Below are 55,864 nucleotides of genomic sequence, written 5' to 3'. Positions count from 1 at the left end.
GGGGGCGTTCAGAATGGTCCGGTCGTCCAGGGCCGCGACTTCTCCAACCTCACCTTCAACATGACCCGTGGCACGGGGAACCCGGACCCTGAGTAGCCGGACACGCCGACCCGTCCGGGCCCGAGCCCCGGCAGGGGCTGCTCCGCAGGCGCTCCTGACGACCGGGACACGTGTGATTGGCTCGTTTTCACCGCGGCACCAGCTGCCGACAGTTTCAGGTGCCCCACCCGGTAGCGAGCCAACCAGGGAGAAAAGGTGAAACGGTTGCCTCACGGCGACACATGCGCTAGCAGAATGGAGCCGGGAGCCGGGAGCCGGGAGCCGGGAGCCGGGAGCCGGGAGCCGGGAGCCGGGAGCCGGGAGCCGGGAGCCGGGAGCCGGGAGCCGGGAGCCGGGAGCCGGGAGCCCGTATAGCCTGGTTGTGTGCGATCCTGCGCCTGGGCGGAGGTACGCGATGGACTCGGACGAGCGCATTCTCGTCCCCGTGGGCCCCGCCGCCGCACGCTGGCGGACTTTCGGTGCCGAGCGCACGGTGGTGGCCGCCGCGCGGACGGTGACGTCACTGGTACGCGTGCTGGACGTGATGCCCGAGATCGTGCACGACGATCCGCGCATCACCGTGGTGTTCGCGTACGACCCCACGTCGGCCTTCAACAACGGCGTACTCGATCTGCTCCGCTCGCGGGGCTGCCGCACCCTCCCGTGGTCCCAGCTCGCGGAGATCACCCCCGACCTGTTGATCTCGGCTTCCGAAAACGTCAAGGTCCCGCCCGGCGACTACCCGGTGGTGGTCCTTCCGCACGGCGTCGGCTTCCACAAACAGGTCCCCGACTCGGCCGGCCCGGGCACCCGGCTCTCCGGGCTGGTCCACGACGACCTGCTGACCGCCCGGCGCGCCTGGCTCGCGATCTCCCACCCCGACCAGGAATCGCAGCTGGCAGTGGCCCACCCCGGCACAGTCGGCAGGACGGTACTGGTGGGCGACCCCTGCCTGGACCGGCTCCGGGCGAGCGCCCGGTGGCGTGAGCGGTACCGAGCGGCCCTCGGCGTCGCTCCCGGCACGCACCTCGTCCTGGTGAGCTCGACCTGGGGAGAGGAGTCGCTGGCCGGGTCCTGGCCGGGGCTGCCGGCGGACCTGCTGGCCCAGCTCCCCACCGACGAGTACCGGGTGGCACTCGTGCTGCACCCGAACGTCTGGTCCGGACACGGGGACTGGCAGGTCCGGGTCATGCAGCGGACCGCGTTGGAGGCGGGCCTGATCGCCGTCGACCCCACGGACGGCTGGCAGCAGGCCCTGGTCGCTTCGGATCTGGTGATCGGCGACCACGGATCCGTGACGCTGTACGGAGCGGCGCTCGGCCGCCCCGTACTGCTGGGCGCGTTCGGTTCGGAGGCCGTTCCCGGTACGGCCGGGTACGCGCTTCGCTCGGCGGCCGGACGCCTGGAGGCGGGCTGCCCGCTGCTACCGCAGTTGAGAGCGGCCGCGGCCGACCACCGGCGGGACCGGTTCGCCTCGGTCACCGCGGCAGCCTTCGCCGAGCCCGGTCAAGCCCTGCCGAAGCTCCGGGAGTTGGTCTACGGCCTCCTGGACCTGCCCCAGCCGAAACATACGGGGCGCGGCCCACGCGCCTTCCCGATCCCGGCCCTGGACACCGCCCGGGCGCGGTCATTGATGGTGCACACCTCAGTGGCGCGAGATCCCGAGGGCGAAGCACGGATTGAGGTACATCGTTTTCCCGCCGCGCTCGCCGGTGAGACAGCGGAGGGCGAGTCCGCGTTCTGGCACCTGGCGTGCGACGTCGACGAACCCGACACACGCCTCGTCGAAAGCGCCACCGTCATCTGCTCCGGGTCGGAAGTCCTCACGGCCGAGGCGGGGCGGCAGCGCGTGTCCGCCCTGCTGGCCGACTTCCCCGGGGCCCGGATCGCCGCGGTGCCCGGGGAGGACGGCCGCTGCGTCGTCGGGGTGCGCGACGGACGGGCCGTGAGCGTCGGTACGACGCAGGAGCCGGGCCCCGATCCCGGCACGGCCGCAGCCGCGGTCTACGCGTGCCTGCGCCTCGGTATGCCCCTGGACTCCGCCGCGATGACCGTGGTCCACGGCACGCGCCGCCAGAGGCTGCTGTTCGGCCCCGTACCGCCACCTGGGGATCAGTCGACGCTGAGCCGGGCCAGGACCGCGGCCGCCCGGGGGCTGCCGCCCTCCTCATAGATCACGAGGGCCCGGCGCAGACAGTCCTTGGCGGCTTCCGGGTCCTCCAGCAGATCCGCCAGGTCTTCCAGCGCCTGCGCCTCGTAGTGCGAGGTGTCGCAGCGAAGCAGTTCGTCCACAGCCTGGGAGAGAGCGGTCGCAGCCTCTCCGCGGACACCGGTGCGCAGGAGCACGCGGCCCATGTCGGCGAGGGTCCGCGCGGCCAGCGGCGCATCGTCCAGAGCGAGGAACTCGTCCCGGGCCCGGGACAGCGCGAGGAGAGCCGTGGTGTGGTCTCCGGCCGCACTCTGCGCGCAGCCGAGGAAGTAACGCGCCAGGGCTTCGCCCCGCTCCTCCCCCGCCTCGGCGTTGAGCGCCAACGAGGCGCGGTACGAGTCAACCGCTCGCACGGGATCGTGCTGCGCGTCCCAGTAACGGCCGAGGAACTCGTGCACGGACGCCTGGAGGGCCGGATTCCCCGACTCCACGGCAAGCTGCTCGGCACTGTCCAGTTCCGCCTTCGCCTGGGCATCCCGTCCCAGTCCGAGCAGCGGTCGGGACAGGAGGCTGCGCAGCCGGGCCTCCGCAGCCGGGTTGCCGTCGCGGCGGGCCGCATCGGCGCCCAGTACGAGGGACTCCCGCCAGTCCGCGAGGTGCCGGTGACGGAAGAACAGGACGGTGAACGCCTCGGCCATCTGCCACACGTGCTGGTCCAGGCCGAAGCCGGACGCGGCCCGGAGAACGGCGAGGATGTTGGCCCGCTCGGCCTCCAGCCAGCTGATCGCGTCACGGTCGGGATGGCTTGCCCCGGCGAACGGTCCGAGGCCGGCCCCCGGGCCGGAGCCGGCATCCGCAGGCGCCGGTTGGGCGATCCGTAGCCGGTCGGCTCGCACCGCCAGGTCCGCCGAAGTCGTCAGCACAAGGTAGTGGCCGGTCACCCGGCGGACCGTCTCCCCTTCCGCTCCCGGCGCATCGACGGCACGGGCGACATCCCTGGCGTGCAGCCGGACCAGGCCGTGCAGGGTGTACCTGTGGTCGTCCGTCACCGAGAGCAGGCTGGCCGTCTCCAGTACGTCCAGTGCCTCCTGGGCCTCGGCCGTCGTGGCCAGTCCCGCAGCCACCGCCGCGACGGCGGTGTCGAAGCTCGGGCCGGGCAGATGTCCCAGGACGCGGTACATGCGGGCGGCGGCTTCGGGAAGGTCCCGGTAGGCGACTTCGAGGGTTGCGGACACGGTGCGCTCCTCGTGGGCTGAGGACACGGAGAGGTGGCTGAGGCGGCTCTGTTCGTCGGTCAGCGCGGCGACCAGCGCGCCGATGGTGAGCCGGCGATGGGTCAGCAGCTTCGCGGCACAGATGCGCAGAGCGAGCGGCAGTCCGCCGCACAGTTCGACGAGCCGGTCTGCCGCATCCGGTTCGTCCGCGATCCGCCGGGCGCCGCAGATGTTCGACAGCAGTTCCAGGGCGCTGCCGGCGTCGAGGACGTCCAGCTGGAGCAGCGCCGCTCCATCGAGGATGAGCTCGCCCATCCGCCAGGTGCTGGTCGCCACCATCGCGCTGCCGGGACCTTGCGGCAGGAGGGCCGTGACCTGTGCGGGGCGCGTCACGTCGTCCAGCACCACCAGCAGCCTGTGCTTGGCGGACAGGTCCCGGTAGAGAGCCGTCCGGTCGGCGAGGCCCGTCGGAAGGAACTGATCTCGTACGCCCAGGGCACGCAGGCAGATGGCGAGCGCTTCGGAGACATCCCCGCCGGCAGCGGCGCGCAGCCCGGCAAAATCGATGAAGAGCTGGCCTCCGGGGAAACGAAGCTGATTGTTGTGGGCCCATTGGCAGGCTGCGGCCGTCTTGCCGATTCCGGGAAGTCCGCTGAAGACGCCGATCGGACAGCCCGGGAATTCACCGGCTGCGAATAACTCGTCCAACTCGGCAAGGGGTTGCTGACGGTTCACGAACCCTCTTGGTGGCCGCGGCACCTGATCCGGGCGCCGGCCCTCCGCCGTCGCCGGCCCTTCCTGGTATTGGAAGGTGATGCCCCCGTACACGACTCCGGCCTGGACCAACTGCCCGTCCACATTGCCGGAAAGGCTGTTCGCGATACCCGCAGGCACCGGGCGTGCCGCACCATCCTGCGCGCTCATGAAGCACCGCCTCTCGGGGATCTCCGGCTCATGGTCACCGTACTGGAACCGGGGCCGGGAAGGAGGAGTTCCGCGCCCGCTACCACCGGGGCAGGCCGCACCGAACCCCCACGACATACCTGGCCCGCCTCGCGGAACCGCACCCACCGAACGTTCGCATGGGGGTCGGAGTCGCTCCTCGCGCACCGCCCTCGGCTACCGGCCGGCCCGAGGCCGGTCAGAAGGCCACCTACGCCTGGGCTACCGGGGCAGTTGAGAGGGCGGCCGTACGGGACCGATCCCTCACGTGTGCAGGCGCCATCGCGGAGGGTGGCGAAGGAGCCGGCCTCAGCGTGCCGCCCTGTTCACTTGCCGCTGTCCTCGGCGAGGGTGTGGGCGACGAGGGCGTTGGCGTGGCCGTGGCCGAGGGCGTGTTCGGACTTGAGCCAGTTGACGAGCTCCATGTGCTTGGTCAGCGGGGAAGAGCGGATGAGGTCCTTCCACTCGGCGATCGGGCGGCCGTACTTCTTCTCGATGGACGGGAAGTAGCTGGCAGGACCCTTCACGGCGCCGGTCATCGGTGTCTCCGTTTCACGTAGGAATGTTTTCCGTGGTCGGTCAGCGGGTGGCCGGAGCGGCGGCCAGGCGGGTTGTCACCGCGCTCAGCCACAGCAGGCCGAGCCCTGCGCCTGCGGTGAATGCCAGGACGGAGAAGGCCGAGGCCATGAATCCGGCGAGCACGGCCACAGGGACGACGCGCGGCTCGACGGCCCAGCGGCTCAGGCCGCGGGCGGCGAGCGGGCGGACCAGGACGACGAACGCGGCGCACAGAGCAAGGTAACCGATCATCCCCGCAGCCATGTGGGCCGTCCCGTGCCCGCTCATCGTCGTCGCCTCGGGCGCCCCGGCCGGAAAGCCCGTCCCGGCGACGGCGGGAAAGGCTGCCGCAACCCAGAAGGACGCGCCGAACACGCCGAACAGAGCCGGCCCCACGTCCCGCCGGGGCCGCCGCGCAGGGCCCGTCGCAGTCCGGTCGCGTCGGCCCTCAGCGGCGCACCGGCGAGGGACGAGCTGGCGGTGGATCTGGCCGCGCGGGCCGATGCACTGGATTCATAATTGACCGATCGTTCCAGTTCGGTCTATGATCTTCGATGTGGCCAGGACCAAGGAATTCGATCCGGAGGCCGCGCTGCAGTCAGCCCTGGAGCTGTTCTGGCAGCGCGGTTACGAAGCGACGTCGATGGCCGACCTCGTCGAGCACCTCGGCATCGGTCGGGCCAGCATCTACGCCACCTTCGGCAACAAGCACGAGCTGTACCTGAAGGCCATGGACCGGTACGCGGAGGGGCGCGACCCGCTCCTGCTCGCCGAGCTGTCCCAGCCGGGGCCCGCCCTGTCCGCGGTCCGGTCGGTGGTACGCCGCTTCGCCGAGGAAGCCTCGTCCGCCGAGGGGCGGCTGCACGGCTGCCTCATCACCAACACCGCCGCCGAGCTGGCCCCGCACGATCCCGCCGCCGCCCGCCGGGTCGAGCTCAGCTGGGAGCACCTCGAAACCCCGCTGCACTGCGCGCTCATACGGGCCCGGGCCCAGGGCGAGCTGCCCGAGGGCCGCGACCCGCGCGCGCTGGCCCGGATGCTGCTCGTCCTGCTCCAGGGCGTGCGGGTCGTCGGCAAGGCGTCCAGCGATCCCGCCCGGATACGGGACGCCACCGAGCAGGCCCTGGCCCTGCTGGACTGAACGCGCCCCAGGGCTGAACGATCCCCGCTGGAGGATGGGCGGGCATCGCCGCAGCCGTGGACAGAGACCGCGAGGGCGGCTCGGCGTGACCTCATATTAGACCGATCGTTCCAGCATTACTGGTTCGGCGGGGCAATGACCGACAGACAGCCACGAAGACACCTAGACACACAGCCCCACAGACCCACAGGCACGCAGACACGCAGACACAGGGGAGTTGGGGAAGTGAACCGCTTCATCGGCAGGACCGCGCTCGTCACGGGCGCCGGCTCCGGTCTCGGCCGGGCCACCGCGCTGGCCTTCGCCGCCGAGGGCGCCTCGGTGGTGGTCGCGGGACGCACCCGGGCGTCCCTGGACGGGACGGTGGGCCTCATCGAGGCGGCCGGGGGAACGGCGGCCGCCGTCACCGCCGATGTCACCGACTCGGACCAGGTCCGCCACCTCGTGCAGAAGAGCGCCGCACGCTTCGGCGGGCTGCACATCGCCGTCAACAACGCCGGGATACTCCGGGGCGCCGGCCCGGCGGCGGACGTGAGCGAGGACGATTGGGACGCGGTGATACGGACCAATGTCACCGGCGTCTGGCTGGCCATGAAGTACGAGATCGCGCACATGAGGGACCACGGCGGCGGGGCCATCGTCAACATCGCCTCCAATCTCGGCGCCCACCAGCGCATACCGCACGCCGCCGCCTACATCACCTCGAAGGCGGCCGTCTCCGCGCTGACCCGCGCCGCCGCTCTCGACCACATCCACCAGGGCGTCCGGATCAACGCGGTCAGCCCGGGGGCCTCCGCCGCCCCCATGTCCCTCCGGCCCGGCGAGACCGAGGCGGAGCGGACCGAGCGGGTGAAGTCGCAGAACCCGCTCGGCAGGCTCGCGGAGGCCGAGGAGGTCGCGGCCGCGGTTCTGTATCTCGCCTCGCCCGCGGCCGGCGCGGTGGTCGGCACCGACCTGGTCATCGACAGCGGAGCATCGGCGTGACCGGGCCGGCGCCCGCGGTCCCGGCGCCCGCGGTCCCGGCGGCCACGCGCCCGGCGGATACCGCCTAGCATCGGGGCCCTGCCGGGTAATGCGGGGCGATGCGCGTCATGCCGAGTGATGCCGGGCGATGCGCGTCATGCCGAGTGATGCGGGGTGATGCGGGGTGATGCCGGGCCGTGCCGGGCCCGGCTGGGGCTTGTCGATCAGTGGAGTGTGCCGGGCTGGAGGCGTGGTGGGGTGGGTTCGCCGAGGGGGTCGGGACACCGGCCGGGGCACGTGCGACGATGCGGTGGCGGACGGTGTGGCGGATGACGCGCCTGGGGCGTCCGCCCGTTCTCTAAGACACCTGTGGCAGCTGCGACACCTGCGAGAGCTGAGGCGCCTGAGCCGTCTGTGGCGCCTGAGCCCTCCGCGCCACCTCAGGCGCCCCGGGGCGACCGCCGCCACCCCGGGGCGATCTGTGGGTCAGGCCGTACTGCAGGAGACCGTGGGCCAGGTCCAGGTGCCGTTGGTCTGGATGGTGACGCCGAAGTTGTTGCCGCTGCCGTTCGGTTTGGCGGTCAGTACTTGGGCGCTGGGGTAACTGGCGCTGATGTTCCAGGTGGAGAGGATCTTCTCGGGGGACGGGACGTTCATCGTCACGGTCCAGTTGCTGGAGCCGGAGACCGCGACGTTCAGGTTGTAGCGGTCGTTCCACTGCTGGCCGGCGGACAGGGTCGCGGTGCAGCCGCCGTTCCCGCCGCCACCGCCGGTGTTGCCGCCGGTCCCGCCGCCGTTGCCGCCCCCGTTGTCACCGCCGGAGGTGCTGCCCAGGGTGATGCTGGAGTTGCCGCTGCTCTGGTAGCCCTCGGTGGCCATGATCATGTAGTTGAAGGAGCCGAGGTTCATGCCGTGCTGGGCCCAGGCGTCGAAGTGGTTGCCGGTGGTGATGGTGCCGCCGGTGCGCTTGGACTGCCGGACGCTCCAGTACTGCTGGAAGGTCCTGGTGCCTTCGATGGAGGGGGCGTTGGTCCGCGTCGTCTCGTAGATGTCGTACGTGCCGCCGTCACTGGTGACCGTCCCCTTGAAGGTTCCGGTGGGCCGGTAGGTGCCCCAGTTGTCGACGATGTAGTACTCCACGAGCGGGTTCTGCGACCAGCCGTAGAGGGCCAGGTAGGCGTTGCCGGACGGGTTGAAGGAGCCCGAGTAGGTCACGCTGCGGCGCCCGCCGGTGCTCCAGCCCTTGCCGGCGACGAAGTTCCCGGTGTTGCTCCAGGACGTGCCGTAGCTGCCGCCGGACCCGAGGTTCATCGAAACGGAACCGGGACTGTCGGTCCAGAACGAGTAGTAGTAGCCGTTGTTGGTGCCCGTCTGATTCGAGGTGACGGTCGTGTCGGCGGTGGCCGTGCCGGGCAGGGCGATCGCGGCGAGGGCGGCCGTCAGCAGGGCGAAGGCGCTGCGGATGAACAGCCTGAGGCCGTCCGTGGGTCTGGTGCGGCCTCGCGGGTGGCTCGTCGGATGTGCGGGTGTGGCGTACATGTGCGGAGCTCCTCCTCGTCCTCGTGACCAGGTCGGCGTCGGCGGGGGCCTGCCGACGGCGCTCAGTGTTGGACCGGCCCCAGGGGGTGTCAATAGTTTCGGCACTAGTTGCGAAACCTTCGACTGCCCAGCTGGACAAGGGAGTTGGAGAGAGCAGCAGGTCAGGATCACCCTTCTCGTCATTGGCAGCCCGCTAATTGGCATCCGACCGATCGTGTTTCGAGCTTGCTGCGTCCCCCATTTCGAAAGTTTCGGGGCGCCTTGCGGGGTCGGTCAGGACCACGGAGAGGGTGTCGGGGCGGGCTCGTTCCGGGCCTGCCAGGGGCGGTGGCCCGGGCCCGTCGGGTGCGTTCCCGTGACGCCCATGACCACCGAGTAGAGGCTCGTCTCCGCCGTGATGAAGAGACGGTTCCGCTTCGGGCCGCCCCAGGAGATGTTCGCCACCGCCTCCGGCACGTTGAGCCGGCCGATGAGCGTGCCGTCGGGGTCGTAGCAGTGCACGCCGTCGTTCATCGCGGCCGCCCAGAGCCGGCCGCCGTCGTCGAAGCGGAGGTTGTCGAAGCGGGCCTCCAGGCGGACGCCCGCCTCGACGAAGACGCTGCCCTCCGTGAGCGTGCCGTCGTCCCGGATGCCGAAGACGCGGATGTGGCCGGCCCGGGTGTCGGAGACGAAGAGCTGCCGTTCGTCGGCCGAGAAGACCAGGCCGTTGGGCGCGTCGAAGCCGTCCGCGACGAGCCGGACCTCCCCGGTGGCGGGGTCGATGCGGTAGACGTTGTTGGCGCCGATCTCGCTCTGTGCGCGGTAGCCCTCGTAGTCGCTGGTGATGCCGAAGTCCGGGTCGGAGAACCAGATCGAGCCGTCGGACTTGACCGTCGCGTCATTCGGGCTGTTCAGCCGCTTGCCCTGCCAGCGGTCCGCGAGCACGGTGACCGTGCCGTCGTGCTCGGTCCGCGTCACCCGCCGGTTGCCCTGCTCGCAGGTGATGAGCCGGCCCTCGCGGTCGAGGGTGTTGCCGTTCGGGTGGCCGGCCGCGCGGCGGAAGACGCCGACGGCCCCGGTCTCCTCGTCCCAGCGCAGCATCCGGTCGTTGGGGATGTCGCTCCACACCACCTGCCGCCAGGCCGGCACGTACACCGGGCCCTCGGCCCACCGGCAGCCGGTGTACAGCACCTCCAGGTCCTCGTCGCCGTTCATGCACCGGCCCGCGCGGAACCGGTCGTCGAGAAGTTCGTACAGCCGGGGGCCCTCGCTGGTCATGTCGCTCCCACCTTCCGCCGTCATCAGCCGCGTGATCTTCATCCCTTGATCGAAAGATGGCACAGCACCCGGTGGGACACGCCGGGTTCCGTCCGTTGCCCCGGACCGCCCGCCGTTCCGCAGCCTCTAGGGTTTGTCCGGTGGTGGTCGGTGGAGAAGTACGGACGGGCTCGGACGACCGGTCGCGGCGTGACCGGGAACAACCGCGTGACCGGGAACAACCGCGTGACCGGGAACAGCCGCGTGGCCGGCGCCCGGGGCAAGGGCGGCCGGAGCCGGAGCCCGGGGCAGGGCGGCAGCCGTGGTGGCGGGTCCACCGCGTGCCGCTCGTCGCCGTGGCGGCCGTCGTGCCGTTGTACGCCGTATGGGCCGCGGTCCTGGCCACCGGGGGCGGGGACCTCGCCGCCCAGCTGGCCTGGGCCGGATTCACCGAACGGCACCCGGGCTCCGCGTACAACCTCTTCTGGTTCGGGGGCACGCACACCGCCAACTACAGCGTCTTCTCCTCGTACGCCATGGCCTTCCTCGGCGTCCGCACGGTCTCCGTCATCGCCGGGCTCGCGGCCACCTGGCTCATGGCCCGCCTCCTCGTCCGTACGGGCATGCGGCACGCGCTCGTCCCCGCGTTGCTCGCCGCCTTCGCCCTGTGGTGCAACGTCGCGTCGGGGCGTACGACCTTCGCGCTCGGCGTCGCCATCGGGCTCGTCGCCTGCCTGTACGCGGACCGGGTCGTCATCGCCGTGGTGTCGGGTGCGCTGGCGACGATGGCGAGTCCGGTGGCGGGGCTGTTCCTCGTCGTGACGGGCGCGGCCTACCTCCTCGACCGCCGGTGGCGGAGGGGGGCCGTGCTGGGGGTCCCGTTCTTCGCGGTGGTCGGGGCGACCACGCTGCTCTTCCCGTTCCGGGGCGAACAGCCCATGCCCGCGAACCGATTGTGGATGCCGGTCCTGATCTGCGCGGTCCTCGTGGCCGCGGCTCCCCGTGCGCGGGAGTGGCGGGTGACGCGCTACGGCGCCGCCGTCTACGCCGTCGGCGTGTTCCTCACCTTCCTCGTCGCCTCCCCGATCGGTACGAACGTCGAGCGGCTGCTCGGTCTCGTCGCCGTGCCCGTGCTGTGCGCGGCCGTCTTCGACACCGTCCGGGCCAGGGCGTGGGTGCGTACGGGTGTGCTCTCCGCCGCCCTCGTGCTGTCCGGGCTCTGGCTCATCGACAAGACCGTGGACGACCTGCGGGTCTCCACCCCCGTGCCGGCCTGGGCCGCCCACACGGACGGCGTCGTCGCCGCACTCGACCGCCTGGGCGCCGACCGGGGCCGCGTCGAGGTCGTGCCCGCGCGCAACCACCGCGAGGCGGCCGTCCTCGCCCCGCACGTGAACATGGCCCGGGGCTGGAACCGCCAGCTCGACGTCGAGCGCGGCCGGCTCTTCTACGAGGGCACCCTCACCCCGGACCGCTACCGGGCCTGGCTCGACCGGTGGGCCGTGAGCCACGTCGTGCTGCACGACGGCCGGCCGGACGGCTCGGCCGAGGCCGAAGCGGCCCTGGTCAGGGGTGGTCTTCCCTGGCTGGAGCAGGTCTGGCGGGACGACGGCTGGACCATCTACCGGGTCCGGGACGCCGTCCCGCTGGCACCGGCTCCCGCCACGGTCGTCGGCGGCGACGACGCGTTGCTGGTCGTGCGGATGCCGCGCGCCGGCTCGGTGACCGTACGCATCGCCTACTCGCCGTGGCTGCGGGTGCGGGCCGCCGGCGGCGGGGCCGGGGGCTGCCTGCGGCAGGACGGCGAGTGGACGAGGCTGACCGTGCCGGAGGGCGGGACCTACCGGCTGGACTCGGCGTACGGGCCGGACCGCTTCACCGGCGGCTGCTGACCGGCGCCCGCGACCTCAGCCGTTGTGCAGGACACCGTCCAGGAGCGGGAGCAGGCGGTCCCAGTGGAGCTTCAGCCCGGCGGCGCTGTAGGCGTCGGTGTCGGACATGGTGAAGCCGTGCACGGTGTCGGGGTAGATCTCCGAGGTGTGGTCGACACCCGCGGCGTCCAGCTCCTTGTTGAGGTCGGCCAGGGCCTCGGGCGTCAGGTCGCTCGCGGCGTGGCCGAGGTGGACCCGTGCGGTGAGCCCGGCGAACAGCCCCGGCCCGTCCGCGCCCACCGGGGCGTGGAACGCGGCGACCGCGGCGACCCGGCCGGGATGGGCGGCGGCGGTGCGCGTCGCCAGCAGACCGCCGATGCAGTAGCCGGTCACCCCGACCGGACCATCGGCGACCTCGGGCTGGGCGCTCAGGAACGAGAGGTAGGCGTCGGCGTCGCTCGCCGTGCGTTCGGGGGTGTGCGCCTCGATCAACGGCATCAACCGGGCGATGAGAGCGTGCCGGGACTCCTCCCCGATGTACTCGGGAAGGTCGACCACCGGGGTGGGGCCGTTGCGGTAGAAGAAGTTGGGGACGAGCACGTAGTAGCCGTGCCCGGCCAGCTCTCGGGCCATCTCCTGGATCACCGGCCGGATGCCGAAGGCGTCCGCGTACATCAGGACTCCGGGGTGCCGCTCACCGTCGTCGGGGAAGGCGGCGATGGCGTCGGCCTGCCCGTCCTCGGTGGGGATGCGCAGCGTCTTGACGGTCATGAGTGCTCCTGTCGTGGTTGAGATGTCACATGTACTGGTCAACACGACGGAGGCGGAGCCCGCGCGGCGGCGGCTCCGGTTGCTCGCTCGGACAGCGGGCCGCAACCGACCCGTTCGGCGCTCAAAGGGGCGCCGGGTCACCGATCCGTGCGTGGCGCGAGGCCGTCCCGGTCTTCATGGTCCAGCAGCGTAATCCACTGGGCCGGCGGCGTGCTGACGTTCGGCCCGACCGCGATCAGAAGCGGCGGCGGGCGTAGGTGGTTCGCCACGCGACCAGGCCGGCGGCGAGGCTTTCGCGCAGGTGCGCGTCGGTCCCGGCCTGATCGGCGCCGAGAGGGAGCGGTGGGACCACCGGGCAGACACGGCAAGGGGCGCCCGCGCCGAGCAGAACGAGCCAGTCCCGTGACGGCGGAGGAATCGTCATGACGTACTGGTCGTGGCCGTAGTCGAGGGCGGCGCGCCCGCGGTGGATCGCTATCCGTGCGCCGATCACCGGGGGCCGCTTGTCGCCGGGCCCGAGGCGCAGTGCTGCCGCGAGGCGTCTCATGCCGTGTTCGACGGTCTCGGGCGTCTCGTTCGTCCGGCGCGGCCCCGGGTGCGTGATGAGGAGCTGGGCGAGGTCGCCGGCCTCGCCGTGGTGGATGCCGGTCGCGGCGGCCACCGAAGCGACGAAGCCGGGGCCGGGTGGCACGTCGAGGCCGCCTCCTGCGAGGCGTGGCGGAATCACGTCGCCTTCACCTCCGCCCATACCGCCTTGCCGAGCGGGACGTCGTCAACTCCCCAGGCGCCGGGGCACAGTGCGTCGAGGATGATCAGGCCGCGCCCACGGTCGCGTTCGTGGGATACGGGCCGGGGCCGGGGGCGTCGGCGTCGGCGTACTGGATCGTGCACCTCGACGCGCGTCCGGTTGTCGTCGGCGTCGAGCACGACGCGTACGGAGTCGCCGGGCTCGGTGCCGTAGCGGATCGCGTTGGTGACCAGTTCGCATGCGACCAGGGCGACCGTCTCGACGTACTCCTCGGATACGCCCGGAACGTGGTACGGGACGAACTCGCGCACGAAGTTCCGGGTGGCTTTGGCGGATTGGGCCTCGCCTGCGAGTAACAGAACGGGCGGCGGGCCAACAGGTGGTGCACAACAGGCGGCCGAATCCGTCCGCCACCGTTCGATCATGCGTGTCCCCTCACGGTGTGCTTCGAAACGCGCGCGAGTGCCGTCGCACACTCCAAGAAGCTGCGATTTTTCGTCACATGAGAGTGCTGGCTCGACTACTGATTGTGCAAGCACAATCGAGAGATTATAGAAATTTGCATCTATCGATAGAAGGTGCGGCACCAGTGCGAAGTGCTCAGGTGACAGGCGATGAGCCGTCACGGCAGACTGTCGAGCACGCCACCAAAGGGGAGGGCAAAGAAGTGAGTGCGCCTACAGTGCGCCGTCGGCGCCTCGGTGCGAAGTTGCGCGCGCTGCGCGGCGAACTCACCCTCGAAGAGGTCGCCGAGCGATCCAAGGGCCAGTTCGTTTACTCGAAGCTTTCGCGGATCGAGACGGCTCGCAGCGCATCCAAGGCCAAGGACATCGACGCACTGCTCGACCTGTACGCCGAACTCGGGCGCGAGGTGAGCGACGAACTGCGCGCCGCCCTGCTGACGCTCACCAAAGAGGGGGCACAGCGCGGCTGGTGGCACTCATACCGAGGCGTCCTCACGCCCGTGTACGAGGATCTGATCAGCCTGGAGACCGAAGCGGAATCGATCTCGTCGTGGCAGCTCGGCGTGATCCCCGGCCTGCTCCAGACCGGCGAGTACGCTCGCGACATCATCCGAGCAACGGCCATGTCCGAGGCGGTCGAGGCGCGCGTCGACGCCCTGGTGGAGGTACGCCTCGCGCGACAGGCAGTACTCACCCGCGAGGAGCCGCTCACCCTATGGGCGATCATTGCCGAGCAGTCGCTGCGCTCAACCTCCGACACTGACGGTCTCATGCGTGAGCAGCTTGGTCGGCTTCTCACCATGGGCAAGCGGCCGAGTATCAACATCCAGGTACTGCCCGCCAATGCACCTTTGCACGTAGGGCAGTTGGGGAGCTTTACCGTTTTGGGTTTTGGCCCACATGCAGACCTCGATGTGGTCCACACGGAGGGGCTGACCTCAGCCCTGTATGTCGAGGAACGCGAGCAGGTCGCCGCTCACCGGGATGCCTGGCAACGGCTGAGTGCCGCCGCGCTTTCCGTTGAGGCGTCGGCGGACCTCATCACAGAGATAAGGAAAAGCACATGAGCAACATCCACGACGCCTCCACCCTGCCCGTGACCTGGTGGAAGTCCTCGTACAGCGACAGCGGGGCGCAGTGCGTCGAGTGCGGCATCGTCGATGCCGGGACCGTGGCCGTCCGCGACAGCAAGGACCCGCACGGACCCGCGCTGCTGTTCCCGCGCACGGCCCTGTCGTCGTTTGCCGCAGCTACCGGCGCGGGCCAGTTCGGCGCTGCGGAGTAGGCGCGAGGGTCAACGCTTCACACGGGCGCCCAGCTGGGTAAGCCAGCGGGGCGCTTCCGCGTACGACAACGTCCCCGCCGTCAGAGCCACCCCGCCAGCCGCGCCTTCGCCTCCGGCCACTCGTCCGCGAGCAGGGAGAAGTAGACCGTGTCGCGCCAGGTGCCGTCCGGGCGGCGGCGGTGGCGGCGCAGGACGCCCTCGTGGCGGGCGCCGAGGCGGGCTATCGCCTTCCGGGAGCGCTCGTTGAGGTGGTCGGTCTTCAGCTGGACGCGGCCCATGCCCAGCTCCTCGAAGGCGTGGGTGAGCAGGAGCAGCTTCGTCTCGGTGTTGACCGCCGAGCGCCAGCGGGCGCGGCCGTACCAGGTGGAGCCGATCTCCAGGCGCTCGTGCTCCACGTCGATGTCCAGGTACGTGGTCCAGCCGGCCGCCCGGCCGCTCGCCAGGTGGATGACGGCGAAGGGGACGCAGGACGCGTCCGCGAGCAGAGCGGCGAGCTTGGTCTCCAGCTCCTGCGGGGTGCGGGGCGTCGGGCCCAGCCAGCGCCAGACCTCGTCGTCGTCGCCGCCGGCGGCGAAGAGGTCGTTCAGGTGGCGGAGGGCGAGCGGTTCGACGCGGACGTGGTCGCCGGTCAGGGTCACGGGGAGCGGGCGCGTAGCTGACATGGGGGGACCATACCTGGAATTCGCACTAGGTATACATACGTTATGCACTAGTGCAGAGAGTGGTGAGGGGTCCCGGCGTCCTCCGTGTCCGTCCGGCCCTCACCGGTCCCCCGCCCCTCGCGCAGGGCCGCCGCCGCGGCCCGGATCGCCGGCAGCGCGTCGTACAGCGCCTGGCCGGGGCAGGTCGTCTCATAGGTGTCGCGGTGGCCGGAGATGACGTTCAGCACCGCGGCCTTCCCCTTCGGGTACCTGCTCTCGTCGTTGGTCGAGACCAGGCGCACCTTGCCCTCGGGGTCGGCGTCCGGCCGCAGCTTCCACGCCGCCACCTCCGCCAGCGCCCGCACCACGGCCGCCGGGACCTTCTCGCCGTTGCGGTAGTCGCCCAGCACCGCGATGCCCACGCTGTCGGCGTTGAAGCCCGTGGTGTGCGCCCCGCGCACCGAACGCGTGATGCCGCCCGCCCGGCCCTCGTAGATCGTTCCGCACCGGTCGACGAGGAAGTTGTAACCGATGTCGTCCCAGCCGTTGCCCTCGATGTGGGACTGCTCGACCGCCCGCACCAGGTCGGGGGCGTCCGCGCAGTCGTAGTCGTTCGACTCCCCCGTGTGGTGGATGAAGACCGCCCGCACGGCACCCGTGTAGACGGCCCGCTCCCGGACGATGGACTCGTTCGCGTGCCAGGCCGCCCGGCTGACGATCACCGGCTGCGGCACGGTCCGCGCCCGCTCCCGGGTGGAGGAGGCAGGGGGCTCGGCCAGGACCTGGGGCACCGGGGCGTCCCGCGGTACCAGGAGGACCAGCGGGAGGACCGCGACACCCAGCCATATTCGATGGGGCCACATGGCTCCACCCTGCGGCTTCGTCGTCCGGCCCGCAGATGAGGTGGCCGATCGGGTGAAATCCGCCGGGTAGAGGAATACCGCCGGGCAGAGGAATACCGCCGGGGAGAGGGGATAGCGCCGGGGAGCGGGTCCGGACCTGGCGGGGCCGCCCCAATCCGCCGCGAGCCGGCCCCGCCCTGGCGGGGCCCGCCCCGGGCCCGTCGCGTTCCCGTCCCCGCGCGGCGCTACCCTGGGGACAGCGAAGGCCGGTGACGGCCGACGCGCGGCGGTGGGGCCCGCCGTACCCGAACCGCGGCCGGTGATGCGCCGCCAACGGTCCCTACTTGCGCAGACGCGCGCCCACGTCCGGTGGGCGCCCCGGCAGGTAGGAGACGTATGCCCGGCACCAGGCCCGGGGCCCTCGGGATCCTCGGGAACCTCAGGACCCACCCGCAGACCGCCGTCGTCGCCGCGGTCGCGCTCGGCGGCGCGACCGGCGCGTCCGCCCGCTACGGGGCCTCGCTCCTGTGGCCCACCACGACCGGCGGCTTCCCCTGGACGACCCTCGTCGTCAACGTCATCGGCTGCGCGGTCATCGGCGTGTTCATGGTGGTGATCAGCGAGGTGTGGGCGGCGCACCGGCTGGTGCGGCCGTTCTTCGGCACCGGGGTACTCGGCGGGTTCACCACCTTCTCCACGTACGCGGTGGACATCGCGCGCCTCGTGGAGAAGGGCCGGGCCGGCACCGGGCTCGTCTATCTGGGAACGACACTGCTCGCGGCCCTCGCGGCGGTGTGGAGCGCGGTGTGGCTGACGCGCCGCGCACTGGCTTGGAGGCAGGCATGACGACACCCGTGACCGGACCCGGCCTGCGCCTGACCGTGCTGGTCGGCGAGTCCGACACCTGGCACCACCGGCCCGTCTACACGGAGATCGTGCACCGGGCGCACGCGGCCGGTCTGTCCGGGGCGAGCGTCTTCCGGGGCATCGAGGGCTTCGGCGCCTCGTCGATGATCCACACCCAGCGGCTGCTGTCGCTGAGCGAGGACCTGCCGGTGGCCGTGATCATCGTGGACGCGGAGGCGGCGGTACGGGCGTTCCTGCCGCAGATCGCCGAGCTGACCGATGGCTGCCCGGTCACGCTCGACGCCTGCGAGATCGTCTGCCGGGACAGCCCCGGCGCCCACGAGGGCTCCGCCGGTCCCGGCATACCGGGAGAGCAGCGGTGAACTGGCTGCTGGTGATCGTCGGCGCGGCGGTCGGCGCCCCGCTGCGCTATCTGACCGACCGGGCCGTGCAGTCCCGCCACGACACGGTCTTCCCGTGGGGGACGTTCGCGGTGAACATGGCCGGCTGCCTGATCCTGGGCCTGCTGACCGGCGCGGTGACGGCGGGGGCCGCCTCCTCCCACCTGCAACTGCTGGTCGGGACGGGGTTCTGCGGGGCGCTGACCACGTACTCCACGTTCAGCTACGAGACACTGCGGCTGGCCGAGGACGGGGCCCGGTTCTACGCGGCCGCCAACGCGGTGGCGAGCGTGGCCGTGGGCCTCGGCGCGGCCTTCGCCGGCATCGCGCTCGCCGAGGCGCTCTGGACCTGACCGACCTGACCGACCCGACCGACCCGACCCGCCCGGGAACGAACGGTGACGCGCCGGAGCCCGGCCCCGCGAAGGGGGCCGGGCTCCGGCGCGTCGTTTCGGACCGGTCAGGCCCCGGGGGCCCCGAGTGCGGCCGACGCGGCCTCCAGGGGGCTGGGCTCCACCGGCGCGACGGGGACCGGGACCGACCGGCAGGTGAAGCCGAGGCGTCCCAGCGCCCTGGTCACCTCAGCGGCCGAGAAGTCGCGGCGGTCCTGCCGGGTGATCACCTCGCCCACCTGCTTGACCGGGTACACCCGGCGGCCGATGATCACGGACTCCCCGGTGACGGGTTCGGGCTTGACGCCCTTCATCGATGCTTCGACCTCGTGCTTGAACAGGTCGAACGGAAAGCGGGCGATCACACAGCGCATGGTGCCTCAACGGGGTCGGGGGACGGAACCGGACGGGAACGCGGTGACCGGGTCAGGAGGCCCGGCTGCCGGACGGACGGCGCTCGCCGCCGCGCGACGAGGAGGACGCCGAGGACGAGGAACGGCGTCCCTGGGCCGGGCGGCTGCGCCGGCCGCGCGAGGACGAACCGCCCGCGGCGCGCTCGGAGGGCGGCGCGGTGATGGTGACGGGCACGCCCGAGGGCGCCTGCGCACCGGTGATACGGCTCAGCTCGGCCTCGCCGGAGCGCACCTCGGCGACCTGCGGGGTGATGCCCGCGTCGGCCATCAGCCGGGTCATCTCGCGGCGCTGGTTGGGCAGCACCAGCGTGACGACGCTGCCGGACTCGCCGGCCCGGGCGGTGCGGCCGCCGCGGTGCAGGTAGTCCTTGTGGTCGCTCGGCGGGTCGACGTTGACGACCAGGTCGAGGTTGTCGACGTGGATGCCGCGCGCCGCGACGTTCGTGGCGACCAGGACCGTGACGTGCCCGGTCTTGAAGCGGGTCAGCGTGCGGTTGCGCTGCGGCTGGGACTTCCCGCCGTGCAGCGCCGCCGCCCGGACGCCGCTGCTGAGCAGGTGGTCGGTGAGCTGGTCCACGGCGTGCTTGGTGTCCAGGAACATGATCACGCGTCCGTCGCGGGCCGCGATCTCCGTCGTGGTGGCGTACTTGTCGGCGCCGCGCACGTAGAGGACGTGGTGCTCCATCGTCGTCACCGCGCCCGCGGCCGGGTCCACCGAGTGGACGACCGGGTCGTGCAGGTAGCGGCGGACCAGGAGGTCGACGTTGCGGTCCAGGGTCGCCGAGAACAGCATGCGCTGGCCTTCCGGCTGGACCTGGTTGAGGAGTTCGGTGACCTGCGGCATGAAGCCCATGTCGGCCATCTGGTCGGCCTCGTCCAGGACCGTGATCGACACCCGGTCGAGGGCGCAGTCGCCGCGCTCGATGAGGTCCTTGAGCCGGCCCGGCGTCGCGACGACGATCTCGCAGCCGCCGCGCAGGGCGGCCGCCTGACGGCCGATCGACATGCCGCCGACGACGGTGGCCAGCCGCAGCCTGAGCGACCGGGCGTACGGGGTCAGCGCGTCGGTCACCTGCTGGGCCAGCTCGCGGGTGGGCACGAGGATCAGGGCGAGCGGGCGCCGGGCCTCGGCGCGGCGGCCCTCCGTACGGGCCAGCAGGGCCAGGCCGAAGGCGAGCGTCTTGCCGGAGCCGGTGCGGCCTCGGCCCAGCACGTCCCGGCCGGCCAGCGAGTTCGGCAGCGTGGCGGCCTGGATCGGGAACGGCACCGTGACGCCCTCGGCGGCGAGCGCCGACAGCAGAGGTGCGGGCATGTCCAGGTCGGCGAATGCCTCGACGGGGGGCAGCGCGGGGGTGATGGTCGTCGGCAGGGCGAATTCGCCCTGCTTGGCGGCGGGCCTGCGGCCGTAGCCGCCGGAGCGCCGGTCGGGGGCGCCGAAACGTCCCTGACCGCCCGGACGGCCCGAGCCCTGGGAGCGGAACCCGCCGCCCGCACGGGAGCCGGAGCCTGCGGGGCCACCGCCACGGGTGCGGGAATATCGGTCGTTGGAGCGGGGTGTGCGGTCGCGGTTCATGCGGAACCTTTCCTCGAAAATGGCGCGTATCGAGGAATTCATTGCGCCGACGAGCGGGGCAGGAATCGCAAGAACGGGCCGTTGGCATACGTGAACGAAGCCCGGCGGCCGGTCTTGAGCCGATACGGGCCCGGCCTGGGCCGGGTCCGGTGCTTCGCGGATGACGAGCCGGGCCGGCCGTGGAGCGGGCCTGCGGGTCACGTCACGGGGCTCCGCCGGACCGCGGTCGGTCCGGGGGCCATGGCGGGTCGTCCGCCGCATGGTGAAGTCGATGGGTCCTGCGCGCTCCCCCGGCGGCTCGTGCGATGGTACGGCACGGCGTGCGCGGGGAACGGGACCGGAAAAGCAACGAGCTGGGGCCCGCACCCAAAGTGCGGGCCCCAGCTGCGGATGCACGGTCAGCGCGTGAGCGCCGACGTGATCAGATTCACGCGGGGGTGATGTTCTCCGCCTGCGGGCCCTTCTGGCCCTGCGTGACGTCGAAGTTCACCTTCTGGCCTTCCTGCAGCTCGCGGAAGCCGCTGGAGGCGATGTTCGAGTAGTGGGCGAAGACGTCGGCGCCGCCGCCGTCCTGCTCGATGAAGCCGAAGCCCTTTTCAGAGTTGAACCACTTCACGGTGCCGGTAGCCATGTTTTCTCCTTCTGGGGGTGAGCCCGGGGACCCGCACTGTGCCGGTCCCGCGTCGCCGTGATGATTACCCCATCCGGATATGCAAGCCGGAAAATACGTCAGCGCACTCATCGGCCATTTAGCCGAGGAGAGCACTTGGAGTCTTCGGGAACCACAACTGCAACTGGTATCCACCGTAGCACAATCGATACGGCGGGGCGCGGGAAATGATTTGCCGCGCCCGGCGCGCCATAAAACTCACGCAAACCCTCACACAAACACTCGGTGTGCATTGCGTAAAATTCCGTGCTGCGACCAGGAATATCTGCCGCCCCGGGAGGGCCGGGACGGCCACCAGCGGGGCCACCTCACGCTCACCGGTGAGGCGGCGCTCCGGCAGGTCGACGCGGAAGCCCTCGCGGAGGAACCGCAAGGACACTGATCGGCCGGTCAGTTGATGACTGCCGGTGGCAGGGGCCATAATGAACGGGTAGCCCTTCACGCATCCCCCGTCGTGAAGGGCTACACCCCTTCGTGCTCACCACGGCGACACGCCTGCGTGACCTGCGCGGTGCGCACCGGCGCCTTCACGGGCAAGGGACTCCCCTCGTGGCCCCCTGCCCATGTTTTTTCGAGTTAACAGTGACGTAGAGTGTTTGCGCAAGCCCGCTCCGGACACCGGATCAGAATGCTCCCCTTCGCGCCACCCCTGGTGTCCCGCCCCAGGGACGGGACGCGGGCGTTGGTTACAGTACGAGCCCGTTGACCGAATCGAGCGCCGCCCGGGACCGGACAGGAGCCTGCGGCGGACGTGAACGTGGGGGCCGGATGGACAACGGCAAAGAGCGCGCGCCGGAGCTGCGGACGCTGCGCCAGAAGGTCGAGTACATGGTCGAGAAGACCTTTCCCGGCCGCAAGATCTCGGGACGGGTCTTCGCCGACCTGGTCAAGGAGCGGGGCGGCTCCCTCTCCCACAGCTACTTCTCCAACATCCTGGCCGGCAAGGTCACCCAGCCGTCCGAGGAGATCCTCAAGGCGCTCGGTCTGGGCTTCGGCGTGGACTGGCGCTTCTTCAAGGAGGAGTCAGAGGTCGTCGACGACGTCGTCGCCGGGCTGCAGTTCCTGGCCAAGCGGCGGACCGGCGAGATCAGCGGGCTGGCCGGGCGCGGCCTGGACGAGGAGGGACTCCCGCCGGAGCTTCTCCAGTTCGCGCTGGCCCTGCTCAAGGACGCCGAGGGCCGCCGGCCCACGGCCGACGGCGGGCAGCGGGGCTGACCCATGTCCATGCGGAAGCTGCGCAGGGAGTGCGAGGAGGGGCTCGCGGCGCTGCCGCTGCCCTCGCCGTTCTCCGTACCCGGCCTGGTGGCGAACATGGAGGCGGCCCGCGGCCGGACCATCGTGCTGTACGAGATGCCCGACCGGCTGGCGCGCGTCAACGCCGCCTGCGGGCTGCGGCTGAAGACCGGCGGGACCAGCTTCGTGCTCTACCGCCGGCGCCCCACCGAGTACCAGACCCAGCACGTCATCCTGCACGAGCTGTGCCACGAGTGGTTCGACCACGGCACCTCGCTGGACGCGGAACAGCTCCAGCGGCTGCTGCCCGTCTTCGACGCCTCCCTGATCTCCCGGGTCGTCGGCCCCGGCGGGTCCGCGACCCCGGACGCCGTGCAGGCACGCGCGCAGTACGACACCCACGACGAACGCATGGCCGAATTCGGTGCTTCGCTCATCCCCCGCATGGCCCGCGACGTGACGAGCGATGACATGGTGGGGCGGCTCGCCAACTCGCTCTCGCGCCCCGTCGCGCACCGCCGCGGGGGCCTGTTCCGCCGTACGTAGCGCCCTGACCCCCGGCCCCGCTCTCCCCCACCCCCGGCCCCGCTCTCCCCCACCCCCGAGGACTTCTGCCGTGACCCCGCTCGACCTCGCCGGCTATCTGATAGCGGGCCTGATGACAGCCGTCGCCCTGTGGCGCATGCCGGCCGCCCTGTGGGGCGACGAGGAGGACCGCCGGCGCCGGGCCCTGTGGGGCTGTTACGCGGGATTCGCCGTCGCGCTGTGGACCAAGACGCGGGTCGTGCGCATCGGGCTCAACGACAGCCCGGTCACCGACCTCGCCGTCCTCATCAAGCACTACACGGCGACCATCGCGATTCTGGCCATTCTCAGCTACATCGTGGCCATCTACGGCCAGTACGCCGACGAGGGCGACGTCCCCCGGCACGTACGGTTCGCGCGGCTCATCCAGCAGGTGGCGGCCAAGGCGTCCGTCGCCACCCTCGTGCTGCTGACCGTGCTGTTCTTCACCGTCGTGGACCGTTCCGTACCCTCGGACCGCTTCGTGGCCGACCACGCCGGGCAGTGGGGCGCGACGCTCTACATGAGCGTGTTCTACCTCTACCTCGGTGCCGCCTCCGCCGTCTGCGCGTACCAGTGGGCACTGGCCACCGCGAGCGCCGGGATGCGCCATCTGCGGGTGGGGCTCGGGATGATGACGTTCGCGATGTTCATCGGCGTCGGCTACACCGTCAGCCGGACGCTGTTCCTCTGGGTCAGCGTCGTCGACCGGCCGAGCGAGACCTTCGCGCTGGACTTCGACGAGATCACCGAGGCCGCCCAGGTCGTCCTGTTCGCCTTCTTCGCGGTCGGCGCCTCCATCCCCGCCCTGAGCAACGTCCGCCGCCGCGCCAAGCTCTGGCGCGCGCAGGTGCGGCTGCACGGCCTCTGGTACGAGCTGATGACGGCTTTCCCCGACCAGCCCTTCGAGCCCCCGGCCCCGCTGCTGCGAGAGCTGACCCGCTTCGACACCCCGGCCGACCTGCGCGTCGACCGCTGGGCCGCGGACATCGCGGACGCGGTGGAGAAGCTGCGCCATTACGTGCCCGACGCGCTGCTCCCCGCGGCGGAGACCGCTGCCGGGGCCGGCGGCCGGGAGCAGGCCGGGCCGCTGGCCGACGCGTACTGGATCAAGGCGGCCCTCCTCGCCCGCGACGCCGGGGCGAGCGCGGGCGACGCGGCCGCCGTCGGCACCCAGCACGCCACCGACCAGGACGGCGAGGTCGCCTGGCTGGTCCGGGTCGCGGCGGCGTACCGCACGGTGACCCCGGAGCGGGCCCGTCAGATCCTCGAATCCTCTTCCGCAGCGGGCAAGGAGCAGCCGGCATGAGCACCACCGACACCACGGGCCCCGCGCCTCACGCCGTGCCCGACCACCGCCTCGCGCGCACGGTGACCGACGTCCTCCAGCCGCGCAACCTGCTGCTCGCCGGCATGCTCTCCATCGGCCTCGCGGCGGCCGGGGAGTGGACCGGGCTGCTGTGGGGGCTGCTGGGCGCCCTGTGCGCGGGGATCGTGCCCGCCGGGTACATCGAGTGGGAACGCGGTCGCGGCACCTGGGGCGACCGCCATGTGGTCGACCGGACCAAGCGGGCGCCGATCTTCTTCGTCATCCTCGGTTCCATCGGCGCCGGTTCGGCGGTCATGGTGCTGGGCGGGGCGCCCACCGGCATCCTGGCCGCGATGCTCGCGCTGTGGGCGATGACGGTCGTGCTGCTGGCGGTCAACACGGTGTGGAAGATCTCGGTGGACGCCTCCGTCGCCTCGGCCGTGGTCGCTCTGCTCGCCGCCGTCCACTCGCCGTGGTGGCTGTTCGGGTACGCCATGACAGCTGCCGTGGCCTGGTCGCGGGTGGCGCTCGGCTACCACACGGTCGGCCAGGTCACGGCCGGGACGGCGCTCGGGGCGACGACGGCGTGCGCGTTCCTGTTCGTGTGAGCGGGGCCGGGCGTCATTGAACGGACCCGGCGAGCAGTCCATGGTGGGTCCGTTCAGTGTGAGCGGGGCCGGGCGTCATTGAACGGACCCGGCGAGCAGTCCATGGTGGGTCCGTGCCGAACTTCGAGATCACCACAGCGAGCGCGGACGACATCCGGATGATGGCGGACTGGGCCCACGCCGAGAACTGGAACCCGGGCCTGACCGACGGTCAGGCGTTCTTCGCCGCCGACCCGTGCGGCTTCCTGATCGGCAGGCTCGACTCCACACCCGTCTCCTGCGTCTCGGTGGTCCGCTACGGCCCCGGCTTCGGCTTCCTCGGCTTCTACCTGACCCGCCCGGAGCTGCGCGGCCGGGGATACGGGAGCCGGCTGTGGGCCGCCGGTACGGCCCGGCTCGCGGGGCGCAACACCGGGCTCGACGGGGTGGTGGAGCAGCAGCCCAACTACCGGAAGTCGGGGTTCCGTCCGGCCTGGACGAACCTGCGCCACGAGGGTCTGGCGCCGCTGGGCGTGGCACCGCCGCCGGGCGTCGCCCTCGTGGACGTGCGGACGCTGCCGTTCGGCCAGGTGTCCGCCTACGACCGCCGCTTCTTCCCGGCCGAGCGCGACGGCTTCCTGGCCGCCTGGACCACCACCCCGGGCCGCACCGCGTTCGCCGCGCTGTCCGAGGGCGAGGTGCGGGGGCTCGGTGTGCTGCGCGCCGGCCGTACGTCCTCACGCGTCGGACCGCTGTACGCGGCCACGCCGGAGATCGCCGAGGCGCTGGTGAGCGCGCTCGCGGCCACCGACCCGGCCACCCCGGTCGCCGTGGACGTGCCCGACGCCAACCCGGCGGCGCTGCGGCTCGCCGAACGCCTCGGTCTGACCCCGTCGTTCGAGACGGCCCGCATGTACACGGGCCCGGTGCCGGACATCGACCTCACCGGCCTCTACGGCATCACCAGCCTCGAACTGGGGTGACCCTCAGGCCGTGTCCACCCGGGTCCGCGAGGCCATCACCGCGATGTCGTCCTCGGCGCCCGGACCGAAGCGTTCGAGCACCCGGTCCAGCAGCGTCTCCAGATCGCCGTCCTCCGGCAGCGTCAGCTCCTTGAGCCGGGCGACGCACGCGTCGATGTCCTCGTCGCGCCGCTCCACCAGGCCGTCGGTGTACATGAACAGCACCGTCCCGGGACCGCACTCCATCTTGGCGGACCGGTAGCCGCCGAACCCGGTGCCGAGCGGCGGCCCCGCCGGTACGTCGCAGATCCGGGTACCGGCCGCGCCCGGGTCGATGAACACCGGCGGAAGGTGGCCCGCGCTGGCCACCTCGCACATCTCGCCGCCCCGGTCCACCACGGCGAGCAGGCAGGTCGCCGCACGGTCGATCCCGGACCGCTCCACCATCCGGTCCAGCTGCTGGAGGATGCGGTGCGGGGGCAGCTCCTCGTCGGCCAGCAGCCGCAGCAGCGAGCGGTAGTGGCTCATCGCGACGGCCGCCTCGACGCCGTGCCCCATGACGTCCCCCATCGCCTTGAGGTGCCGCCCGTCGGGCAGCGGGATGACGTCGAACCAGTCGCCGCCCACCAGCACGCTGCGGTCGGCCGGCAGATAGCGGGTGGCGACCTCGATGTGCGGGTGGGGCGGCCGGGGCTCGGAGAGCAGTGAGCGCTGGAGCTCCAGGGCGATGGTGTGCTCGTGGGTGAAGCGGCGCGCGTGGTCGAGGTGGACGGCGGCCCGCCCGGCGAGCTCCCGGGCCACCACCACGTCGTCGTCCGAGAAGACGGGCGAGCCGCCGGCCCTGAGCAGCCCGAGCACGCCGATCGGGGTCCCGCGCACGGCGATGGGCACGGCGACCGCCGAGTGCAGGCCGAGCTCCCGGTAGCCGGCGACCCGGTCCGGACTGGGCGCGGCACGGGCCACCCGCTCCTCGTCGGTGAGGGACTCCACGACGGGCAGGTTGGTGGCCAGGCAACGCGGTACGGCGGCGTCCTCCTGGTAGTCGATGTAGTCGCCGGCCACCCCGAACCGGGCGACCCCCCGGCTCAGCCCGCGCACCGCCGACATCGCCGCGCGGCGCAGCCGCACCACGTCGGGCGGTGCGGGGCGCACCGGCGGGGCGACGTCGCGCGGGAAGACCTCGACCGTGGCTACGTCCGCGAGGCCGGGGACGACGAGGTCGGCCAGCTCGGCGCAGGTGGTGTCCATGTCGAGGGTGGTGCCGATGCGGGTGTTGGCGCTGTCCAGGAGGCTGAGGTGGCGCTGGGCCTGGGCGAGCTGCCGCTGTTCGTCGTCGGAGGCCACGACCTCCAGCACGATCCCGACGACGCCGGCGACCCGGCCGTGCATCTCCAGCCGGTGGTAGGCCCCGTGCCAGTAGCAGCGGGCGGTGCCGGAGGCGGCGGGGAGCCGGCCGCTGGAGGTGATCTCGCGGGCCCGGCCGTCGGCGAGCACGGCGCGCATCAGGTCCTCGCGGGCGTCGATGTCGGGCATGACCTCGCCGGGGCGGCGGCCCAGGTGGGCGGCGGGCGGGAGGCCGTTGTGGCGCACGAGCGCCGGGTTGACGTACAGGTAGCGCAGCTCGGTGTCGAACACGGCCACGCCCGCCGTCGTGCCGTCGAGCACGGCGGCGAGCGCCGCGACATCGATCGACGGCGGATGGTCGGCGTGCACCGGCAAGGCATACCTCCTGAAGGCAGGGCGCGGGCCGCCACTGCGCCCGGCCCTTCATCCTCGGACGCCCGGCCCGCTCCCGCATCCGCAGCACCGCCGACCGGTGTCACGCGGCGGGCTGCTGTGCACCGCCCGCCGCGTAGGAGCCCGGGGTGGTGCCGAAGGCGTGCCGGAACGACTGGATGAACGCGCTCGGCCCGCTGTAGCCGCAGGCGGCGGCGACCGCGGTGACCGAGCCGCCGGACGCCAGCAGGGTCAGCGCGTGGTGCAGCCGGAGCTGGGTGCGCCACTGCGGGAACGACATCCCGGTCTCGGCGCGGAACAGCCGGCTCAGCGTACGGTTCGCCGCGCCGACGGCCGCCCCGAGCTCGGTGAGGGTCCGCCCGTCCGCCGGGTCCTCCTGGAGGATGCGGGCGATGTCCCGCAGCCGGGCGTCGGACGGGGAGGGCAGGCAGACGCCCAGCGGCTCGACCCGGCGCAGCTGGTCGAGCGCGACCCGCTCCAGGTTCCGCCGCTGGCGTGCGTCGCCGGTCAGCTCCGTGTCGTCGGTCAGGCAGGCCACGACCTCCCTGAGCAGCGGGGTGACGGCCAGGACGGTCGGCCGGTCGAGCCGCAGCGGGTTGTCCGCCGGGGCGAAGCTGAGCGCCCGCAGCTCGGTCGGCCCGTACGCCAGGTGGGCGTGGACCACACCGGCCGGGATCCAGACCGCCCGGTGCGGCGGCACGGCCCACACGCCGAGCGGGGTGGCCACCTCCAGGACCCCGCGCGAGGGGCAGACGAGCTGGTGCTCCAGGTGGTGGTGGCTCTCGATGCGCTCCTGGTGCGCGAGCGGCACCCGGGCGGGGCCGTGCAGGGTGCGGCAGGTTGGCGACATAAGTAGGCAGATTATCGCTAGCCCGCTGCCGGGCGCGGCCGGAATCCTCGAAGGAGTCTCAGCAAGGAGCCGCCCTCATGACCGGTCCAGCCCCCCGGCCGAACCCGCCCGCCGGCACTCACTCCGCCGACAGCCCGTCCACTGAGACGCCGTCCACCGAGAGCCCGCCCGCCGAACCCCCGTCCGCCGGGAGCCCGTGCGCCGCTCCGTCCGCCGAAGGCCCCTCCGCCTGGCGCCCGTGCGCCGCTCCGCCCGCCGAAGGCCCCTCCGCCTGGCGCCGGATGCGGATGTGGGGCGCCGCGCACGCCGTGGACGACCTCTACCAGGGTCTGGTGCCCGCCTGCGTCCCGTACTTCGTCCTGGACCGGGGCTACAGCTATGTCGCCGCCTCCGGGCTGACCCTCGCGGCGGCGCTCGGCAGTTCGGTGCCGCAGCCGTTCATCGGCCTCGCGGTGGACCGCTACCGGCTGCCCCGGCTGGCCCCCGCCGGGCTCGCCGTCGCGGGCACCGGGCTCGGGCTGTCCGGCCTGGTCCAGCCGTACGCGGCCGTCTGGCTGCTGGTCCTGCTGTCCGGGCTCGGCGTCGCGATGTTCCACCCGGCGGCGGGCAAGGCGGCCCGGGAGGCCGCCGGGGACAGCGCGTCCGCGATGAGCGTCTTCGCGGCGGGCGGCAGCGTCGGCTTCTTCCTGGCCCCGGTGCTCGCGACCCCGGCGCTCGTCGCGATGGGGGTGGGCGCGACGGCCCTCTTCATCCCGCCGGCGGTGCTGATGGCGTTCGTCCTGCTCAGGCACCGCCCGGCGGCGGCCCCCACGCGCGAGGGCGCCCGGGCGGGGCGGGACCGGTGGCGGCCGTTCCTCTTCCTCACCGGCATCGAGGTGGTGCGCTCGGTGGCGTTCTTCGGCGCCATCACCTTCATCGAGCTGTTCTGGATCCGCCATCTGCACTCCGGCCGGGGCGTCGCGGGCGTGGCGCTCGCCTGCTTCCTCGTCGGCGGGGTGGCCGGCACCCTGCTCGGCGGCCGGATCGCCGACCGCGTCGGCATGGTGCGTACGGTCCAGCTGGGCGGCCTCGCCGCCGTACCGGCCCTGGTCGCCCTGCGGGTGGCCCCCGGCACCCTGCTGCCGCTGCTGTTCGCCATCCTGGCGGGCCTCGCGCTGAACGTGCCGTTCGCGGTCCTGGTCAAGCTCGGCCAGGACTACCTGCCGGGGCGCCCCGGCACGGCGGCCGGTGTCACGCTCGGCCTCGCCGTCAGCATCGGCGGCCTGATCGCCCCGGCGCTCGGCGCGGCGGCCCAGGCGTACGGACCGCAGGGCGTGTTCACGATCCTGTGCGCGGTCCCCGTACTCGCCCTGGTGCTCGGACTGTTCCTGACCGAACCGGAACCGCTGCCGGGCGGCTGACCGTCCCCCCTGGCGAAGGCATGCTGTACGGACACGGGCGCCGCACCGCCGCGGCGCCGGAGACCGAAGGGCCCACGCCATGGGATCGTCACCGCAGCCCGGTTCGCGCGTACCGGAGTTCACCCTCGCCGGAGGCGTGCTCGACGGGGACGTTTTTGAGCGGCGCGACTACACGCCCGCCGACGCGCGCGGCCGGGCCCTGGTGCTCGCCTTCTACCCGGGTGACAACACGGCCGTGTGCACCAAGCAGCTGTGCGCGTACTCCTCGGGCCTAGAGACCTTCGACGCGCTGGACGCCGAGGTCTGGGGGATCAGTCCACAGGGTGTGGACAGCCACGAGTCCTTCGCCCGCGCCCACGGACTGCGCATGCCGCTGCTGGCGGACCCGGGCCGGGAGACCGCCCGGGCGTTCGGGGTCGCCGCTCCCGGGATCGGCGTGCGGCGCGCCGTCTTCCTGATCGACGCGGACGGGGTGCTGCGGTGGAAGCACGTGGCCCTGCTGGGGGCCACGTTCCAGTCGCTGGACACCCTGTCCGGCCACTTGTCCGGCATCAAGACCGAGTAAAAGATTGCCGGGTTCCGGCAGTGTGTAACGGGGGCGCGTATGGGACCATCCAGTCAGTTCGACGGAAATGTTCGGGGGATGCCGGAGCCGGGAGGGGTGACGATCACATGACCTTGTTTCTCGGTCTCGGCATCGCGGGGGTCGCTCTTCTCGCGCTGTCCCTGGTCTTCGACGGGATTCTCGAAGGGCTCTTCGGGGGCCTGCTGGAGGGTCCGTTCGGCGGGCTGGTCTCCCTTCCGGTGATCGCCGGATTCCTCTCGATGCTCGGCTTCGGCGGCGCCATCGTGCTCGGCGCGACCGGCGCCGGCACGCTCGCCGCCACCGTGGCGGGCGTCCTGGCCGGGCTGGTCGCCGCCGTGCTGACCTGGAAGTTCAGCCGCGCCCTGATGCGGGACCAGACCGACGCGACCCCGCGCAACGAGGATCTCGTCGGCACGTCCGGCTCAGTGGTCACGGCCATTCCGGCCGACGGGTACGGCGAGGTCCTGCTGCGGCTCGGGGGACAGCTCGTGAAGCTGTCGGCGAAGAGCCACCTGCCGGTCGCACGCGGCGCCGAGGTCTGGGTCGAGGCGGCCCTCTCCAGCACCGCCGTCTCGGTCCGTCCGGTCGAACGCTGACCCGGTACGCCTGCCGCTCCATCACCGCACGCCACACAACTGCCCCCACCAGGAGGCAGAGGGGGACACCCTGATGAGTCCAGTAATGATCGCCGTCGTCGGAGTCGTCGTACTCCTGTTCCTGCTCGCCCTCGCCGTCATCACCCGCTACAAGGTGGCCGGCCCCAGCCAGGCGTTCATCATCACCGGCCGCCGCGGCAAGAAGTCCGTCGACCCGGTGACCGGCCGGGCCAGCATCGACAACAGCGGCCAGAAGGTCGTCGTCGGCGGCGGCGTCTTCGTCGTCCCGTTCGTCCAGCAGAAGTTCACCCTGGACCTGTCCAGCCGGCACATCCCGGTCGCCGTGCGCGGCGCCGTCACCCTGCGCGGCGTCAAGTCGAACCTCGAAGGCGTCGCGATCGTCAAGGTCGGCGGCAGCGAGGACGCGATCCGGGCCGCCGCCCAGCGCTTCCTGCGCCAGCAGGACGGCATCGTCGGCTTCACCCAGGAAGTGCTCTCCGGCGCGCTGCGCGCCATCGTCGGCCGGATGTCGGTCGAGGACATCATCCGCGACCGTGCCGCGTTCGCCGGCCAGGTGGCGGAGGAGGCCGAGGCGAGCCTGTCCGGCCAGGGCCTGATCCTGGACGCCTTCCAGATCCAGGACATCACCACCGAGGGCTCCTACCTGGAGGACCTCGGCCGCCCCGAGGCCGCGCGCGCCAAGCAGGAGGCGGACATCGCGGAGGCCATCGCCCGCCGCGCCTCGGAGCAGGCCCGGCTGAAGGCCGCCGAGGAGATCGCCATCGCCGAGCGGACCTTCTACCTGAAGCAGGCCGAGATCAAGGCCGAGACGGAAGCGGCCGCCGCCAAGGCCAACGCCGCCGGTCCGCTCGCCGAGGCCGCGCGCCAGCAGGAAGTCCTCAGCGAGCAGGAGAAGGTCGCCGAGCGGCAGGCCGCGCTGACCGACCGCGAGCTCGACACCAAGGTCCGCAAGCCCGCCGACGCCGCCCGGTACCAGGCCGAGCAGGAGGCCGAGGCCCGTCGTATCGCCCAGGTCAAGGAGGCCGAGGCGGAGGCCGAGCGCTCCCGGCTGACCGGTGAGGGTGAGAAGCTGCACCGTTCCGCGCTCGCCGAGGCCGTGCGCATCGAGGGTGAGGCGGAGGCCGCCGCCATCGCCGCCCGCGGTTCGGCCGAGGCCGAGGCCATGCAGAAGAAGGCCGACGCCTTCGCGCAGTACGGTGACGCGGCCGTCCTGCAGATGCTCGTCGAGGTGCTGCCGCAGGTCGTCGCCAAGGCGGCCGAGCCGATGAGCGCGATCGACAAGATGACCGTCATCTCGACGGACGGGGCGAGCCAGCTCTCCCGTACGGTCACGGACAACGTCGCCCAGGGCATGGAACTGCTCAGCTCCACCACCGGGGTCGACCTCGCCGCCCTGCTGAAGAACCTCAAGGGCGGGGGCCCGAAGCCGGTGGCGGCCGAGGCCGCCGCCGAGACCACCGCGGCACCGAACGGAAAGATCGAGATCAGCGACTGATCTCCACCGCGACACCCCGCGTGCCCGGCCGGTTGCGCAACCGGCCGGGCACGCTTGTGTCCGGGGCGGGACAGCCCGGGCGGGGTGGCCGAAAATCTTCGTTCCCGGTCGGCCGACGGCCCCGGATAAGGTAATGCGAGTCTAAAGAAATCACCAAGTGTGTCGCGCGCACCGCGCCCCTCGGGAGGAAGCCATGGGAACCCACCGCACCACGCTGCCCGGAGTCGGCGTCCAGTACGACTACACGACCGAGTCGGGCCAGCACATCTCCGTGGTCGTCCACCACGACGGGCGCCGGTTCATCGGCTTCTACGACCAGGACGACCCTGATTCGTGCCGGCTCTCCGTCCCCCTGACACCACAGGAGGCCACCGGGCTCGCGCACCTCATCGACGCGGCGCCGATCGACGCCGTACGGACCGAGGGCATCGACCTGGTCACCGAGCACATCCCGCTCGGCACCCGCTCGCCCTACGGCGGCCGGCTGCTCGGCGACACCAAGGCGCGGACCCGGACCGGCGCCTCGATCGTGGCGGTGCTGCGCACCCACAGCGCGCATCCGTCACCCGGGCCGGACTTCCGGCTGGCCATCGGCGACACGCTCGTCGCCGTCGGAACACGCGAGGGCGTCGACACGCTCTCCGAGATCATCGCGGAGGGCTGACAGTGCACGACATGACCGCACTACTGGTGGAGCTGGGCTCCGTCATCCTGGGGCTCGGCATCATCGGACGGTTCGCCGGCCGGATAGGACTCTCGCCGATCCCCCTGTACCTGCTGGCCGGGCTGGCCTTCGGCAAAGGCGGGCTGCTGCCGCTCGGGGCCAGTGAGGAGTTCACCGCCGTCGGCGCCGAGATCGGCGTCATCCTGCTGCTGCTCCTGCTCGGGCTCGAATACAGCGCCTCCGAACTCGTCACCAGCCTCAAGACGCAGTACCCGTCCGGCGCCGTGGACTTCGTGCTCAACGCGACCCCCGGCGCCGTCGCGGCGCTGCTGCTCGGCTGGGGCCCGGTCGGGGCCGTCGCCCTGGCCGGCGTCACCTGGATCTCGTCGTCCGGCGTCATCGCCAAGGTCCTCGCGGACCTGGGACGCCTCGGCAACCGCGAAACCCCCGTCATCCTCGGGGTGCTGGTCATCGAGGACCTGTCGATGGCCGTCTACCTGCCGCTGCTCACCGCGATGCTCGCGGGCGTCGGCCTCGCCGGCGGCAGCATCGCGCTGCTGATCGCGCTCGGCACGGTCGGTCTGGTGCTCTACCTCGCGCTGCGGCACGGCCGGCTGATCAGCCGCGCGGTGTCCTCCGACAATCCGGAGATGCTGCTGCTCGTCGTGCTCGGGCTGACCGTCCTGGTCGCCGGGGTGGCCCAGCAGCTCCAGGTGTCGGCCGCCGTCGGCGCGTTCCTCGTCGGCATCGCGCTCTCGGGCGAGGTCGCGGAGGGCGCGCGCAAGCTGCTGTCCCCGCTGCGGGACCTGTTCGCCGCCGTCTTCTTCGTGTTCTTCGGGCTCTCCACGATTCCCTCGGACATCCCGCCGGTGCTGCTTCCGGCCGCGCTGCTGGCCGTCGTCACCGTCTTCACCAAGATCGGCACCGGCTGGTACGCGGCCCGGCGCGCCGGCGTCGGTGCGCGTGGCCGCTGGCGGGCGGGCGGCACGCTCGTGGCGCGCGGCGAGTTCTCCATCGTCATCGCCGGTCTCGCCGTGGCGACCGAGCCCCGGATCGGGCCCCTCGCCACCGCGTACGTCATGATCCTGGTCATCGTCGGCCCGCTCACCGCGCGCTGGACGCAGCCGGCCGTCGCGCTCATCCAGAAGTGGCGCGGCAAGGAGGAACCGCCCGCCGGGAGCGGTGCCTCGGTCCCCGCGGCGCGGGTGCCCGCCCAGGAGGAAGTCTCGGCCTCCTCGGAGTGACGGCTCCCTGAGGGGCGGCTCTTTGCGGGGCGGCTCCCTGAGCGGCGGCTCCCTGCGGGCCGGCTCCCGTGAGTAACCGTTTCTGCGGAGTGACCGGCCGGTTCAGGTGGCGTGCGGGGCCGGGAGGTCGGGGGTCCAGCCCAGCGGGTAGGCGTCGGTGCCCTCGGCCGGGGCCGCCGCCTCGCCGCCCGCGTCCGTGAACGCCCGCAGCGCGTCGATCAGCGCGGCGCGCTGCTCGGGGGCGATGCGCTGGACGATCGCGGCGACCTCCCGGCGGCGGCCCGCCGTGACCTCCTCGACGAGCCTGAGCCCCTCGGGGGTCACCCGCAGCACCGTCTCGCGGCGGTTGGCCGGGTTCACCTGGCGCTCCGCGAGGCCCGCCGCGATCAGCCGGTCCAGCATGCGCATCGCGGTCGAAGGGTTGACGCCGAGCCGCTCGGCGAGCGAGACGAGCTTGGCGTCCCCGTGCGTGGCGAGCACCACGAGCAGCCGGAACTGGGGCAGCGTCACCCGGTCCTCGACCGCCGCGAGCGACCGGGCCGAGACGGCCACCAGCAGCCGCGAGGCGGTCAGCACCGCGCGCGTCACCGCGTCGACGTCGTCCCGGTCAGGGGCGGTCGGTGGGTCATCGGGTGCCTGTCCGTGCGCGGCCATGCCCCTTTTTACCGCGCGGGCGCGCCTTACCCGAACCGGCCGCAAGCCGATGCCGAAACGGTGCCCAACCGGTATCGGACCGACGGCTCGGAGCGGTGGCACCGACCTTTGGGTTGTGCAACGTTTGCACAGTGACGCACGAACCCGCGGCTTCGCCCGCTCCCCGGCGCCCGGACCCGCCGACCGGCTGGCGGCGCACCGCCTTCCGGCTGCCCGTCCACATGTTCCGCATGGGGCTCGGGCCGCTCTTCGGGGGGCGGCTGCTGCTGCTCGTCCACACCGGCCGCGTCTCGGGCCTCCCCCGCCGGACCGCCATCGAGGTCGTCGAGGCCGCCCCGCACGAGGGCCGGCCGAGCTGGACCGTCGCGTCCGGCTACGGCCCCGGCGCCGACTGGTACCGCAACCTGGAACGCACCCCGCACGCCACGGTGCAGGTCGGGCGCCGGTTCCACGCGGTGACCGCGCAGACCCTGACCGCCGAGGAGGGCGGCGAGCTGATGACGCGGTACGCGCCCCGCCACCCCAGGACCGCCCGCCGGCTCTGCGCGTACATGGGGTTCACGGTGGACGGCAGCGCGCAGGACTACCGGCGGGTGGGCGAGTCCGTCCCGTTCGTCCGGCTGACCGAGGGCGCCGCCCCCTCCTCCCGGCAGGGCCGCTGAGGACCGCCGCTCACACCCGCGCCGGTTCCGGCTCCTGCGCCAGGTGCGGGCGGGGCACCCCGCGCCGGTAGAGGACCACCGTGACCAGCAGGCCGAGGGCGAAGAAGCCCGCCGACCACCAGTACGCGGTGTCGTAGCTCTCCAGCTGCGCCTGGGCGACGACGGCCGGGGTCGGCCTGCGGCCCACCAGGTAGTTGGTGGCCGCGCTGGTGGCGAGGGTGTTCAGCAGCGCCGTACCGATGGAACCGCCGACCTGCTGGCTGGTGTTGACCATCGCCGAGGCCACCCCGGCGTCCCGCGCCCCCACCCCGGCCGTGGCCAGGTTCATCGCGGTGGCGAAGACCATGCCCAGGCCCAGGCCCAGGCAGAGTGTCGGCGGCAGCACATGGGCGGCGTAACCGCTGGTCAGGTCCAGGGCGGTCAGCCACATCATCGACGCCGCCGCGATGCCCATGCCGAGCGGCACCACCGGTTTCGCACCGAAGCGCGGCACCAGCACGTTCGTCGTCGTCACGGACGACACGATCATGACGGCGACCATCGGCAGGAAGGCGAGCCCCGTGGAGACCGGCGAGTAGAACAGGCTCTTCTGCAGGTAGTACGTGAGGAACAGGAAGACGCCGAACATGCCGCCGCCGGAGATGAACATCGCGAGGTACGAGGCCGCCCGGTTCCGGTCCAGCACCACCCGCATCGGCAGCAGCGGGTGCGGGGCCCTGGTCTGCCACCACGCGAACGCCACCAGGAGCAGCCCGCCCGCCGCCAGGAACCCCCAGGTCAGCGGCGAACCCCAGGCGTGCGACTCGGCGTTGGAGAAGCCGTAGACGATGCAGAAGAGTCCGGCCGAGACGAGCACGGTCCCCGGGATGTCGAGCCTCGGCCGGTCGGCCGGCGCCCCGGCGGTCAGCAGCCGCCAGCCCCCGGTGAACGCCAAGAACGCGATCAGCAGGTTGACGTAGAGGCACCAGCGCCAGTCCAGGTACTCGGTGAGCACCCCGCCGAGCAGCAGCCCCACCGCACCGCCCGTCCCGGCGATGGCGCCGTAGATCCCGAACGCCTTGGCCCGCTCCTTCGGCACGGTGAACGTCGTGGTCAGCAGGGAGAGCGCCGCCGGGGCCAGCAGCGCGCCGAACAGCCCCTGCAACGCCCGGGCCGGCACCAGGACCTCGAAGCTGGGGGCGGCGCCGCCGATCGCGGAGGCGACCGCGAAGCCGACCAGACCGGTCAGGAACACCGCCCGCCGGCCCACCAGGTCCGCGATGCGGCCGCCGAGCAGCAGCAGCGAGCCGAAGGCGAGGGCGTACGCCGTCACGATCCACTGCCGGTTCCCGTCACTGAAGCCGAGGTCCTTCTGGGCGGAGGGCAGGGCGATGTTCACGATCGTCGCGTCGAGCACCACCATCAGCTGGGCCAGACCGATCACCCCGAGCACCCACCACCGGTGGGACGGACCTGGTTCACGGGCCATGGGGGGTCTCCCTCGGTGCGCGCATCGCCGGATTCCCCCGGTTGATCACGCTAGGCGGAGGCCGCCTTCCCCGCATGCGGGGAACGGGCGGGCCGGCCCCGCTCAGACCTCCTTGGCCGGCCAGTCGAGCAGCCGGGCCCCGATCACCGCGGTCTGGAGCGTGTAGCGGTGCATGGGGTCGGTCGGGTCGGAGCCGGTCAGCTGGTGGATGCGTTCGAGCCGGTAGGTGAGGGCGCGCACGCTCAGCGACAGCCGGCGGGCCGTCTCGGCGGCGACACAGCCCGCGTCGAAGTACACCGAGAGCGTCCTGAGCAGCGGCTCGGCGCCTCCCCTGGCCTTCTGGAGCGGGCCCAGCTCACTGCGCACGAGGTCGGCCATCGCCTGCCGGTCCCGGGTCAGCACCGGGTAGACCAGCAGGTCGCCGGCGTACAGCACGGGGTCGTCCAGGTCCATCCGGTCGGCCAGGTCCAGCGCGTCCAGCGCCTCGTCGTACGACTGGACCACCCCGCCGGGGCCCCGGTGGGCGCGGCCGACCGCCACCCGGCCGCCGTCCGTCGCCGCGTGCGCCTGCTTGGCGAAGTAGCGCAGGACGTCGGGCTGGCTGCCGGGCGCGATGCAGACCATCCGCCCGTCCTTCGTCGTGAGCAGGATCTTGCGCCCGCCGAACCGGGCCAGCAGCGCCGACTCCACCTGCCTCGGCACGGTGTCCGTCTCGGTGTACGCCTCCGGGCCCGCCGCCACCGCGACGGCGTGGGCGCGCGAGAGCCGCAGCCCGAACCGGGTGGCCCGCTCGGCGAGCCGGCCCAGATTGCTGCGCCCGTACAGGAGGTCGTCGATGAACTCCCGCCGGGCGGCCTCCTCCCGGCGCACGGTGAGGCGCTGCGCCCGCTCGAAGCCGTCGGCGAAGGCGTCCACCGCCTGCTCGACCGCCGCCAGCACGCTGTCGGTGGACGCGGCTATGGAGGCCGGGGTGGCGCCGGGGGCGGGAGCCGGCCAGGCGGTACGGGTCTCGGCGAGGTGCATGCGGACCAGGGCGCGGAGCTGGTGCCCCGCCTCGGCGGCCTGCCGGCCGAGGTCCCGGCGGGCGTCCAGCTCCTCGCGGGTGGGCCGCCGTCCCGAGGCGGCCGCCTCGCCCAGCACCTGGGCGTAACCCTCCAGAAAGCTGTCGGGAATCTCTGGTTCCGCCACGCGTCCGCCTCCGTTCTGCTGCGCCATCGACATCTGCCCAACGCACGGGAACCGGTGCCGGTGCCCGGCATCGAGGAAAGGAAAACGTTGCCGTGATCCGGCAATGCGACCGAGCGTCCCCGGATGACACGATCCTGTCAGCACCAACCGGGGGACCACGGGGGAAACACGGGGGTGCACGGGGGACGGGGGAAGGACCCGGTCGCCGCGGCGGTGCCCATGGCGGCGCTGCGGCACCGGGGTCACCGCCCGCCCCGCGCAAGCGCCGGCAGGGTTGCCGGCGGGACGGCAGGGGGTGGAAACCGATGCGGGAGTTCCTGGACGCGACACTGTCCTTCCCGGCCGTACTCTTCGCCGCGGCGCTGGTCGTCGTCATCGCCTTCTGGCTGCTCGTCCTGGTCGGTGCGGCCGACCACCACTCCTTCGACGCGGACCTCGACACCGATCTCGCGGGCGTCGGCGGCGTACCGGTCACCGTCTCGGTGTCCCTGGTGGTCGCCGTCGGCTGGTTCACCGCCCTGACCGGTTCCGTCCTGGTGCACCGCTCGGGAGCCACCGGCACCGTCCGGGCCGTGCTCGCCTTCGGGGTGCTCGCCGGGGCGCTGCTCCTCGCCTGGGGTGCGGTGCGGTTGCTCGTCCACCACTTCCGCCGCTTCTTCCCCGACCAGCCTCCGCCATCGCGCCAGGACTTCCTGGGCCGGGTCTGCACGATCCGCACCGGCTCGGTCGGCTCCGACTTCGGCCAGGCCGAGGTCGCCGCGGCCGACGGGTCGACCGCCATCGTCCAGGTGCGGCAGCTGCCGCCCGCCGACGCGGAGCTCACCGCCGGAAGCGCGGGCCTGCTGTACGCGTACGACGAGGCCGGGGAGTTCTTCTGGGTCTCCTCCTACGACAAGGCGCTCGACCCGGGCCCTCCGGCCGCCGAGCCGCCCCGTCACGGCCGGACGGCTCCCGGCCCCACCGCCTGAGCCGTCCTCCTCACCGGCGCGATGTGCCCGCCCGGCATGCCCGGGCCGAGCGCCGCCGCGCCACCACACCCCCGAAACCGCTCATTTTTCGTACCACCAGCCGCCAAGGACTGTCATGGATGCCATCTCCTTGGGCCTCGGCCTGCTCATCGCCGTGGTCCTGCTCATCGCCGTAGCCGTACTTCTGATCGTCACCCGGCTCTTCCGCAAGGTGGAGCAGGGCAAGGCGCTGATCATCTCCAAGACCAAGAAGGTCGACGTGACCTTCACCGGTGCCGTCGTCCTGCCGGTGCTGCACAAGGCCGAGTCCATGGACATCTCGGTGAAGACCATCGAGATCCGGCGCACCGGGCGCGAGGGCCTGATCTGCCAGGACAACATCCGCGCCGACATCCACATCACGTTCTTCGTCCGGGTCAACAAGACCGTCGAGGACGTCATCAAGGTCGCCCAGGCCATCGGCACCGAGCGCGCCAGCGACAAGGTCGCCATCCAGGAGTTCTTCGCGGCCAAGTTCTCCGAGGCTCTCAAGACCGTCGGCAAGCAGCTGGACTTCGTCGACCTCTACACCAAGCGCGAGGAGTTCCGGGACCGGATCATCCGGGTCATCGGCACCGACCTCAACGGCTACCACCTGGACGACGCGGCGATCGACTTCCTTGAGCAGACGCCGATGGCGCAGCTCGACGGCGCCAACATCCTGGACGCCCAGGGCATCCGCAAGATCACCGAGCTGACCGCGATCGAGCACGTGCGGACCAACGAGTTCCAGCGCACCGAGCAGAAGGAGATCACCCGGCAGGACGTCGACGCCCGGGAGACCATCCTGGAGCTGGAGCGCCGGCAGGCCGAGGCCGAGATCAAGCAGCGCCGCGAGGTCGAGACGCTGCGGGCCCGCGAGGAGGCCGTGACCGCCCGGGTCCAGGAGGAGGAGCGCCTGGGCGCCCAGGCCGCGTTCATCAAGACGGAGGAGCAGCTGGGCATCCAGCGGGAGAACCAGGCCCGTGAGATCGCCGTCGCGCAGAAGAACCGCGAGCGGGTCATCGCCGTGGAGAACGAGCGCATCGAGAAGGACCGGATGCTGGAGGTCATCGGGCGCGAGCGCGAGACCGAGCTGAACCGGATCGCCGCGACGAAGGAGGTCGAGGCGGAGCGCCGCGAGGTCGCCGACGTGATCCGCGAGCGCATCGCGGTGGACCGTACGGTCGCCGAGCAGGAGGAGTCCATCAAGACGCTGCGGTCGGTCGAGGAGTCCGAGCGCACCCGCAAGTCGGTCATCATCGCCGCCGAGGCGGAGGCGCAGGAGCGGCTGGTCAAGGACATCAAGGCCGCGGAGGCGGCCGAGGCCGCCGCCACCCACCGCGCCGCCGAGCAGCTGACGCTCGCCGAGGCCCGGCTGAAGACAGCGGACCTGGACGCCCAGGCGAAGCTGCGGCTCGCCGAGGGTGTGCAGGCGGAGTCGGCGGCGGCCGGCCTGGCGGACGTGCAGGTGCGGGACGCGGCGGCGGAGGTGATCGAGAAGACCGGTCTCGCCGAGGCCGAGGCCACGTCCGCGCGGCTCAGGGCCGAGGCCGAGGGCGCCCGTCTCAAGGCCCTCGCGGACGCGGAGGGCACGCAGGCCCAGGCGGCGGCCGACGCGGCGATGATCGGCGAGAAGCTGAAGGCGGAGGCGGCGGGCCTCACCGAGAAGGCGGCCGCGATGGCGGCGCTGGACGACGCCTCGCGCGGCCACGAGGAGTACCGGCTGCGGCTGGCCGCCGAGAAGGAGATCCGGCTCGCCGGACTCGACGTGCAGCGGCAGGTCGCCGAGGCGCAGGCGACGGTGCTGGCCACCGGTCTGGAGAACGCCGACATCGACATCGTCGGCGGCGACTCGGTCTTCTTCGACCGGCTGGTCTCGTCCATCTCGATGGGCAAGAGCCTGGACGGCTTCGTCGGCCACTCCGACACGGCGAAGGCGCTGGCCGGTCCGTGGCTGAACGGCGAGTCCTCGTTCACGGACGACCTGACGCGGGTGCTGTCGTCGGTGTCCACGGGTGACGTGCAGAACCTGACGGTGTCGGCGCTGCTGATGCGGATGATGTCCGCGCCGGGGGCGGGGGCGGACTCGGTCCGCCAGTTGCTGGACCACGCGAGGTCCCTGGGCCTGGCGGACGTGCCGGTGAGCACGTTGACCGGCGCGGGCCGCAACGGGACGCCGGTGGCGTAACCGGCACCGAGAGCCGAACGCCCACCCCGGCCCCGTCCGTCCTCGATCGCCGGACGGGCTGGGTGGGCCCCTCTCAAGCCGGCGAGCCCCCTGGCCAGGGCCTCCCAAGCCCGTCCGACGATCGAGGACGCCCGAACGGCAAGTTCAAGCCCGTCCGGCGATCGAGGACGCCCGAACGGCAAGTTCAAGCCCGTCCGGCGATCGAGGACGACAAGCCCGGCGGAACACCACCTGCACCCGCCCACCGGCACACGCACCCCCGCCCAAAGGAGCGCACCCCATGGACACCGTGACCCCACCAACCGCCGGGGACTACGACGTCCTGCGCCGCCGCCTGCGCACCCACGCCACCGAACTCGCCCACCGAGCGGAGGCGCTCAACGCCCGCCGCACCGAGGAGTTCGGCTCCACCGGCCTGCGGCTGCTGGGCAGCGAGCAGATCCGCACCGAGCGCCCCTTGGTCCCCCGTGACCTCGTCGCGGTCGGCGGACAGCTCCTGTTCGGCTTCGAGCGCGGCCCCGGCCACCGGGGCGAGCCGGCCGTGGACGACGTACTCGCCCTGTACGCCTCCGACCTCACGCCCGGCACCGGCGACCTGCTCTCCGAGACCGCCTTCGTCCGCGAGTTCGACGGGCTGCACCGCTACTTCCGGGACGCCCGCCTGCTGCGGCTGCGCCGTACCGAGGGCCGGCTGCTCGCGGTGTTCCGTACCGGCGAGACCGCCGACGACATCCGCGTCCTGCGCTGGGCGCTGAACGCCGACGGCTCGCCCGGCGCGTTCCTCGACGCGCGCGGCGAGCGCGACCACGTGTTCCCGCCGTCGCACGACTTCACCTGGACCACCGCCGGGCGCGAGTCCCACATCACCGGCCGCCACCCGCACATCGCGATCGGCTGCGAGGCGGAGCTGTACGTCGACACGCTCGGCGGCAGCCTCACCGTCAAGACCGTCGACGACACGGACACCCCGGACGGGATCTACGACGAGCCGGTCACCGAACCGCTCCAGTCGCTCGCCGACGCCGAGGTCGAGTACGCGGAGCTGGGCCCGCTGGTCCTGCTCCGCGTCCGCCCGTACAAGGAGGAGGCGAGGCGCTACCTCGTCTTCAACGCGCTGCTCGGAACCGTCACCCGGCTGGACGGCATCGGCCCGGCCTGCCGGCGGCTCCCGGAGGACCAGGGGATCATCTTCCCCGGCGGTTTCTACCTGACCACCGGCGAGGCCAGGACCTTCGACATCGCTCAGCCGCTCACCGACCCGGTCTTCGAGGACGCCGTCCGCTCGCCCAACGGTGAGGACGTGCTCTACGTCTTCCGGTCCCGCCAGGACGGGCGGAGCCTGCTGCTGCCGTACAACGTGATCCGCCAGGAGGTCGCGACCCCGCTCCAGGGCCGGGGCCACGCCCTGCTGGACGACGGCACGCTCGTCGTCCTGCGCGACCCGGTGGAGGGCGGCGACGGCGGGGCGGCCCGGGTCCACCCGTTGCAGCGCTGGCAGACCCCGTACGTCTCCGACACCTACGCCGCCTCCCGCCCCGTCGGGGGCGGCCCGCTGGCCCGGGTCGGCAACGCGGATCTGGTGCGCGGGATCTCGGACTGCCTGGCGCTCGCGCACTCCGCGTCCGAGACGACGCCGACGGCCGCCGTGTACGACCGGCTGGTCACCGACTGCGTCCGCGCGGGCGACCGCTACCACTGGCTGGGCGACACCGAACTCGGCGCCCTGAGCGAGCCGTTGGACGAACTGCGGGAGACCGCCCGCCAGGTCGTGGCGGAGTTCGATGCCGTCCAGGAGCTGACCCGGCAGGCCGCCGACGCGCTCGCCGAGACGGCCGACCGCATCACCACCCTGGTCCGCCGGGTGCGCGGCGAGGCCCCGCGCACGGCCGCCGAGTGGGTCGACCGGCTGACCGAACTGCGCGGCGCGCACGGCCGCTTGGCGACGCTCTGCGACATGCGGTACGCGGACACCGAGCGCATCGCGGAACTCACCGCCACCACCACCGAGGACCTGGAAGCGGCCGGCCGGCGCGCGGTCGCGTTCCTGGCCAGGGACGACGCGTTCGCCGGCTACCACGAGGACATCGCCCGCCTCACCGAGGAGGCCGGCGAGATCGCCTCCGTCACCGACGCCTCCGCGCTCGGGGACCGGCTGGCCGGCATGACGGACGGCCTGAGCACGGTCACGGACGTCGTCGCCGGGCTCGACATCGGCGACGGCGTGGTCCGTACGTCGATCCTGGAGCGGATCGCGGAGGTGCTCGGCGCCGTCAACCGGGCCCGCGCCACGCTCGACGCCCGCCGCCGCACCCTGCTGGACCACGAGGGCCGGGCCGAGTTCGCCGCCGAGGCCGCGCTGCTCGGGCAGGCCGTCACGGCCGCGCTGGCCGCCGCCGACACCCCGGACTCCTGCGACGAGCAGCTGGCCCGGCTGCTGCTCCAGCTGGAGAACCTGGAAGCCCGGTTCGCGGAGTTCGACGACTTCCTGGCGGAGCTGGGCGAGCGCCGGACGGAGGTGTACGAGGCGTTCTCGGCGCGCCGGCAGAGCCTTCAGGACGCCCTGGCCCGCCGCACCGAACGCCTCGCGGACTCCGCCGCACGCGTCCTGGAGACGGTGGCCCGCCGCAGTACGGCCCTGCCCGACCTGGACGCCGTCCACACCTACTTCGCCTCCGACCCGATGGTCGCCAAGGTCCGCCGCACCGCCGACGAGCTGCGCGGACTCGGTGACACCGTGCGCGCCGAGGAGCTGGACGGGCAGCTGCTCGCCGCCCGCCAGGAGGCGGGCCGGGCCCTGCGCGACCGCAGCGAGCTGTACGCGGACGGCGGGGCCGTGATCCGGCTCGGCCGGCACCGGTTCGCGGTGAACACCCAGCCGTTCGAACTGACGCTGGTGCCCCAGGACGACGGGCTCGCGTTCGCCGTCACCGGGACCGACTACCGGATGCCGGTCACCGACCCGGAGTTCGCCGCGACCCGCCCGTACTGGGAGCAGTCGCTGCCCTCCGAGTCGCCGTCCGTCTACCGGGGCGAGCACCTGGCCGCCCGCCTCCTCGCCGAGCAGGGCGCGGACCGGCTCGGCGCCCTGGACGCGGCCGCACTCGCCACGCTGGTCCGGGAGTCGGCGCAGGCCGCGTACGACGAGGGGTACCAGCGCGGCGTCCACGACGAGGACGCGACCGCGATCCTGGCCGCGCTGCTGCGGCTGCACGCGGGCGCGGGCCTGCTCCGCTTCACGCCCGCCGTCCGGGCCGCCGCCCAGCTCTTCTGGGCCCATGAGGCGGACGAGGCCCGCCGCACCTCCTGGACCCGCCGCGCCCGCTCACTGGCCCGGGCCCGGGAGACCTTCGGGCTGGCCCCGGCCGTCGCCGCGCTCCAGGAGGAGTGGGCGTCGGTGATCCCCGGCGAGGGCTCCCGTGGCGTCGCCGCCTACCTCTTCGAGGAGCTGACCGGCGGCCCCGAGGGCTTCGTGACGGGCGCTGCCGTCCGTACCTTCCTGGACAAGTTCCGCCACGCCACCGGCTCTTCGGCGTACGACGACGACCTCGCCGCCCTCGCGGACGACCTGCCGGCCCGCCGCCAGCTCGTGGAGGGCTGGCTCACCTCGTACGCCGAGGCGAGCGGCACGGACATCGACCCGGGCGACCTCGCGGAGGCCGTCGCCGTGGAGCTCTGCCCCGAGCCGCTGCTCGCCCGTTACGAGGCCGACGCGCCGCTCACCGAGACCGTGGACGGCCTCCTGGGCGTCCACCCGCGCATCGACCGCGGCCGGCTCACCGTACGCATCGACGAACTCCTCGACCGCACCGAGCGGTTCCGCACCGACGTCGTCCCCGGCTTCCGCGCCTACCAGCGCAGGCGCACCACCCTGGTCGCCGCCGAGCGGGCCCGGCTGCGGCTGGAGGACCACCGGCCGCGCGTCATGTCCGCGTTCGTGCGCAACCGGCTGCTGGACGAGGTGTACCTGCCGCTGATCGGCGACAGCCTGGCCAAGCAGCTCTCCACCGCCGACGCCGACCGCCGCACCGACTCGCAGGGCCTGCTGCTGCTCGTCTCCCCGCCCGGCTACGGCAAGACGACGCTCATGGAGTACGTCGCCGACCGGCTCGGCCTGGTCCTCGTCAAGATCAGCGGCCCCAACCTCGGCCACGACGTGACCTCGCTCGACCCGGCGCAGGCGGGCAGCGCCACCGCGCGCCAGGAGATCGAGAAGATCAACTTCGCGCTGGAGGCGGGCAACAACACGCTGCTCTACCTGGACGACATCCAGCACACCTCCCCGGAACTCCTCCAGAAGTTCATCCCGCTGTGCGACGCCACCCGCCGCATCGAGGGCGTACGGGACGGTGAGCCGCGCAGCTACGACCTGCGGGGCAAGCGGTTCGCGGTGTGCATGGCGGGCAACCCGTACACCGAGTCCGGCGAGCGCTTCCAGGTCCCCGACATGCTCGCCAACCGGGCCGACGTGTGGAACCTGGGCGAGGTGCTGAGCGGCCGCGAGGACGTCTTCGCGCTGAGCTTCATCGAGAACGCGCTGACCGCCAACCCGGTCCTCGCCCCACTCGCCGGCCGCTCCCGCGACGACCTGACGCTGCTGCTGCGGCTCGCCGCCGCCGACCCCACGGCCCGCCCCGAACGGCTCGAACACCCCTACGCCCCGGCCGAGGTGGACCGGATCACCGCCGTCCTGCGCCACCTGCTGCGGGCCCGTGACACGGTGCTCGCGGTCAACGCCGCGTACATCACCTCGGCCGCGCAGACGGACGCCACCCGCACCGAACCGCCGTTCCGGCTCCAGGGCTCGTACCGCAACATGAACCGGATCGCGGAGCGGATCGCGCCCGTGATGAACGACGCCGAGCTGTCCGCCGTCGTGGACGACCACTACGCGGGCGAGGCGCAGACCCTCACCAACGGGGCCGAGGCCGCCCTGCTGAAGCTGGCCGCCCTGCGCTCCACGCTCACGCCCTCGCAGGCCGAGCGCTGGGCCGCGCTCTGCTCCTCGTACGTCCGCACCCAGGCACTCGGCGGGCCCGAGGGGGACCCGATGACCCGCGCGGTGGCCGCGCTCGGCCTGCTCGCGGACCGGATCGCGGCGGTCGAGACGGCGATCGGCCGCGCGGCCGACCCCCGCCGTCTGCTGTCCAGGCCGCCGGCCGGGGACCACGACAACGGCTGACCCTACTGATCTCCGGATGGGAGCAAGGCATGCTGGGTTCCGTGTCCTCATTCCCCCAGCAACCCCAACCCTCCCCGTTCTCCGGCCACATGGTGGTCTGCGGCGACGACGCGCTCGCCCAGCGGCTCGCCGTGGAGCTGCGTTACGTCTACGGGGAGCGGGTCACCCTCGTCGTCCCCCCGGAGCCGGGCACGGCCAGGCCGGACGAGCCGCTGAGCGGGCGCGGCCGGGCCGCCGCGCTGTTCGGCCGGATGGCGTCCGCGATGAACCGCAACGGGGTCGTCCTCCCCCACGGTTCGGACGGGGACACCAACGCCGGGGTGGAGGCGGTGCGCATCCTCCAGGCGGCGGAGCCCTCCGACGAGTCGCTGGAGGAGGCGGGCATCGACACGGCGTCCGCGGTGGCCCTCGTCTACGACGACGACGAGCGCAACATCCGGGCCGCGCTGACCGCCCGCCGGCTCAACCCCCGGGTCCGGCTGGTGATCCGGCTCTACAACCGCAAGCTCGGCCAGCATCTGGAGACCCTGCTCGACCAGGCGGCCGCCGTCGCGTCCCCCGGGCTCGACCCGGCCGCGCTCGACGCCTCCACCACGGTCCTGTCCGACGCCGACACCGCCGCCCCCGCCCTCGCGGCCACCGCGCTCGCCGGATCGACCCGGGTGATCCGCGCGGAGGGCCTGTTCCTGCGCGCGGCCGAACGCCTGCCGCCCAGGACCGGCCAGGTCGCCGACCCGGGCCTGTGCACGCTGGCCCTGCTCTCCTCCACCACCCACGACCCGGCCGGCGCGGAGGGCTCCGACAGCAGCGGCGCCGAGGGCCCCCAGCTCCTCCCCGACCCTGCCCAGGTGGCCGCCGCCGCCGGACGCGGCACGGTGGTCCTGGAGGCCGTCACCCAGTTCGGACCGGCCGCCCCCAAGCCCCGGATGAGCGGCCGGAGCGCCCCGCTGAGCCAGTTCTTCTCGCGGCGGCTGCGGTGGTCCGCGCTGGGCGTCGGGCTGGCCGTACTCGGCCTCGCGGTGGCCTCCTCCATCACCACGGGCGACCACCCCCTGCACGCCGCCTACCTCACCCTGCTCGACCTGTTCGCCATGGGCGACCCGGCCATCGGCGACCCCACCCCCCGCCAGATCATCCAGATCCTCTCCGGCATCGCCGGCCTGATGCTCCTCCCCCTCCTGGTGGCCGGCGTCCTGGAGGCATTCGGCTCCCTCCGTACGGCCTCCTCCCTGCGACGCCCGCCGCGCGGCCTGTCCGGGCACGTGGTGCTGCTCGGCCTCGGCAAGATCGGCACCCGCGTCCTGGTCCACCTGCGGGAGCTGGGCATCCCCGTCGTCTGCGTGGAGGACGACCCGGACGCGCGCGGCATCGCGGTCGCCCGCCGCCTGCACGTCCCCGTCGTCCTCGGCGACGTCACCCACGAAGGGGTGCTGGAGGCCGCGAAGATCACCCGCTCGCGGGGCCTCCTCGCCCTGACCAGCGTCGACACCACGAACCTGGAGGCCGCACTCTACGCCCGCTCGCTCAAGCCGAACCTGCGGGTGACGCTGCGCCTGTTCGACGACGAGTTCGCCACGGCGGTCTACCGCACCCTGCGCACGGCCCACCCGCAGGCCCTGACCCGCTCCCGCTCGGTCTCCCACCTGGCCGGCCCGTCCTTCGCGGTCGCCATGATGGGGCGGCAGATCCTGGGCGCTATCCCGGTCGAACGCAAGGTGATGCTGTTCGCCGCGATCGAGGTCGCCGGCCACCCGCAACTGGAGGGCCGCACGGTGGAGCAGGCGTTCCGCGCGGGGGCGTGGCGCGTCCTGGCCCTCGACGTCGCCCCACCCCACACACCGGGCGCGCCCGGTGCACCCGGCGGCGCGACGGGACAGGGCAGCCTCGTGTGGAACCTCCACCCCGGCTACGTCCTGCGCCCCACGGACCGCGTGGTCATCGCGGCGACCCGCCGGGGCCTGGCGGAACTCCTGGGCCGCCGGGCACTGACGCGTCGCTGAGGAGCCCTCGGGCGGGCGGAGCCCTCGGGCGGGCGGCATCCGGGACCTCGCCCCGGTCCGGGGTGGGCGCGAGGAATACAGACCCCCCGCCTCCCGTTATAGTTCAATGTTCAACCAATACCACCGGCCAGGAGGCGGACGCCATGCAGTTCGGGATCTTCACCGTCGGGGACGTCACCACCGACCCCACCACCGGCACGACGCCGAGCGAGCACGAGCGGATCAAGGCGACCGTCGCCATCGCGCGGAAGGCCGAAGAGGTCGGGCTCGACGTGTTCGCGACCGGCGAGCACCACAACCCGCCGTTCGTCCCCTCCTCACCGACCACCACGCTCGGCTTCATCGCGGCGCAGACCGACCGCATCATCCTGTCGACGTCCACCACGCTGATCACCACCAACGACCCGGTGAAGATCGCCGAGGACTACGCGACGCTCCAGCACCTCGCGGACGGCCGCGTGGACCTGATGATGGGGCGAGGGAACACCGGCCCGGTGTACCCGTGGTTCGGCAAGGACATCCGCCAGGGCATCCCGCTCGCGGTGGAGAACTACGCCCTGCTGCACAAGCTGTGGCGGGAGGACGTCGTGGACTGGGAGGGCAGGTTCCGGACGCCGCTGCAGTCGTTCACGGCGACCCCGCGCCCGCTGGACGGCGTACCGCCGTTCGTCTGGCACGGCTCGATCCGTTCCCCGGAGATCGCCGAGCAGGCCGCGTACTACGGCGACGGCTTCTTCCACAACAACATCTTCTGGCCCATCGAGCACACGAAGAAGATGGTGCACCTGTACCGGCAGCGGTACGCGCACTACGGCCACGGCACCGCCGAGCAGGCGATCGTCGGCCTCGGCGGCCAGGTGTTCATGCGGAAGAACTCCCAGGACGCGGTGCGCGAGTTCCGTCCGTACTTCGACAACGCCCCGGTCTACGGGCACGGGCCGTCGATGGAGGACTTCACGCAGCAGACGCCGCTGACCGTGGGCTCCCCGCAGGAGGTCATCGATCGGACGCTGACCTTCCGGGACGCGGTCGGCGACTACCAGCGCCAGCTGTTCCTGATGGACCACGCGGGGCTGCCGCTGAAGACGGTGCTGGAGCAGCTCGACATCCTCGGCGAGGAGGTCGTCCCGGTGCTGCGCAAGGAGTTCGCCGCGCTGCGGCCGGCCGGCGTCCCCGAGACCGCGCCGCCGCACCCCGCCGTCGCCGCCACGATCACGAAGGAGAGCTGACCGTGTTCGCCACCGAACCGCTGAGGATCGTCGCCGTATCGGCCGGGCTCAGCACCCCCTCGTCCACCCGGCTGCTGGCCGACCGGCTGGCCGCCGCCACCCGGGAGCAGCTGGAGGCCGGGCAGGACCGCCCGGTCGAGGTCCGGGTGATCGAGCTGCGGGACCTGGCCGTGGACATCGCGGGCCACCTGGTGTCCGGCTTCCCGCCGGCCGCCCTGGAGGACGCGCTCTCCGCGGTGACGGGCGCGGACGGGCTGATCGCCGTGACGCCGGTCTTCACCGCCTCGTACAGCGGCCTGTTCAAGTCGTTCTTCGACCTGGTCGAGAACACCGCCCTGACCGGCAAGCCCGTGCTCGTCGCGGCGACCGGCGGCACCGCCCGTCACTCGCTGGTGCTGGAGCACGCGATGCGCCCGCTCTTCGCCTATCTGCGGGCCGTCACGCTGCCGACGTCGGTGTACGCGGCGTCGGAGGACTGGGGCGCGTCGGGCGACGCGTACGCGGACGGCCTGCCGGCCCGCATCCGGCGCGCGGGCGGCGAGCTGGCCCACGCCGTCACGGGCGGCCGCGCGGTCTCCGGCGCGACCAGGGCGCCCGGAGTGGACGACGAGGTGGTCCCGTTCGAGGAGCAGCTCGCCGCACTCCGCCCGGCCTGACCGGCCCCGGAGATCGCCCTTTCGCCCGTTTTGACTAGAGTCATACGGGAAGACGTGTCCCGAACGGCACCGAACGGCCCGAACGGCCCGAACGGAACAGCAGAACCCAGCTGGAGGCAGAGATGGGCAGGATCGTGGTGGGCGTCGACGGCTCCGAGTCGTCGGTCAAGGCACTGCACTGGGCCGTACGCCAGGCCGAGCTGACCGGTGACACGGTGGAGGCCGTCAACAGCTGGGAGTACCCCGCGACCAGCTGGGCGTCGATGATGCCGGGCCTGCCGGAGGACTTCGACCCGCAGGCCCTGGCCACCGTGTCGCTCACCGAGACGCTGGAGGAGGCGCTCGGCGCCGAGGGCGCCGCCGCCGTCAGCAAGGTCGTGGTCATCGGCAACCCGGCGCAGGCCCTGCTCGACCGCGCCGAGGGCGCGAACCTGCTGGTCGTCGGCGCACGCGGCTACAGCGGCTTCAAGGCGACCCTGCTCGGCTCGGTCAGCCTGCACGTCACCCAGCACGCGTCGTGCCCGGTGACCGTCGTCCGCAACTGAGGGCAGGGGCAGCAGGGAGGGGGCCCGCACCACGCGTGGTGCGGGCCCCCTCCCGTACGTCACAGCTCCACGACGTCCGCCACCGCACAGGACACGTTGTCGGGCGCACCCGCAGCCGCCGCCAGCTCCATCAGCCCGCGCACCGCCGTGCCGGGCCCGTCCGCCGCTGCCAGCACCCGGGCCAGCTCGTCCCCGTCGACGACGGCCGAGAGCCCGTCCGAGCAGAGCAGGTAGCGGTCACCGGGCCGGGCGTCCCGGACGTCCAGATCGGGCCCGGAGCCGTACGGGCCGCTGCCGGACAGCACCTTGAGCAGCATCGCCCGCTGCGGGTGCGAGAACGCCTCCTCCTCGGTCAGCGAGCCGTCGTCGATCATCGACTGGACCAGGCTGTGGTCGTGCGTGATCCGGAACAGCTCGCCGCCGCGCAGCAGGTACGCCCGCGAGTCCCCGATGTGCACCAGGCCCAGCTGCGAGCCGGTCCACACCATCGCGGTCAGCGTCGTCCCGGACTCCTCCGGCGCCCCGCTTTCCGCGACCGCGTCCCGCACCGCGAGCGCCACCCGCTGCGCCGCGTCGTGCAGGCTGTTCAGCAGCTCCGCGGCCGGCACCGCGCCCGGCGCGACCGGCTTCAGCGCCTCGATCGCCGCGGTGCTCGCGCCCGCCCCGCCCTCGCCGAACCCGTCGGCGACCGCGAGCAGCCGGGCACCGGCGTACGCCGCGTCCTGGTTGGTCTCGCGCACCGCGCCCGTGTCGGTGCGGGCGGCGTAGCGGATTCCGAGTGTGCCCACCGATGTCATGACGTCCTCCGTCGACAGCTGGTCGATGAGGAAGACCGCGAGGTCACGGCGGGCCGCCGTCTCCGCCTCGATCTGCGCCCAGTACGCCCGGATCGCCGCGGCGGCCGCGCCGGTGTCCAGCGCGATCACCTCCCTGATCCGGGCGAGCGGCATCCCGATCCGGCGGAGCCAGGCCACCAGCCGGGCCGCCCGCACCTGTGCCGGGTCGTAATACCGGTAGCCGTTCACCGGGTCGACCAGGGCCGGCGGGAGCAGGCCGAGCTCGTCGTAGCGGCGCAGCGCCTTGGCGGACAGCCGGGACAGCCGGGCGAACGCCCCGATCGTCACCAGTGCCGCGCCGGGGCCCTGCCCCTGCCCGTCGTCCGTCGTCACCGCACGCCTCCTCATACCGGGCGGCCTTCCCGCCCCGGCACACTCGATCCTTGGCCTTCCCCCGTGGAGAAGGTCAAGGACCGATGATGGGCGCCCGGGTGCGGGGAGCGACAGTCACTCCCGGGTGTAGAAGTGGTAGAACGCGGCGAGCAGCGCGCCCAGGCCGATGATCAGGCCGATCACCGACGCCCGCAGGATGCTCGCGCCGGACAGGCTGTAGAGGAAGCCGATCGAACCGCCGGCCAGTACCCCGTACGCGGCCGCCCTGAGCTCGCGCGGCAGCCGGTCCTGTATCCGGCCCAGTCCGAAGCAGAGCACCGCGAGCACGGCGCCGGAGACCAGGCCGAGGGCGAGCAGGGGGCCGGTGAGCACCCCGCCGCTGCGGACGATGGCCGTCGCGTAGCAGCCGAAGATCACGCCGAGCGTGACGGGCACGGCCCAGCTGAGGGCCGAGTGGTGCCGGGCGGGCGCGCGCCGCCTCCCGCGCGCCTGCACCGAAGCGTGTGCGGCCATGGCAGCAAGCTCCTTCCGTCGCCCCCGCTTTCCCTCCAGAGCACACCTGGTCGCGCCGCCCGGCAACTCGGATGGGCTACGGCCCGGGGCGTGTCGGCGCCATCCGGGATTCCCTTGAGGGGTGCGGACGTACATCTCGGTGGCTCTCTCGGCGGTACTGCTGGTGCTGCTGGCCGTCCTGGTGCCGCTGAGCGCGCTGTCCGCCTGGGTCGATCTGGAGATCGACGACACGGACCGTTACGTCGCCGCCGTCGCGCCGCTCGCCGGCGACGCCGACGTGCAGGGCACCGTCGCCGACCTGATCACCGACAACGCGATGAAGCAGATCGACGTCGGCCCGCTCCAGGGCACCGTCCGCGACTTCCTGCACCAGGCCGTCCAGTCGTTCACCACCACCGACACCTTCCGGGACGCCTGGACCGCCGCCAACCGCACGGCGCACGAGACGGTCACCGCCGCGCTGGACGGGAAGAGCGGCGAGAGCGTCACCATCGATCTGGCGCCCGTCACGGAGAAGGTGAAGCAGAACCTGGTGGAGAACGGGGTGCCGTTCGCCGACCAGGTGCCCGTCCAGCACACCGACATCCAGCTGGTCTCCGCCGACCGCGCGGACCAGCTGCGGCAGAGCTTCCGGTGGCTGCGGGCGGCCAGTGTGTGGCCCGCCGTCGGCACCCTCGTCTTCGCGCTGCTCGCCATCGCCCTGGCCTGGGTACGCGGCGGCCCGGGGCGCCGGAGCCAGGCCCTGGCCACGCTGGCGGCCACCACCGTGGCCGGCGCCGGTTTCGCGGTCGGGGCGCTGGTGCTGCGCGGGGTGATCGCGCTGGCCCGCGACCGGGTGCTGGCCGAGGTGCCGGGCAGCGACACCGACGCCGCGGCTGCGGTCTACGACGCGCTGACGCACTCGCTGCGCACCACGGTGTGGATCGTCTTCGGCCTGGGCCTGGCCGTCGCGGTGTGCGCGGCGGCGGCGCGGATCTGGGCCCAGCGGGTGCTGCCGGTGCCGGCCGGGGAGTGACGGCCCGGCTCCCGCCGGGGCCGGGCGCCGACGTGCGCGGGTGCGCGGGCCGGGGAAGAGTGGGGCGTGACTGCCGGGGCGACTGGGAGGTCCACGTATGCGAGCCATCGCCGTCAGCGCGTTGCGGGCCGACCCGGTGCTGGTCGAACTGCCCAAGCCCGACCCCCGACCCGGTGAGGTCCGGGTACGGATCGAGTACGCCTCGCTCAACCCGCAGGACTGGCAGGCCGTGGACGGTTCGGCCCCCGCCCCCGCGTCCTTCCCGTTCGTCGTCGGCGTGGACTACGCGGGGCGGGTCGACATGATCGGCGGCGGGGACAACCGCTTCCGCGTCGGCGACCCGGTCTTCGGCCGCGCGGGCGCGCCGGGTACGACGGGTGCGGCCGGTGCGCCGAGCGCGTGCGGGACGTACGGGCAGTACGTGTGCGTGCCGCAGGACTCCGCCATCGCGCTCGTCCCGCGCGGCCTCGACTCCCGTACCGCCGCCGCCCTGCCGACCGCCGGGATGGCCGCCGCCCAGATCCTGGAGGCGGTGGCGCTGCGCGGCCACGAGACCCTGCTCGTCGTCGGCGCGGCGGGCGGCGTCGGCTGCTGCCTGACCCAGCTCGCCCGGGCCCGGGACGTGCGCGTGATCGCAGCGGTGCGCGGTGACGAGCGGGCCGCGATGGGGTCGTTGGGCGCCGCCGCCACGATCGACCTCACGGACGGGGTGCCCGCCGACGCGCTGCGGGACGCCTGCCCGGACGGCATCGACGCGCTGGCCGACCTGGCATCGGCGACACCGGAGGCGTTCGCCGCCCACGCCTGCGCGGTACGCCCGGGCGGCATCGCACTCTCGACGCGCGGCGCCGCGTCGGGGGCCCAACTCCCCGAGGGGGTGCGGGGCGTCGACTTCCGGCTCGACCCCAGCCCGGTCCTGCTGGACGTGCTGGCGGCGGGCGCGGCGGACGGCATCCTGCGCGTGCCCATCGACCTCGAACTCCCCCTGGAGAAGGCCCCCGAGGCCCTGGACCGCAACCGGGCCGGCGGGGCGCGCGGCAAGACCGTCATCGTCCTGCACCACCCCGGGCACTGCTAGTGCCGTAGGCGGTTGTTCACTCCGCCGGGCCGGGTCCCATGCCGCGCAGCCGGTCCATCTCGCGCCGGTCCCGCTTCGTCGGCCGGCCCGCGCCCCTGTCCCGTACCGGCACCTGGACCGCGGCCTCACGCGGCGGCGGGGGCGGGCTGTTGTCGATGAAGCACTCGGCGGCGACCGGCGCCCCGACCCGCTTCTTCACGATCTTCGACACGACGACGACCCGGTCCCGGCCCGCGTGCCGCAGCCGTACCTCGTCGCCGACGCGCACCGCCTGGGCGGGCTTGGCGCGTTCGCCGGCGACCTTCACATGACCCGCGCGGCAGGCGGCAGCGGCCTGCGCCCGGGTCTTCGTCAGCCGGACCGACCAGATCCAGACATCGACCCGAACGCTGCCCGCCGCCTGCGGAGCCTCACCGGAAACCATGGGTCCGACTGTAGAGCGTGTGACCGGGTGGTACGCCCTCACGTCAACTCGCCGCCTCTGCCACGCAGGTGAACAGCGGGCGCGATGCCTTCCGGGCGGGTGCCCAGGACTCGGTCCGGGCTCGGTTGCGGCTCAGTTGTCCCACAGTCGGGCCGTGCCGCCGAAGGGCCTGATCCGGCCGCTAACCTTACGTATCCGCCCTGGCCAGGGATCAATTCCCGCAGTACGGACATTCATCGCACCCAACTCACGCGAAAGGCTCGCCCATGGGCATTCGGAGCTTGCTGCGCAAGGTGTTCGGCCGTGACCGCACGGAACAGGACGAGCCGACGACGGCCACGGTCCCGCCCCAGGGCGACCGCTCCCGGGCCGCGGAGTCGGTGGCGGTGGCGGTGGACGAGCCGGTCGCGGAGGACGAGTCGGCGTCCGAACCCGCCCCGCCCGTGAAGATCTCGGTGCCGGCCCCCGCGTCGTCGGACGTGCCCCGGTCCACGTCCTCGGCCGCGACGGACGACGGCGCGAAGGCGGCGGACCTGGTGGCGGCGGCCTTCGACAAGCCCGCGGCGCCCACGGTCCCGTCCCAGAGCACCGGCCCCCGCACGGAGCCGGCGAAGCCGGAAGCGGATGCTGAGCCGGAAGCGGAAGCGGATGCTGAGCCGGAAGCGGAAGCGGATGCTGAGCCGGAAGCTGAGCCGGAAGCGGATGCTGAGCCGGAGGCCGAGGCGGCAGCGGAACCGGCGGCCGAGGCCCCCGAGCCCGCTGCTCCCGTGGCCGAGCCTGAGCCGGTCGCTGCGACCGAGCCCCCCGAGCCGGAACCGGAACCGGCGGCCGAGGCCCCCGAGCCCGCTGCTCCCGTGGCCGAGCCTGAGCCGGTCGCCGCCTCCGCGACCCCGGAGCCCGCGCCGGTCGCCGAGCCCGAGCCCGTCGTGGCCCCGCAGCCCGTCGCCGAGCCCGAGGCGGC

The 55,864-nt window shown here is 72.7% G+C and carries 52 protein-coding genes and 3 pseudogenes (1 of these 55 cut by a window edge); 34 read left to right on the top strand and 21 right to left on the bottom strand.

The features are described 5' to 3' along the window. Positions 1–96, top strand: partial view of a hypothetical protein gene (locus E6R18_RS00270; RefSeq protein ID WP_136314782.1) — the 3' portion only. 339 nt of this gene lie to the left of the window's left edge; only the last 96 of its 435 coding nucleotides appear in the window; its start codon lies beyond the left edge, outside the window; the stop codon is at positions 94–96. Positions 97–454: 358 nt separating this feature from the next. After that, positions 455–2,212: a hypothetical protein gene (locus E6R18_RS00265; protein ID WP_136314781.1), complete on the top strand. Its 1,758-nt coding sequence runs from the start codon at positions 455–457 to the stop codon at positions 2,210–2,212. Here the strand turns inward: E6R18_RS00265 and E6R18_RS00260 are convergent. The 3 genes and pseudogenes from E6R18_RS00260 to E6R18_RS00250 form a co-directional block, all read right to left on the bottom strand. After that, positions 2,152–4,137 (bottom strand): NB-ARC domain-containing protein, encoded by a 1,986-nt coding sequence (locus E6R18_RS00260; protein ID WP_240799528.1) that lies wholly within the window; start codon positions 4,135–4,137, stop codon positions 2,152–2,154. The genes E6R18_RS00265 and E6R18_RS00260 overlap by 61 nt on opposite strands. Before the next feature lie 533 nt (positions 4,138–4,670). Beyond that, complete coding sequence (locus tag E6R18_RS00255; protein WP_136314779.1) at positions 4,671–4,883, bottom strand: DUF4287 domain-containing protein; 213 nt, start codon at positions 4,881–4,883, stop codon at positions 4,671–4,673. Positions 4,884–4,923: 40 nt separating this feature from the next. Then, positions 4,924–5,354 (bottom strand): annotated as a pseudogene (locus E6R18_RS00250) (DUF998 domain-containing protein); the annotation flags it as partial. 104 nt (positions 5,355–5,458) lie between these two features. Here E6R18_RS00250 and E6R18_RS00245 point away from each other — a divergent pair. The 3 genes and pseudogenes from E6R18_RS00245 to E6R18_RS34540 all read left to right on the top strand — a co-directional run. Then, positions 5,459–6,043: a TetR/AcrR family transcriptional regulator gene (locus tag E6R18_RS00245; protein WP_136314955.1), complete on the top strand. Its 585-nt coding sequence runs from the start codon at positions 5,459–5,461 to the stop codon at positions 6,041–6,043. Between the two features lie 225 nt (positions 6,044–6,268). Next, positions 6,269–7,027, top strand: coding sequence for an SDR family oxidoreductase (locus E6R18_RS00240; protein WP_136314778.1), 759 nt, complete (start codon positions 6,269–6,271; stop codon positions 7,025–7,027). 215 nt (positions 7,028–7,242) lie between these two features. Further along, positions 7,243–7,368, top strand: a pseudogene (locus E6R18_RS34540) (glycosyltransferase family 2 protein); the annotation flags it as partial. 124 nt (positions 7,369–7,492) lie between these two features. Here E6R18_RS34540 and E6R18_RS00230 read toward each other — a convergent pair. Further along, positions 7,493–8,545 carry a glycoside hydrolase family 11 protein gene (locus tag E6R18_RS00230; protein ID WP_240799526.1) on the bottom strand — a complete coding sequence of 351 codons (1,053 nt, stop codon included), beginning with the start codon at positions 8,543–8,545 and terminating at the stop codon, positions 7,493–7,495. Between the two features lie 273 nt (positions 8,546–8,818). After that, complete coding sequence (locus tag E6R18_RS00225; RefSeq protein ID WP_136314953.1) at positions 8,819–9,802, bottom strand: SMP-30/gluconolactonase/LRE family protein; 984 nt, start codon at positions 9,800–9,802, stop codon at positions 8,819–8,821. A gap of 320 nt (positions 9,803–10,122) precedes the next feature. On the opposite strand from E6R18_RS00225, the gene E6R18_RS00220 reads away from it, so the two are divergent. Continuing rightward, positions 10,123–11,673, top strand: coding sequence for a hypothetical protein (locus E6R18_RS00220; protein WP_136314777.1), 1,551 nt, complete (start codon positions 10,123–10,125; stop codon positions 11,671–11,673). 15 nt (positions 11,674–11,688) lie between these two features. Here E6R18_RS00220 and E6R18_RS00215 read toward each other — a convergent pair whose 3' ends face one another. From E6R18_RS00215 to E6R18_RS00205, 3 genes are all read right to left on the bottom strand, one after another. Next, positions 11,689–12,423, bottom strand: a complete 735-nt coding sequence (locus E6R18_RS00215; protein WP_136314776.1) for a dienelactone hydrolase family protein — start codon at positions 12,421–12,423, stop codon at positions 11,689–11,691. Between the two features lie 235 nt (positions 12,424–12,658). Beyond that, the gene (locus E6R18_RS00210) at positions 12,659–13,114 is read right to left on the bottom strand and encodes a hypothetical protein (protein WP_168712246.1); all 456 of its coding nucleotides are present in this window, start codon (positions 13,112–13,114) and stop codon (positions 12,659–12,661) included. Positions 13,115–13,146: 32 nt separating this feature from the next. Beyond that, on the bottom strand, positions 13,147–13,596 hold the full coding sequence (locus tag E6R18_RS00205; RefSeq protein ID WP_136314774.1) for an ATP-binding protein: 450 nt from the start codon (positions 13,594–13,596) through the stop codon (positions 13,147–13,149). A gap of 242 nt (positions 13,597–13,838) precedes the next feature. On the opposite strand from E6R18_RS00205, the gene E6R18_RS00200 reads away from it, so the two are divergent. Both E6R18_RS00200 and E6R18_RS00195 read left to right on the top strand, forming a co-directional pair. Beyond that, complete coding sequence (locus tag E6R18_RS00200) at positions 13,839–14,702, top strand: helix-turn-helix transcriptional regulator (RefSeq protein WP_136314952.1); 864 nt, start codon at positions 13,839–13,841, stop codon at positions 14,700–14,702. After that, a complete protein-coding gene (locus tag E6R18_RS00195) occupies positions 14,699–14,920 on the top strand; it encodes a DUF397 domain-containing protein (RefSeq protein ID WP_136314773.1) in 222 nt (73 codons plus the stop codon). The genes E6R18_RS00200 and E6R18_RS00195 overlap by 4 nt, the downstream gene beginning before the upstream one ends. An 80-nt stretch (positions 14,921–15,000) precedes the next feature. Here the strand turns inward: E6R18_RS00195 and E6R18_RS00190 are convergent, their stop codons facing one another. Both E6R18_RS00190 and E6R18_RS00185 read right to left on the bottom strand, forming a co-directional pair. Next, positions 15,001–15,582 (bottom strand): GNAT family protein, encoded by a 582-nt coding sequence (locus tag E6R18_RS00190; protein ID WP_136314772.1) that lies wholly within the window; start codon positions 15,580–15,582, stop codon positions 15,001–15,003. Between the two features lie 47 nt (positions 15,583–15,629). Then, positions 15,630–16,424: a peptidoglycan recognition protein gene (locus E6R18_RS00185; RefSeq protein ID WP_136314771.1), complete on the bottom strand. Its 795-nt coding sequence runs from the start codon at positions 16,422–16,424 to the stop codon at positions 15,630–15,632. A 375-nt stretch (positions 16,425–16,799) separates the two neighbouring features. Between E6R18_RS00185 and crcB (E6R18_RS00180) the strand changes: the two genes are divergently transcribed. Genes crcB (E6R18_RS00180) through crcB (E6R18_RS00170) form a run of 3 tightly spaced genes read left to right on the top strand, consistent with a single transcriptional unit; the run spans position 16,800 to position 18,003 of the window. Next, complete coding sequence (gene crcB / locus E6R18_RS00180; protein ID WP_136314770.1) at positions 16,800–17,249, top strand: fluoride efflux transporter CrcB; 450 nt, start codon at positions 16,800–16,802, stop codon at positions 17,247–17,249. Further along, the gene (locus E6R18_RS00175; RefSeq protein ID WP_136314769.1) at positions 17,246–17,632 is read left to right on the top strand and encodes a DUF190 domain-containing protein; all 387 of its coding nucleotides are present in this window, start codon (positions 17,246–17,248) and stop codon (positions 17,630–17,632) included. The genes crcB (E6R18_RS00180) and E6R18_RS00175 overlap by 4 nt, the downstream gene beginning before the upstream one ends. Further along, the gene (gene crcB, locus E6R18_RS00170) at positions 17,629–18,003 is read left to right on the top strand and encodes a fluoride efflux transporter CrcB (protein WP_136314768.1); all 375 of its coding nucleotides are present in this window, start codon (positions 17,629–17,631) and stop codon (positions 18,001–18,003) included. The genes E6R18_RS00175 and crcB (E6R18_RS00170) overlap by 4 nt, the downstream gene beginning before the upstream one ends. A 107-nt stretch (positions 18,004–18,110) precedes the next feature. Here crcB (E6R18_RS00170) and E6R18_RS00165 read toward each other — a convergent pair whose 3' ends face one another. The 3 genes from E6R18_RS00165 to E6R18_RS00155 form a co-directional block, all read right to left on the bottom strand. Further along, positions 18,111–18,416 carry an SCO5918 family protein gene (locus E6R18_RS00165; protein WP_136314767.1) on the bottom strand — a complete coding sequence of 102 codons (306 nt, stop codon included), beginning with the start codon at positions 18,414–18,416 and terminating at the stop codon, positions 18,111–18,113. A 52-nt stretch (positions 18,417–18,468) separates the two neighbouring features. Beyond that, positions 18,469–20,028: a DEAD/DEAH box helicase gene (locus tag E6R18_RS00160; RefSeq protein WP_136314766.1), complete on the bottom strand. Its 1,560-nt coding sequence runs from the start codon at positions 20,026–20,028 to the stop codon at positions 18,469–18,471. A gap of 427 nt (positions 20,029–20,455) precedes the next feature. Further along, positions 20,456–20,659 (bottom strand): cold-shock protein, encoded by a 204-nt coding sequence (locus E6R18_RS00155; protein ID WP_018522223.1) that lies wholly within the window; start codon positions 20,657–20,659, stop codon positions 20,456–20,458. A gap of 271 nt (positions 20,660–20,930) precedes the next feature. On the opposite strand from E6R18_RS00155, the gene E6R18_RS33910 reads away from it, so the two are divergent. The 6 genes from E6R18_RS33910 (at position 20,931) to E6R18_RS00130 (ending at position 25,374) form a co-directional block, all read left to right on the top strand. Next, entirely contained in the window at positions 20,931–21,080 is a 150-nt protein-coding gene (locus E6R18_RS33910; RefSeq protein WP_168712245.1) for a hypothetical protein, read from the top strand. 386 nt (positions 21,081–21,466) lie between these two features. After that, on the top strand, positions 21,467–21,913 hold the full coding sequence (locus E6R18_RS00150; RefSeq protein WP_136314765.1) for a hypothetical protein: 447 nt from the start codon (positions 21,467–21,469) through the stop codon (positions 21,911–21,913). A 3-nt stretch (positions 21,914–21,916) separates the two neighbouring features. After that, on the top strand, positions 21,917–22,477 hold the full coding sequence (locus tag E6R18_RS00145; RefSeq protein WP_136314764.1) for a toxin: 561 nt from the start codon (positions 21,917–21,919) through the stop codon (positions 22,475–22,477). A 70-nt stretch (positions 22,478–22,547) separates the two neighbouring features. Continuing rightward, positions 22,548–23,804, top strand: coding sequence for an MAB_1171c family putative transporter (locus E6R18_RS00140; RefSeq protein WP_136314763.1), 1,257 nt, complete (start codon positions 22,548–22,550; stop codon positions 23,802–23,804). Continuing rightward, on the top strand, positions 23,801–24,412 hold the full coding sequence (locus E6R18_RS00135) for a hypothetical protein (RefSeq protein WP_136314762.1): 612 nt from the start codon (positions 23,801–23,803) through the stop codon (positions 24,410–24,412). The genes E6R18_RS00140 and E6R18_RS00135 overlap by 4 nt, the downstream gene beginning before the upstream one ends. Positions 24,413–24,525: 113 nt before the next feature. After that, the gene (locus E6R18_RS00130; protein WP_136314761.1) at positions 24,526–25,374 is read left to right on the top strand and encodes a GNAT family N-acetyltransferase; all 849 of its coding nucleotides are present in this window, start codon (positions 24,526–24,528) and stop codon (positions 25,372–25,374) included. Between the two features lie 3 nt (positions 25,375–25,377). On the opposite strand, the gene E6R18_RS00125 is transcribed toward E6R18_RS00130, so the two are convergent. Further along, entirely contained in the window at positions 25,378–27,072 is a 1,695-nt protein-coding gene (locus tag E6R18_RS00125) for a SpoIIE family protein phosphatase (protein ID WP_136314760.1), read from the bottom strand. A 100-nt stretch (positions 27,073–27,172) separates the two neighbouring features. Continuing rightward, positions 27,173–27,940, bottom strand: a complete 768-nt coding sequence (locus tag E6R18_RS00120) for a helix-turn-helix transcriptional regulator (protein WP_136314759.1) — start codon at positions 27,938–27,940, stop codon at positions 27,173–27,175. Positions 27,941–28,017: 77 nt separating this feature from the next. On the opposite strand from E6R18_RS00120, the gene E6R18_RS00115 reads away from it, so the two are divergent. From E6R18_RS00115 to E6R18_RS00090, 6 genes are all read left to right on the top strand, one after another. Beyond that, the gene (locus tag E6R18_RS00115; protein ID WP_346764944.1) at positions 28,018–29,340 is read left to right on the top strand and encodes an MFS transporter; all 1,323 of its coding nucleotides are present in this window, start codon (positions 28,018–28,020) and stop codon (positions 29,338–29,340) included. Between the two features lie 79 nt (positions 29,341–29,419). Further along, positions 29,420–29,905 carry a peroxiredoxin gene (locus E6R18_RS00110; RefSeq protein ID WP_136314758.1) on the top strand — a complete coding sequence of 162 codons (486 nt, stop codon included), beginning with the start codon at positions 29,420–29,422 and terminating at the stop codon, positions 29,903–29,905. A 107-nt stretch (positions 29,906–30,012) separates the two neighbouring features. Further along, positions 30,013–30,522, top strand: a complete 510-nt coding sequence (locus tag E6R18_RS00105) for an NfeD family protein (RefSeq protein ID WP_136314757.1) — start codon at positions 30,013–30,015, stop codon at positions 30,520–30,522. A gap of 73 nt (positions 30,523–30,595) precedes the next feature. Then, positions 30,596–32,038, top strand: a complete 1,443-nt coding sequence (locus E6R18_RS00100) for a flotillin family protein (protein WP_206308171.1) — start codon at positions 30,596–30,598, stop codon at positions 32,036–32,038. Between the two features lie 193 nt (positions 32,039–32,231). Further along, entirely contained in the window at positions 32,232–32,702 is a 471-nt protein-coding gene (locus E6R18_RS00095; protein ID WP_072487793.1) for a TrkA C-terminal domain-containing protein, read from the top strand. A 2-nt stretch (positions 32,703–32,704) separates the two neighbouring features. Continuing rightward, the gene (locus E6R18_RS00090) at positions 32,705–33,946 is read left to right on the top strand and encodes a cation:proton antiporter (RefSeq protein WP_136314756.1); all 1,242 of its coding nucleotides are present in this window, start codon (positions 32,705–32,707) and stop codon (positions 33,944–33,946) included. A gap of 102 nt (positions 33,947–34,048) precedes the next feature. Here E6R18_RS00090 and E6R18_RS00085 read toward each other — a convergent pair whose 3' ends face one another. Next, on the bottom strand, positions 34,049–34,600 hold the full coding sequence (locus E6R18_RS00085; protein WP_136314755.1) for a MarR family transcriptional regulator: 552 nt from the start codon (positions 34,598–34,600) through the stop codon (positions 34,049–34,051). A gap of 131 nt (positions 34,601–34,731) precedes the next feature. Here E6R18_RS00085 and E6R18_RS00080 point away from each other — a divergent pair, with 131 nt between their 5' ends. Then, entirely contained in the window at positions 34,732–35,262 is a 531-nt protein-coding gene (locus E6R18_RS00080) for a nitroreductase family deazaflavin-dependent oxidoreductase (protein ID WP_136314754.1), read from the top strand. Between the two features lie 10 nt (positions 35,263–35,272). Here the strand turns inward: E6R18_RS00080 and E6R18_RS00075 are convergent, their stop codons facing one another. Continuing rightward, positions 35,273–36,730 carry an MFS transporter gene (locus E6R18_RS00075; RefSeq protein WP_136314753.1) on the bottom strand — a complete coding sequence of 486 codons (1,458 nt, stop codon included), beginning with the start codon at positions 36,728–36,730 and terminating at the stop codon, positions 35,273–35,275. 102 nt (positions 36,731–36,832) lie between these two features. Beyond that, on the bottom strand, positions 36,833–37,918 hold the full coding sequence (locus E6R18_RS00070) for a helix-turn-helix domain-containing protein (protein WP_136314752.1): 1,086 nt from the start codon (positions 37,916–37,918) through the stop codon (positions 36,833–36,835). A 305-nt stretch (positions 37,919–38,223) separates the two neighbouring features. On the opposite strand from E6R18_RS00070, the gene E6R18_RS00065 reads away from it, so the two are divergent. From E6R18_RS00065 to E6R18_RS00035, 7 genes are all read left to right on the top strand, one after another. Beyond that, positions 38,224–38,886 carry a hypothetical protein gene (locus E6R18_RS00065; protein WP_136314751.1) on the top strand — a complete coding sequence of 221 codons (663 nt, stop codon included), beginning with the start codon at positions 38,224–38,226 and terminating at the stop codon, positions 38,884–38,886. Between the two features lie 115 nt (positions 38,887–39,001). Then, positions 39,002–41,095: a flotillin family protein gene (locus tag E6R18_RS00060; RefSeq protein WP_136314750.1), complete on the top strand. Its 2,094-nt coding sequence runs from the start codon at positions 39,002–39,004 to the stop codon at positions 41,093–41,095. Between the two features lie 280 nt (positions 41,096–41,375). Continuing rightward, the gene (locus E6R18_RS00055) at positions 41,376–46,274 is read left to right on the top strand and encodes a DNA repair ATPase (RefSeq protein ID WP_136314749.1); all 4,899 of its coding nucleotides are present in this window, start codon (positions 41,376–41,378) and stop codon (positions 46,272–46,274) included. Between the two features lie 29 nt (positions 46,275–46,303). Then, positions 46,304–48,274 (top strand): NAD(P)-binding protein, encoded by a 1,971-nt coding sequence (locus tag E6R18_RS00050; RefSeq protein ID WP_136314748.1) that lies wholly within the window; start codon positions 46,304–46,306, stop codon positions 48,272–48,274. 143 nt (positions 48,275–48,417) lie between these two features. Continuing rightward, positions 48,418–49,503, top strand: a complete 1,086-nt coding sequence (locus E6R18_RS00045) for an LLM class flavin-dependent oxidoreductase (RefSeq protein ID WP_136314747.1) — start codon at positions 48,418–48,420, stop codon at positions 49,501–49,503. A 2-nt stretch (positions 49,504–49,505) separates the two neighbouring features. Further along, positions 49,506–50,159 (top strand): FMN reductase, encoded by a 654-nt coding sequence (locus tag E6R18_RS00040; RefSeq protein WP_136314746.1) that lies wholly within the window; start codon positions 49,506–49,508, stop codon positions 50,157–50,159. Positions 50,160–50,281: 122 nt separating this feature from the next. Further along, positions 50,282–50,704 (top strand): universal stress protein, encoded by a 423-nt coding sequence (locus tag E6R18_RS00035; RefSeq protein WP_136314745.1) that lies wholly within the window; start codon positions 50,282–50,284, stop codon positions 50,702–50,704. Positions 50,705–50,763: 59 nt separating this feature from the next. On the opposite strand, the gene E6R18_RS00030 is transcribed toward E6R18_RS00035, so the two are convergent. Both E6R18_RS00030 and E6R18_RS00025 read right to left on the bottom strand, forming a co-directional pair. Continuing rightward, on the bottom strand, positions 50,764–51,888 hold the full coding sequence (locus E6R18_RS00030; RefSeq protein ID WP_136314744.1) for a MerR family transcriptional regulator: 1,125 nt from the start codon (positions 51,886–51,888) through the stop codon (positions 50,764–50,766). Positions 51,889–51,987: 99 nt separating this feature from the next. Continuing rightward, the gene (locus tag E6R18_RS00025; protein WP_136314743.1) at positions 51,988–52,386 is read right to left on the bottom strand and encodes a hypothetical protein; all 399 of its coding nucleotides are present in this window, start codon (positions 52,384–52,386) and stop codon (positions 51,988–51,990) included. A gap of 121 nt (positions 52,387–52,507) precedes the next feature. On the opposite strand from E6R18_RS00025, the gene E6R18_RS00020 reads away from it, so the two are divergent. Both E6R18_RS00020 and E6R18_RS00015 read left to right on the top strand, forming a co-directional pair. Further along, positions 52,508–53,401 (top strand): hypothetical protein, encoded by an 894-nt coding sequence (locus E6R18_RS00020; protein ID WP_136314742.1) that lies wholly within the window; start codon positions 52,508–52,510, stop codon positions 53,399–53,401. A gap of 97 nt (positions 53,402–53,498) precedes the next feature. Further along, positions 53,499–54,479, top strand: a complete 981-nt coding sequence (locus E6R18_RS00015) for an NADP-dependent oxidoreductase (RefSeq protein ID WP_136314741.1) — start codon at positions 53,499–53,501, stop codon at positions 54,477–54,479. Between the two features lie 16 nt (positions 54,480–54,495). On the opposite strand, the gene E6R18_RS00010 is transcribed toward E6R18_RS00015, so the two are convergent. After that, positions 54,496–54,903: a S4 domain-containing protein gene (locus tag E6R18_RS00010; RefSeq protein ID WP_136314740.1), complete on the bottom strand. Its 408-nt coding sequence runs from the start codon at positions 54,901–54,903 to the stop codon at positions 54,496–54,498. 266 nt (positions 54,904–55,169) lie between these two features. Between E6R18_RS00010 and E6R18_RS00005 the strand changes: the two are divergent. After that, positions 55,170–55,864 (top strand): annotated as a pseudogene (locus tag E6R18_RS00005) (hypothetical protein); the annotation flags it as partial.

It is taken from the genome of Streptomyces sp. A1277, from assembly GCF_004795015.1.
Classification (GTDB): Bacteria; Actinomycetota; Actinomycetes; order Streptomycetales; family Streptomycetaceae; genus Streptomyces.
The sequence above is the reverse complement of the archived record's forward strand: the minus strand, read 5'-3'. Positions and strand labels throughout refer to the sequence as shown.

What these genes read in the sequence shown, in the direction of transcription:
- E6R18_RS00265 (WP_136314781.1), top strand. Translation starts at nt 455, where the DNA reads ATGGACTCGGACGAGCGCATTCTCGTCCCCGTGGGCCCCGCCGCCGCA.
- E6R18_RS00255 (WP_136314779.1), bottom strand. Translation starts at nt 4,883, where the DNA reads ATGACCGGCGCCGTGAAGGGTCCTGCCAGCTACTTCCCGTCCATCGAG.
- E6R18_RS00230 (WP_240799526.1), bottom strand. Translation starts at nt 8,545, where the DNA reads ATGTACGCCACACCCGCACATCCGACGAGCCACCCGCGAGGCCGCACC.
- E6R18_RS00225 (WP_136314953.1), bottom strand. Translation starts at nt 9,802, where the DNA reads ATGACCAGCGAGGGCCCCCGGCTGTACGAACTTCTCGACGACCGGTTC.
- E6R18_RS00215 (WP_136314776.1), bottom strand. Translation starts at nt 12,423, where the DNA reads ATGACCGTCAAGACGCTGCGCATCCCCACCGAGGACGGGCAGGCCGAC.
- E6R18_RS00205 (WP_136314774.1), bottom strand. Translation starts at nt 13,596, where the DNA reads ATGATCGAACGGTGGCGGACGGATTCGGCCGCCTGTTGTGCACCACCT.
- E6R18_RS00195 (WP_136314773.1), top strand. Translation starts at nt 14,699, where the DNA reads ATGAGCAACATCCACGACGCCTCCACCCTGCCCGTGACCTGGTGGAAG.
- E6R18_RS00190 (WP_136314772.1), bottom strand. Translation starts at nt 15,582, where the DNA reads ATGTCAGCTACGCGCCCGCTCCCCGTGACCCTGACCGGCGACCACGTC.
- E6R18_RS00185 (WP_136314771.1), bottom strand. Translation starts at nt 16,424, where the DNA reads ATGTGGCCCCATCGAATATGGCTGGGTGTCGCGGTCCTCCCGCTGGTC.
- crcB (WP_136314770.1), top strand. Translation starts at nt 16,800, where the DNA reads ATGCCCGGCACCAGGCCCGGGGCCCTCGGGATCCTCGGGAACCTCAGG.
- E6R18_RS00175 (WP_136314769.1), top strand. Translation starts at nt 17,246, where the DNA reads ATGACGACACCCGTGACCGGACCCGGCCTGCGCCTGACCGTGCTGGTC.
- E6R18_RS00165 (WP_136314767.1), bottom strand. Translation starts at nt 18,416, where the DNA reads ATGCGCTGTGTGATCGCCCGCTTTCCGTTCGACCTGTTCAAGCACGAG.
- E6R18_RS00160 (WP_136314766.1), bottom strand. Translation starts at nt 20,028, where the DNA reads ATGAACCGCGACCGCACACCCCGCTCCAACGACCGATATTCCCGCACC.
- E6R18_RS00155 (WP_018522223.1), bottom strand. Translation starts at nt 20,659, where the DNA reads ATGGCTACCGGCACCGTGAAGTGGTTCAACTCTGAAAAGGGCTTCGGC.
- E6R18_RS00150 (WP_136314765.1), top strand. Translation starts at nt 21,467, where the DNA reads ATGGACAACGGCAAAGAGCGCGCGCCGGAGCTGCGGACGCTGCGCCAG.
- E6R18_RS00145 (WP_136314764.1), top strand. Translation starts at nt 21,917, where the DNA reads ATGTCCATGCGGAAGCTGCGCAGGGAGTGCGAGGAGGGGCTCGCGGCG.
- E6R18_RS00135 (WP_136314762.1), top strand. Translation starts at nt 23,801, where the DNA reads ATGAGCACCACCGACACCACGGGCCCCGCGCCTCACGCCGTGCCCGAC.
- E6R18_RS00120 (WP_136314759.1), bottom strand. Translation starts at nt 27,940, where the DNA reads ATGTCGCCAACCTGCCGCACCCTGCACGGCCCCGCCCGGGTGCCGCTC.
- E6R18_RS00115 (WP_346764944.1), top strand. Translation starts at nt 28,018, where the DNA reads ATGACCGGTCCAGCCCCCCGGCCGAACCCGCCCGCCGGCACTCACTCC.
- E6R18_RS00110 (WP_136314758.1), top strand. Translation starts at nt 29,420, where the DNA reads ATGGGATCGTCACCGCAGCCCGGTTCGCGCGTACCGGAGTTCACCCTC.
- E6R18_RS00105 (WP_136314757.1), top strand. Translation starts at nt 30,013, where the DNA reads ATGACCTTGTTTCTCGGTCTCGGCATCGCGGGGGTCGCTCTTCTCGCG.
- E6R18_RS00100 (WP_206308171.1), top strand. Translation starts at nt 30,596, where the DNA reads ATGAGTCCAGTAATGATCGCCGTCGTCGGAGTCGTCGTACTCCTGTTC.
- E6R18_RS00095 (WP_072487793.1), top strand. Translation starts at nt 32,232, where the DNA reads ATGGGAACCCACCGCACCACGCTGCCCGGAGTCGGCGTCCAGTACGAC.
- E6R18_RS00085 (WP_136314755.1), bottom strand. Translation starts at nt 34,600, where the DNA reads ATGGCCGCGCACGGACAGGCACCCGATGACCCACCGACCGCCCCTGAC.
- E6R18_RS00075 (WP_136314753.1), bottom strand. Translation starts at nt 36,730, where the DNA reads ATGGCCCGTGAACCAGGTCCGTCCCACCGGTGGTGGGTGCTCGGGGTG.
- E6R18_RS00065 (WP_136314751.1), top strand. Translation starts at nt 38,224, where the DNA reads ATGCGGGAGTTCCTGGACGCGACACTGTCCTTCCCGGCCGTACTCTTC.
- E6R18_RS00060 (WP_136314750.1), top strand. Translation starts at nt 39,002, where the DNA reads ATGGATGCCATCTCCTTGGGCCTCGGCCTGCTCATCGCCGTGGTCCTG.
- E6R18_RS00055 (WP_136314749.1), top strand. Translation starts at nt 41,376, where the DNA reads ATGGACACCGTGACCCCACCAACCGCCGGGGACTACGACGTCCTGCGC.
- E6R18_RS00050 (WP_136314748.1), top strand. Translation starts at nt 46,304, where the DNA reads ATGCTGGGTTCCGTGTCCTCATTCCCCCAGCAACCCCAACCCTCCCCG.
- E6R18_RS00045 (WP_136314747.1), top strand. Translation starts at nt 48,418, where the DNA reads ATGCAGTTCGGGATCTTCACCGTCGGGGACGTCACCACCGACCCCACC.
- E6R18_RS00035 (WP_136314745.1), top strand. Translation starts at nt 50,282, where the DNA reads ATGGGCAGGATCGTGGTGGGCGTCGACGGCTCCGAGTCGTCGGTCAAG.
- E6R18_RS00030 (WP_136314744.1), bottom strand. Translation starts at nt 51,888, where the DNA reads ATGAGGAGGCGTGCGGTGACGACGGACGACGGGCAGGGGCAGGGCCCC.
- E6R18_RS00025 (WP_136314743.1), bottom strand. Translation starts at nt 52,386, where the DNA reads ATGGCCGCACACGCTTCGGTGCAGGCGCGCGGGAGGCGGCGCGCGCCC.
- E6R18_RS00015 (WP_136314741.1), top strand. Translation starts at nt 53,499, where the DNA reads ATGCGAGCCATCGCCGTCAGCGCGTTGCGGGCCGACCCGGTGCTGGTC.
- E6R18_RS00010 (WP_136314740.1), bottom strand. Translation starts at nt 54,903, where the DNA reads ATGGTTTCCGGTGAGGCTCCGCAGGCGGCGGGCAGCGTTCGGGTCGAT.